This window comes from bacterium, assembly GCA_016716565.1.
Classification (GTDB): domain Bacteria; phylum Bacteroidota; class Ignavibacteria; order Ignavibacteriales; family Ignavibacteriaceae; genus IGN2.
This window is the reverse complement of the sequence record JADJWC010000004.1, coordinates 519,043-571,734: the sequence shown is the minus strand read 5'-3', so window position 1 is coordinate 571,734 and position 52,692 is coordinate 519,043. Positions and strand designations below refer to the sequence as shown.

54 protein-coding genes, 2 tRNA genes and 5 pseudogenes (1 of these 61 only partly in view) are annotated in these 52,692 nt (G+C 35.7%); 44 read left to right on the top strand and 17 right to left on the bottom strand.

All coding sequences use genetic code 11. The features are described from left to right. Nucleotides 1–206: 206 nt before the first annotated feature. Both IPM14_18130 and IPM14_18125 read left to right on the top strand, forming a co-directional pair. Nucleotides 207–941, top strand: a pseudogene (locus IPM14_18130) ((Fe-S)-binding protein). Between the two features lie 44 nt (nt 942–985). Further along, nucleotides 986–1,161: pseudogene (locus IPM14_18125) on the top strand (histone H1). Between the two features lie 77 nt (nt 1,162–1,238). On the opposite strand, the gene IPM14_18120 reads toward IPM14_18125, so the two are convergent. Next, on the bottom strand, nt 1,239–1,508 hold the full coding sequence (locus IPM14_18120; GenBank protein ID MBK9099971.1) for a hypothetical protein: 270 nt from the start codon (nt 1,506–1,508) through the stop codon (nt 1,239–1,241). Here IPM14_18120 and IPM14_18115 point away from each other — a divergent pair. The 23 genes and pseudogenes from IPM14_18115 to IPM14_18005 all read left to right on the top strand — a co-directional run bounded on the left by IPM14_18115 (nt 1,431) and on the right by IPM14_18005 (nt 17,442). Beyond that, complete coding sequence (locus tag IPM14_18115) at nt 1,431–1,790, top strand: CapA family protein (protein MBK9099970.1); 360 nt, start codon at nt 1,431–1,433, stop codon at nt 1,788–1,790. The two genes, IPM14_18120 and IPM14_18115, sit on opposite strands and share 78 nt — an antisense overlap. Nucleotides 1,791–1,886: 96 nt before the next feature. After that, nucleotides 1,887–2,315: a CapA family protein gene (locus tag IPM14_18110; GenBank protein ID MBK9099969.1), complete on the top strand. Its 429-nt coding sequence runs from the start codon at nt 1,887–1,889 to the stop codon at nt 2,313–2,315. 118 nt (nt 2,316–2,433) lie between these two features. Beyond that, nucleotides 2,434–2,706: a hypothetical protein gene (locus IPM14_18105; protein MBK9099968.1), complete on the top strand. Its 273-nt coding sequence runs from the start codon at nt 2,434–2,436 to the stop codon at nt 2,704–2,706. 85 nt (nt 2,707–2,791) lie between these two features. Further along, nucleotides 2,792–3,025: a hypothetical protein gene (locus IPM14_18100; GenBank protein MBK9099967.1), complete on the top strand. Its 234-nt coding sequence runs from the start codon at nt 2,792–2,794 to the stop codon at nt 3,023–3,025. Between the two features lie 168 nt (nt 3,026–3,193). Beyond that, a complete protein-coding gene (locus IPM14_18095; GenBank protein MBK9099966.1) occupies nt 3,194–3,490 on the top strand; it encodes a hypothetical protein in 297 nt (98 codons plus the stop codon). Nucleotides 3,491–3,668: 178 nt separating this feature from the next. Further along, nucleotides 3,669–4,202, top strand: a complete 534-nt coding sequence (locus tag IPM14_18090) for an MFS transporter (GenBank protein ID MBK9099965.1) — start codon at nt 3,669–3,671, stop codon at nt 4,200–4,202. Nucleotides 4,203–5,568: 1,366 nt separating this feature from the next. Further along, complete coding sequence (locus IPM14_18085) at nt 5,569–6,216, top strand: hypothetical protein (protein MBK9099964.1); 648 nt, start codon at nt 5,569–5,571, stop codon at nt 6,214–6,216. Nucleotides 6,217–6,430: 214 nt separating this feature from the next. Further along, entirely contained in the window at nt 6,431–6,778 is a 348-nt protein-coding gene (locus IPM14_18080) for a hypothetical protein (GenBank protein MBK9099963.1), read from the top strand. Between the two features lie 210 nt (nt 6,779–6,988). Next, nucleotides 6,989–7,174 carry a hypothetical protein gene (locus IPM14_18075; protein MBK9099962.1) on the top strand — a complete coding sequence of 62 codons (186 nt, stop codon included), beginning with the start codon at nt 6,989–6,991 and terminating at the stop codon, nt 7,172–7,174. Between the two features lie 707 nt (nt 7,175–7,881). Continuing rightward, on the top strand, nt 7,882–8,175 hold the full coding sequence (locus IPM14_18070; GenBank protein ID MBK9099961.1) for a tRNA-dihydrouridine synthase: 294 nt from the start codon (nt 7,882–7,884) through the stop codon (nt 8,173–8,175). Continuing rightward, complete coding sequence (locus IPM14_18065) at nt 8,148–8,297, top strand: tRNA-dihydrouridine synthase (GenBank protein MBK9099960.1); 150 nt, start codon at nt 8,148–8,150, stop codon at nt 8,295–8,297. The genes IPM14_18070 and IPM14_18065 overlap by 28 nt, the downstream gene beginning before the upstream one ends. Beyond that, a pseudogene (locus tag IPM14_18060) lies at nt 8,282–8,545 on the top strand (tRNA-dihydrouridine synthase). The gene IPM14_18065 and the pseudogene IPM14_18060 overlap by 16 nt, the downstream one beginning before the upstream one ends. Before the next feature lie 324 nt (nt 8,546–8,869). Next, nucleotides 8,870–9,331 carry a phosphatase PAP2 family protein gene (locus tag IPM14_18055; protein MBK9099959.1) on the top strand — a complete coding sequence of 154 codons (462 nt, stop codon included), beginning with the start codon at nt 8,870–8,872 and terminating at the stop codon, nt 9,329–9,331. Nucleotides 9,332–9,348: 17 nt separating this feature from the next. Next, a complete protein-coding gene (locus IPM14_18050; GenBank protein MBK9099958.1) occupies nt 9,349–10,098 on the top strand; it encodes an enoyl-CoA hydratase/isomerase family protein in 750 nt (249 codons plus the stop codon). An 8-nt stretch (nt 10,099–10,106) separates the two neighbouring features. Continuing rightward, entirely contained in the window at nt 10,107–10,637 is a 531-nt protein-coding gene (locus IPM14_18045; protein ID MBK9099957.1) for an adenine phosphoribosyltransferase, read from the top strand. Nucleotides 10,638–10,651: 14 nt separating this feature from the next. Then, the gene (locus tag IPM14_18040; GenBank protein MBK9099956.1) at nt 10,652–11,632 is read left to right on the top strand and encodes a stage II sporulation protein M; all 981 of its coding nucleotides are present in this window, start codon (nt 10,652–10,654) and stop codon (nt 11,630–11,632) included. After that, nucleotides 11,613–11,819: a hypothetical protein gene (locus IPM14_18035; protein ID MBK9099955.1), complete on the top strand. Its 207-nt coding sequence runs from the start codon at nt 11,613–11,615 to the stop codon at nt 11,817–11,819. The genes IPM14_18040 and IPM14_18035 overlap by 20 nt, the downstream gene beginning before the upstream one ends. A gap of 69 nt (nt 11,820–11,888) precedes the next feature. Beyond that, the gene (locus tag IPM14_18030; protein MBK9099954.1) at nt 11,889–12,440 is read left to right on the top strand and encodes a hypothetical protein; all 552 of its coding nucleotides are present in this window, start codon (nt 11,889–11,891) and stop codon (nt 12,438–12,440) included. Then, the gene (locus IPM14_18025) at nt 12,440–13,213 is read left to right on the top strand and encodes a hypothetical protein (protein MBK9099953.1); all 774 of its coding nucleotides are present in this window, start codon (nt 12,440–12,442) and stop codon (nt 13,211–13,213) included. Before IPM14_18030 ends, IPM14_18025 begins: the two co-directional genes overlap by 1 nt. Continuing rightward, nucleotides 13,213–14,385: a hypothetical protein gene (locus IPM14_18020; GenBank protein ID MBK9099952.1), complete on the top strand. Its 1,173-nt coding sequence runs from the start codon at nt 13,213–13,215 to the stop codon at nt 14,383–14,385. The genes IPM14_18025 and IPM14_18020 overlap by 1 nt, the downstream gene beginning before the upstream one ends. Next, the gene (locus tag IPM14_18015) at nt 14,385–15,362 is read left to right on the top strand and encodes a MoxR family ATPase (protein ID MBK9099951.1); all 978 of its coding nucleotides are present in this window, start codon (nt 14,385–14,387) and stop codon (nt 15,360–15,362) included. Before IPM14_18020 ends, IPM14_18015 begins: the two co-directional genes overlap by 1 nt. Beyond that, the gene (locus IPM14_18010; protein MBK9099950.1) at nt 15,362–16,693 is read left to right on the top strand and encodes a DUF58 domain-containing protein; all 1,332 of its coding nucleotides are present in this window, start codon (nt 15,362–15,364) and stop codon (nt 16,691–16,693) included. Before IPM14_18015 ends, IPM14_18010 begins: the two co-directional genes overlap by 1 nt. 8 nt (nt 16,694–16,701) lie before the next feature. Beyond that, a complete protein-coding gene (locus IPM14_18005) occupies nt 16,702–17,442 on the top strand; it encodes an RDD family protein (GenBank protein ID MBK9099949.1) in 741 nt (246 codons plus the stop codon). 7 nt (nt 17,443–17,449) lie between these two features. On the opposite strand, the gene rsmI is transcribed toward IPM14_18005, so the two are convergent. Further along, nucleotides 17,450–18,133 carry a 16S rRNA (cytidine(1402)-2'-O)-methyltransferase gene (gene rsmI / locus IPM14_18000; GenBank protein MBK9099948.1) on the bottom strand — a complete coding sequence of 228 codons (684 nt, stop codon included), beginning with the start codon at nt 18,131–18,133 and terminating at the stop codon, nt 17,450–17,452. A 72-nt stretch (nt 18,134–18,205) separates the two neighbouring features. Beyond that, nucleotides 18,206–19,540, bottom strand: coding sequence for an L-lysine 6-transaminase (locus IPM14_17995; protein MBK9099947.1), 1,335 nt, complete (start codon nt 19,538–19,540; stop codon nt 18,206–18,208). A 350-nt stretch (nt 19,541–19,890) separates the two neighbouring features. On the opposite strand from IPM14_17995, the gene IPM14_17990 reads away from it, so the two are divergent. The 3 genes from IPM14_17990 to IPM14_17980 all read left to right on the top strand — a co-directional run bounded on the left by IPM14_17990 (nt 19,891) and on the right by IPM14_17980 (nt 22,859). Beyond that, a complete protein-coding gene (locus IPM14_17990; GenBank protein MBK9099946.1) occupies nt 19,891–20,313 on the top strand; it encodes an Rrf2 family transcriptional regulator in 423 nt (140 codons plus the stop codon). Between the two features lie 20 nt (nt 20,314–20,333). Next, nucleotides 20,334–21,866, top strand: a complete 1,533-nt coding sequence (locus IPM14_17985; protein MBK9099945.1) for an aldehyde dehydrogenase family protein — start codon at nt 20,334–20,336, stop codon at nt 21,864–21,866. Nucleotides 21,867–22,142: 276 nt separating this feature from the next. Continuing rightward, a complete protein-coding gene (locus IPM14_17980) occupies nt 22,143–22,859 on the top strand; it encodes a hypothetical protein (GenBank protein MBK9099944.1) in 717 nt (238 codons plus the stop codon). On the opposite strand, the gene IPM14_17975 is transcribed toward IPM14_17980, so the two are convergent. The 11 genes and pseudogenes from IPM14_17975 to IPM14_17925 form a co-directional block, all read right to left on the bottom strand. Continuing rightward, entirely contained in the window at nt 22,856–24,967 is a 2,112-nt protein-coding gene (locus tag IPM14_17975; GenBank protein MBK9099943.1) for a carboxy terminal-processing peptidase, read from the bottom strand. The two genes, IPM14_17980 and IPM14_17975, sit on opposite strands and share 4 nt — an antisense overlap. Nucleotides 24,968–25,078: 111 nt before the next feature. Further along, nucleotides 25,079–26,383 carry an adenylosuccinate lyase gene (locus tag IPM14_17970; GenBank protein MBK9099942.1) on the bottom strand — a complete coding sequence of 435 codons (1,305 nt, stop codon included), beginning with the start codon at nt 26,381–26,383 and terminating at the stop codon, nt 25,079–25,081. Continuing rightward, nucleotides 26,380–27,572 (bottom strand): annotated as a pseudogene (locus tag IPM14_17965) (trypsin-like peptidase domain-containing protein). The gene IPM14_17970 and the pseudogene IPM14_17965 overlap by 4 nt, the downstream one beginning before the upstream one ends. Next, on the bottom strand, nt 27,569–28,201 hold the full coding sequence (locus tag IPM14_17960; protein MBK9099941.1) for a glycerol-3-phosphate acyltransferase: 633 nt from the start codon (nt 28,199–28,201) through the stop codon (nt 27,569–27,571). Before IPM14_17960 ends, IPM14_17965 begins: the two are co-directional and overlap by 4 nt. 183 nt (nt 28,202–28,384) lie before the next feature. Beyond that, nucleotides 28,385–28,458, bottom strand: a tRNA-Cys gene (locus IPM14_17955). 54 nt (nt 28,459–28,512) lie between these two features. Next, nucleotides 28,513–28,585, bottom strand: a tRNA-Gly gene (locus tag IPM14_17950). Between the two features lie 144 nt (nt 28,586–28,729). Next, the gene (locus IPM14_17945) at nt 28,730–29,563 is read right to left on the bottom strand and encodes a T9SS type A sorting domain-containing protein (protein ID MBK9099940.1); all 834 of its coding nucleotides are present in this window, start codon (nt 29,561–29,563) and stop codon (nt 28,730–28,732) included. Further along, nucleotides 29,563–29,817, bottom strand: a complete 255-nt coding sequence (locus IPM14_17940; GenBank protein MBK9099939.1) for a hypothetical protein — start codon at nt 29,815–29,817, stop codon at nt 29,563–29,565. The genes IPM14_17945 and IPM14_17940 overlap by 1 nt, the downstream gene beginning before the upstream one ends. After that, nucleotides 29,765–30,598: a choice-of-anchor J domain-containing protein gene (locus IPM14_17935; protein ID MBK9099938.1), complete on the bottom strand. Its 834-nt coding sequence runs from the start codon at nt 30,596–30,598 to the stop codon at nt 29,765–29,767. The genes IPM14_17940 and IPM14_17935 overlap by 53 nt, the downstream gene beginning before the upstream one ends. Before the next feature lie 194 nt (nt 30,599–30,792). After that, nucleotides 30,793–31,254, bottom strand: a complete 462-nt coding sequence (locus IPM14_17930) for a T9SS type A sorting domain-containing protein (protein MBK9099937.1) — start codon at nt 31,252–31,254, stop codon at nt 30,793–30,795. Next, nucleotides 31,205–32,596: a hypothetical protein gene (locus IPM14_17925; protein MBK9099936.1), complete on the bottom strand. Its 1,392-nt coding sequence runs from the start codon at nt 32,594–32,596 to the stop codon at nt 31,205–31,207. The genes IPM14_17930 and IPM14_17925 overlap by 50 nt, the downstream gene beginning before the upstream one ends. 329 nt (nt 32,597–32,925) lie before the next feature. Here IPM14_17925 and IPM14_17920 point away from each other — a divergent pair, with 329 nt between their 5' ends. The 9 genes and pseudogenes from IPM14_17920 (at nt 32,926) to prfB (ending at nt 41,513) form a co-directional block, all read left to right on the top strand. Then, nucleotides 32,926–33,561, top strand: a complete 636-nt coding sequence (locus IPM14_17920) for a protein-L-isoaspartate(D-aspartate) O-methyltransferase (GenBank protein ID MBK9099935.1) — start codon at nt 32,926–32,928, stop codon at nt 33,559–33,561. A 28-nt stretch (nt 33,562–33,589) separates the two neighbouring features. Next, on the top strand, nt 33,590–34,555 hold the full coding sequence (gene miaA, locus IPM14_17915; GenBank protein MBK9099934.1) for a tRNA (adenosine(37)-N6)-dimethylallyltransferase MiaA: 966 nt from the start codon (nt 33,590–33,592) through the stop codon (nt 34,553–34,555). A 110-nt stretch (nt 34,556–34,665) separates the two neighbouring features. Further along, complete coding sequence (locus IPM14_17910) at nt 34,666–35,712, top strand: hydroxymethylglutaryl-CoA synthase (GenBank protein ID MBK9099933.1); 1,047 nt, start codon at nt 34,666–34,668, stop codon at nt 35,710–35,712. Nucleotides 35,713–35,832: 120 nt separating this feature from the next. Then, on the top strand, nt 35,833–36,981 hold the full coding sequence (locus IPM14_17905) for a thiolase domain-containing protein (GenBank protein MBK9099932.1): 1,149 nt from the start codon (nt 35,833–35,835) through the stop codon (nt 36,979–36,981). Next, nucleotides 36,978–37,367 carry a Zn-ribbon domain-containing OB-fold protein gene (locus tag IPM14_17900; GenBank protein ID MBK9099931.1) on the top strand — a complete coding sequence of 130 codons (390 nt, stop codon included), beginning with the start codon at nt 36,978–36,980 and terminating at the stop codon, nt 37,365–37,367. Before IPM14_17905 ends, IPM14_17900 begins: the two co-directional genes overlap by 4 nt. A 119-nt stretch (nt 37,368–37,486) precedes the next feature. Continuing rightward, nucleotides 37,487–38,854, top strand: a pseudogene (locus tag IPM14_17895) (DUF1446 domain-containing protein). Between the two features lie 65 nt (nt 38,855–38,919). Then, complete coding sequence (locus IPM14_17890; GenBank protein ID MBK9099930.1) at nt 38,920–39,825, top strand: DUF2652 domain-containing protein; 906 nt, start codon at nt 38,920–38,922, stop codon at nt 39,823–39,825. A gap of 200 nt (nt 39,826–40,025) precedes the next feature. Further along, nucleotides 40,026–40,337 carry a hypothetical protein gene (locus IPM14_17885; GenBank protein ID MBK9099929.1) on the top strand — a complete coding sequence of 104 codons (312 nt, stop codon included), beginning with the start codon at nt 40,026–40,028 and terminating at the stop codon, nt 40,335–40,337. A gap of 74 nt (nt 40,338–40,411) precedes the next feature. After that, nucleotides 40,412–41,513 (top strand): peptide chain release factor 2 gene (prfB, locus tag IPM14_17880; GenBank protein ID MBK9099928.1). Its coding sequence is split into 2 segments (ribosomal slippage): nt 40,412–40,480 and nt 40,482–41,513, totalling 1,101 coding nucleotides; the frame shifts between segments, so codons are not numbered across the junction. A gap of 95 nt (nt 41,514–41,608) precedes the next feature. On the opposite strand, the gene IPM14_17875 is transcribed toward prfB, so the two are convergent. Continuing rightward, on the bottom strand, nt 41,609–42,619 hold the full coding sequence (locus tag IPM14_17875) for a hypothetical protein (protein ID MBK9099927.1): 1,011 nt from the start codon (nt 42,617–42,619) through the stop codon (nt 41,609–41,611). 57 nt (nt 42,620–42,676) lie between these two features. Between IPM14_17875 and IPM14_17870 the strand changes: the two genes are divergently transcribed. Next, the gene (locus tag IPM14_17870; GenBank protein ID MBK9099926.1) at nt 42,677–43,063 is read left to right on the top strand and encodes an MGMT family protein; all 387 of its coding nucleotides are present in this window, start codon (nt 42,677–42,679) and stop codon (nt 43,061–43,063) included. An 80-nt stretch (nt 43,064–43,143) separates the two neighbouring features. Here IPM14_17870 and IPM14_17865 read toward each other — a convergent pair whose 3' ends face one another. Together IPM14_17865 and IPM14_17860 are read right to left on the bottom strand one after the other, a co-directional pair. Next, a complete protein-coding gene (locus IPM14_17865) occupies nt 43,144–44,061 on the bottom strand; it encodes a hypothetical protein (GenBank protein MBK9099925.1) in 918 nt (305 codons plus the stop codon). A gap of 15 nt (nt 44,062–44,076) precedes the next feature. Next, nucleotides 44,077–44,547: a PspC domain-containing protein gene (locus tag IPM14_17860; protein MBK9099924.1), complete on the bottom strand. Its 471-nt coding sequence runs from the start codon at nt 44,545–44,547 to the stop codon at nt 44,077–44,079. 282 nt (nt 44,548–44,829) lie between these two features. Between IPM14_17860 and IPM14_17855 the strand changes: the two genes are divergently transcribed. The 6 genes from IPM14_17855 to IPM14_17830 form a co-directional block, all read left to right on the top strand. Then, nucleotides 44,830–46,467 carry an NAD+ synthase gene (locus IPM14_17855; GenBank protein MBK9099923.1) on the top strand — a complete coding sequence of 546 codons (1,638 nt, stop codon included), beginning with the start codon at nt 44,830–44,832 and terminating at the stop codon, nt 46,465–46,467. 159 nt (nt 46,468–46,626) lie between these two features. Then, entirely contained in the window at nt 46,627–48,393 is a 1,767-nt protein-coding gene (locus IPM14_17850; GenBank protein MBK9099922.1) for a thioredoxin fold domain-containing protein, read from the top strand. Between the two features lie 79 nt (nt 48,394–48,472). Then, the gene (locus tag IPM14_17845; protein MBK9099921.1) at nt 48,473–50,326 is read left to right on the top strand and encodes a 2-oxoacid:acceptor oxidoreductase subunit alpha; all 1,854 of its coding nucleotides are present in this window, start codon (nt 48,473–48,475) and stop codon (nt 50,324–50,326) included. Further along, entirely contained in the window at nt 50,316–51,353 is a 1,038-nt protein-coding gene (locus tag IPM14_17840) for a 2-oxoacid:ferredoxin oxidoreductase subunit beta (GenBank protein MBK9099920.1), read from the top strand. Before IPM14_17845 ends, IPM14_17840 begins: the two co-directional genes overlap by 11 nt. Before the next feature lie 60 nt (nt 51,354–51,413). Then, nucleotides 51,414–52,412: a bifunctional oligoribonuclease/PAP phosphatase NrnA gene (locus tag IPM14_17835; protein ID MBK9099919.1), complete on the top strand. Its 999-nt coding sequence runs from the start codon at nt 51,414–51,416 to the stop codon at nt 52,410–52,412. 1 nt (nt 52,413) lies between these two features. Then, nucleotides 52,414–52,692: the 5' end (the start) of a leucyl aminopeptidase gene (locus IPM14_17830; protein ID MBK9099918.1), read on the top strand. Its footprint extends 1,212 nt past the window's final position; only the first 279 of its 1,491 coding nucleotides appear in the window; its start codon is at nt 52,414–52,416; its stop codon lies beyond the right edge, outside the window.

The following is a 52,692-nucleotide window of genomic DNA, read 5'->3' as shown; positions in this document are numbered from 1 at the left end:
TGTATGGCTTGTATTCAGGAATGTCCTGTAATGATTGGAGCATCTTGACAGCATTGTCGATATGAGGCGAACCTTTGTTTTAACGGGAGTCGCAGTTTCCCTCAGGATTGAATAATGTTTTCAAAAGTCTTGAAACCAATTTTACTCCCTGGGCTTTCAATCCTGCAGACAGAGCAAACTGGGCTGAAGGACTTGGAGTAAAAACATTGGCCGAAGACTCAAACTGCGAATATTTATTTTGGGTTGGCTGCGCTGGTTCGTACGATGATATAAAAAGTTCTGTTGCATTTTCGAAACTAATGCAAAAAGCCGGAATCGAATTTAGAATTCTCGGAACACAGGAAAAATGTAACGGTGATACAGCAAGAAGACTTGGCAATGAATATCTCGCACAGATGTTCATGATGGAAATCGCTGAAACTCTTAATCACTACAAAGTCCAGAAAATTGTTACTGCCTGTCCTCATTGTTATCATTCACAAAAATGAGTATAAGCAATTTGGCGGACACTTTGAAGTATTTCATCACACAGAATTAATTGATGAAATGTGATTTCTTCAAAGAAAATTACTTTTGAAGAATGATGCAAAGAATGATATGACTTATCACGATTCCTGCTACTTAGGAAGATATAATGAAGTTTACTACGCACCAAGAAAAAGTCTTACGGCAGTCGATGGAATTAATTTAATTGAGATGAAAAGAAATAAAGTATTAGATTTTGCTGCGGGCAGGTGGCGGAAGAATGTTTCTTAAAGATGATGAAGGAGGAAGGATCAATGAAGAAAGAACTATGAAGCACTTCCGCAACTGGAGCCGATAATAATTGTATCTGCTTGTCCGTTTTGTATGACAATGATGACTGATGGAATAAAACATTTTGAAAAACTGAAGAAGTCAAAGTAAAAGACATTGCGGAAATTATACTTGGAAAGATCTAACTAACTATATATCAACCACAAATGATGGAGGTAACAATGGATAAATTCAATCAATTGGTTCAGTTCTCGTACAAGGATTGGAAACCGATTTTCATAAATTATGAGAAAGGACAATCCGCGTCAGGCACAAGTAAGAAAAGGCTTAAGTGATTTAAGAAAAACTTGCCAGGATGTGCGCAAAGACGTGCAGGATGTAAAAGCTCAGAGAAAAAGCTGCTAAAGGATAATTTCCTTCCAGCTTCTTCTTTGTCATTTGGAGGGCTGGGTTAAGAAATTGATCCAGCCTTTTTATGTAAATCAATAATATTTATGATTTTGCTGTTTATATTCAACCTTAACAAATGAAAAATTAGCAATTATAGCTTTAGTGTAACTGTAACTTTTCAGCATTTCTTTTTCAATCACAATGAACTGGATAAAGCTGAATTTACTTCCAAAAAGATTCGACAGCACTTGCATCACTTTGCTTCGTTGGTGATCTGATGTGCCATTCAACTCAATTCTAATTATGCAAAGGTCGGAGTCGATACTTTCGATTTCACAGGTGTTTACAGAGAAGTTAAACAATATCTTTCCGCCGCAGACTTAACAGTCGGAAATCTTGAAACAGTAGTAGCTTGCAAAAATAAAGGCTACAGTGGTTATCCATATTTTAACGCACCTGATGATTTTAACATAAGTTTCAGTTATGCAGGATTTGATTTTCTCATTACTGCAAATAACTATGCACTGGATCAGGGCTGGGAAGGAGTTAAAAGAACTATTGAGGTAATGAATGAATATAAAATTCATTCAACCGGAACTTTTTATCCAAGGAAGACAGAGATTCGATTAAAAATTTTAAAATAAACTCGATTACATTCGCAATTTTGCATATAGTGAAAACACAAACGGTCTGCCTTATTCCTAAAGGAAAGATTTCATAATAAATCTGATTGATGAAGAATTAATCCGAAACGATATTACAAAAGCAGAAAAGGGAGTGGATATAGTTGTTGTTCACTTGCATTATGGTCCGAATACAAACATAGAGAACCAAGTGATTACCAAAAAGATATTGTGAAGAAAATTATTTCATTTGGAGCTGATATAATTATTGGCGGACATCCGCACGTAATTCAACCGGTAGATATTTTTAAAACTGAAAGTAAAATTGATTCAGGATTTGCTGCTTATTCTATGGGAAATTTTATTTCAAATCAAAGGTGGCGTTATTCTGATGCGGGTGTTATCATAAAACTGGAAATATCAAAAAACATATTTACAGATTCCATCTATATTAGTGAAGTTAATTATCTGCCAACGTGGGTATTCAGAGGTCAAACAGAAAAAGGAAGAGAATATATTATTTTACCATCTCAGAATTCTAGATGATTCCACTTATTATTATCTATGACCGAGTATGATAGTACTAGTTTGTTAACCTTTTAACGATACTAAAAGAGTTATTCATAAATCACTCAACAAAATTCTAAAATTAAGTACCAGTGGAATGAAACGTATCTATTATTTTACTAGGTTTGGTTTAATTATTCTTTCATCGGTAAGCTGTACTAAAGAAGAAAATCCTATTGTCGATCCTCCTCCGCAGGCAACAAGAAGCTTTTTGAGATGGGGTTTCACCTTTCCTTACGATATCAGTAGTGCAGCAGTGATTATGCATGACAAACTAGCTACTGACGCAGATCTTATATCTCATCATTTTGATGACGGAATACCATGGCCCGAAGCTTTGAGCGTGCAGATTTTCACATCAATATTATGAACGATTGGCAATACAGGTTATCGCGGACACCTGCTTCACATAAATTCTGCTTTCAGTTACTCCAATAAAATTTTTAAGGGATGGATTGGCGCCCTACAAAGCTGAAACAGGTGATTTGCCACTGCCTCCACCATGGGATACTATATCATTCAATCATCCTGATGTCAAACAGGCTTATTTCAATTATTGTGTTCGCATAATGGATTATTTTAAACCCGATTATTTTGTGATAGGTATTGAAGTAAATCTTTTAATGGTTCAAGCACCGGAATTGTGGGACAAATATTTGATTTACACAAGTATGTATATCAACAGTTAAAAATACTGATCCGGGACTTTCCAATATTTGTTTCGTTTACCGGAAATGGATCTTGTAGATGGTTACACAAACTCCAAATCACTCTCAGCAGATGCAGGTTCTCAATGATATAACAAATTTTACTGATTACTGTGGAGTTTCACTCTATCCTTATTTTACAAGTTTTTTGTGCGATACAATTCCATCGATATGTTCGATAAAATATTTTCACACTTGACCAAGCCAATTGCAATTTGCGAAACAGGTTATGCTGCTGATTCAATAACAGTTTATGGAGGGACTATTGTTCTGAACGGAACCCCGCAAAAGCAAAATCAGTATTTAACTTTAATGCTGAATAAAGCCGAAGAAAATGATCTGAGATTTGTTGTGAATTTTGTTCTCCGTGATTATGATGCATTATGGCAGGCAATGGTTCTCCAGATGATCTCTACAAAGTCTGGAAGGATACACTGGATTATATGATGAAAATGGTGATGCTCGTCTTGCTTATCAGAATTGGGTATTTCTGGGCTGAACAAACAAGTAATGCCATCGAATTGATTTTTGAATGATTGGGAAAATACCGGAATAAATATTTTGAAAATAAATCTGCACTCGCATTAATATTTATAACAGTATTCATTGATCTTCTGGATTTGGAATTCTAATACCAATTTTACCATCATTTGCAGTTAAAGAACTCGGAGTTGATGAAGCAGCAATTGGAATTGCGATTGCAGCATATTCGTTTATTCAATTCTTGTTCAATCCCATATTAGGAAAATATTCTGACAAGCACGGAAGAAAACCGGTAATCGTAGCTTGTCTTTTTATTAACGCTATTGGCTACGTGATTTTTGCTTTCACTCACTCATACATTATGCTTCTTTTCAGCAGAATAATAGCCGGTATTGGTGGAAGCAGTATCGCTGTTGCACAGGCATACATCGCAGATGTTACAACAAAAGAAACACGATCTAAGGGAATGGGACTGATCGGTTCAGCTGGTTTGGGATTTGTTTTGGTCCGCTCATCGGTGGTTTTCCCTCGCCGAATATGGTTATATGATCACTGGTTTGGTTGTTGTGGATTTTCAATAGCTGCTTTTATTGTTACGATGATATTTCTACCAGAGTCATTGAAGAAGAGCGAAGACGACAGATCGAATCAATTCTCACGAGAAGAAAATTGTTAGACATAGCAGCTTTAAGAAAGTATTTAGTGAACCAAGCAGAGCAATATTTATTGTTCTGTTTTTCATTCTAATATTTTCATTCGCAAATATTTACGGAACATTTGCACTTCTTGGAATCCAGGTTTACGGACTAACTGAATTGCAAAACGGATACTTATTCGGAATAACGGGATTAGTTTCAGCAATTGTGCAAGGAGGATTGATAGGTCATATCGATAAGATGATGACGAAAAAAATATTTTAAAAGTAAGTTTATTGATTATCAGTATTGACTTGGACTCATTCCTTATGGAGGAAATTTTCTAGGTCTTGCTTTAATCTCTGGGATTTCTTTACGATTGGGTACTGGTATGCTGCAGCCAACTTTACTAAGTTTGATTTCTGATGTAACTCCGGAATGAGGAGCAGGGAGTTACACTTGGTGTAAATCAATCCTGATCAGCATTAGCGAGAGTTATGGGTCCTTTGTGGGGAGGTTTGCATTTGAGTTTTTGGGATATCCGTTTCCGTTTTTAACTGGGGCTGCATTTATGTTTGTAGTTTTTATTTTACGATGTTTTAGTTACCAAAAAAATCGTTTTAAGTAGTTAATGATAGTATTATAAACTGCTTGATGATTTATAAATAAGCTTTGATCTAATTTGTTGATTTAGAGTAATTAAATAGAGAAATTTGTTCAGTTATTTATAAATCACTTATGGGGTTCCTCTAATGAAAATTTAACGCCTATCTTATTTTTCTTCTGTTACTCAATCTTTTCAAATCTCACCAGTGCATCAAATGTTATCGTCAAAAATTATTCATTGAAACCAAAGTTTCATTCATTGAAAAATCAATTCAAGTCAATTTGGTTTGTGGCTTACGAAAGAACAATGATGCAGATGAAATCCAGTTTCTCTTTAATTCATCCTATCAAGTGAATTCAATTTCATACAAAGATGGAAATGAATGGCTTCCTTTCTTTCAATTTCAACGGGAAAGATTCATTGTTGTTAAAAACGGAGTCAATATTTCAAAATGATAGACTTAGAAATAAGATTCAATTACTCATTTGAAATCGACGAGATGAATGATACGCTGTTACTTCTTGATCGCGGTCATCGATGGTATCCATTAATTATAAACCAGATTTTTACTTATAAGTTGAAGTGCGAAAGTACCTGAGGGTTATAGTGTGTTATCATCAGGTAATTAATTGGACAAAGTGGATACAGGAGATTCTGTTTTTATTTATGAATGTGAAAAACCGGTTTTCAAATGCCACTGGTAGTTTTCAGAAACGAATCATATCAGCATACAGAGTTTTCTTCTAAAAAACAAATTAGAACTTTATTCAAGAGAGATAGATTCAACTTTAATAATTAATATGTTAAATCAGGCAGATAGCATTCTTAATTACTTTAGTAAAACGATTGGTCCTTACGCAAGAGAGCAACTAATATATTTTGTTGTCACTGATTTTGGAGGAGTTAATGTTGGTAGTGGTTTGTTAACAATTGGCATAATAATCCTTGAAATCATAAACAAGGGTTTCAAGGAGCAGTTGATTCTTACGATTGCCCAACAGTGGTTTACATCTGGTGTATTTGCGGATATTAGCGAGCCAGGTTTTTTCTTTTTCACAATTTCTTTGCCTCATTATCTTAGACTAATGTTCGTAAGAGATAGCGAAGGAGAAGAAGCATTTAACAATGCATTACTTAAACCACTTGATAAATATAAAGAATTTGCAGGGAGTGAGAGGGATATCCCGATTCTTGATGTCGATATGCCAAATACGAAAGAAAAAGGACTAATACTATATGGAAAAGGACCATATGTATTAAATCTTTTAGCAGAAGAAATGGGCCTTGAAAACTGGAAGTTATTTTTGAGAGATATCTACCAGACTTTCATCGGAAAGATAATGACTATGGATGATTTTGAAAATCATCTTGCAACATTTGATAAAACCGAGAAAGCTGTGTCTTTGTTTAAAAAGCTTATAAGTGAAAAGGGAATGCCAAAAGAATGATTTAATTAATAACTGATAGCGTTAAAGGAGTATTTTAACTTATGTTCTGATTGCTATAGCCTCAATTATTTATATACCGATGAAGATAAATTTTATTATAATTGATTAAAGTAAAAAATAATCTGATGCACAAAATCACAACATAAAAATTAACAAGACTATTATTTTATTGGTAATATTAATTTTTCAATCTGGTTTTTCGCAGCAAGATACCTTGATTAACTATAATACAGTTACACATCAAATATTTTACTATCCGCTCGTTACAATTGACACTACAAAAGAATTCGAACAATCTGGTTGGAACTATGGCAGTTACCCGGGACGCGATTTTTATGAACTTGAACCACCAGATAGTACTTACAATAATTCTGGATTTACTGATTATTCACCATTACAATATTTATATGCTACTAATAACTACCCGTCAAGAACAGCAGTTAAACTTTATCGGAGCCAAAATGATACATTATTTCAGCTATGTTCTGGGATTATGGTTGCTCCAAGTTATGTGCTTACAGGTTGCCATTGTGTAGGAAGTTTGATACAACTCACACACTAATTTTCCGGACAGTATTTGGGTTTTTCCAGCTTATGACAATGGAATTGAAAGTCAAATATTTGGTAAAAGTATGGAATAGAATATATCACTTTCAAATCTAACCTATTTGGTTGGTATTCAATTGATATTGCATTAATAAAATTAGCGGATAATATTGGTATTAATACAGGATGGGTAGGAATAGCATATCAAAAAGATGATGAATTTTTTATGAATAATGTATTGCATAAAATTAGTTACCCCATGATACCTGATGTTTGTGATACTACAAGAATATTTAATGGTGATACGCTTTATTATAATTACGGGATTCTTGATTTGATTGATGAAAATTGGCTTGGATACGATATTTGTGGTGTCCCGGGTCAGAGTAAGTTCTCTAACTTGCACAGATAATTTTTCTTACTATTCATTTGGAACATTGGCATTTTCTTATCAGTTTAGGCATAAACGTATTACGCCAGAAATTTACTATCCTTTCAAAAAACTGTAATTATTAATCATTTATCGTATGTAGAAGAGGAAAATTTGTCAATAAATGAATTCTATCTTTCAGATGCCTATCCCAATCCATTTAATTCTTCCATTAAGTTTATTTATAAAGTCCCCTTCATTTCCAACTGTCCAAATAACTATTCATGATACTGGGTAGGGAAGGAAAATCTATTAATCAAGAGCAGGGAGAGAGGACTATGAGATTATCTTTGATGCAATTGGTTTGCCAAGTGGAATCTATTTCTGCCACCTTCGTAGTGGCGAATATTTGACTACAAAGAAGATTATTCTTTTGAAATAAGAGCAATAAGAGAACAGAGTAATTATTTATTTAATTATTAAGTTTACATCAATTTCTTTCTGGCAAGAATTTAAATCTAATCCTTATTCCGAATTGTGGATATTTTTACTAAATGCTCAAAATCAACAGCATAAAAATAGATAAATCCATTCTGCTCGCACCAATGGAGGATGTGACAGACATTTCGTCTGGTTTGCAGGAACTGGTGCTGATATTGTTTACACTGAATTTGTAACTCCGAAGGATTAGTGCGTGCTAACAAAAACCCATCAGAAGCTAAAATACTGATGAGGAAAGTCCAGTTGGAATTCAGATTTACGGTGCAAATATTGAATCAATGGTGGTGTTGCTAAAATTGCAGAGGCAGAAAATCCTGGATTTGATTGATATTAATGCGGGCTGTTGGGTAAAGAATGTTGTCGGATGTGGAGCTGGTTCTGCATTTCTAAAAGATCCTCCATATATGCAAGAACTAGTTAGAGAAGTTGTGGACTCGACTTCATTACCAGTAACTGTAAAAACAAGATTGGGCTGGGATGAAAACAGTATCCAGATTCTTGAAGTAGCAAGAGAATGGAAGATGCCGGTGAGCCAGCATTGACTGTCCATTGCAGAACGAGGAAAGTTGGTCATAGTGGCGATGCAGATTGGGCTTGGATTCCGAAAGTCAAAGAAGTAGTAAGTCTTCCGGTTTTCCTTAACGGAGATCTGCACAAGACGTAAAAAGAGCTTTTGATGAAACTGGTGCTGATGGAGTGATGATTGCACGAGGTGCAATTGGTAATCCGTGGATTTTAAAGAAGCAAAAGAACTTCTATCAACCAGGAAATATTACAACCATTGTTGATGAGGAGATGAGAATAAAACCTGGCCTTAAACATCTTAAACTTGCTATTAAAGTTAAAGGAGAAAGAAGAGGTAGATTGAGCATCGAAAGTTCTATGCCGGTTATCAGAGAAAGGATTGTATAACGCAAGGATACGCTGAGCTGACTGAATTATATTGAATATATCGCCGTTGAAGATGTGCTGAAGTATCTGGACTCGTTGAAAAGGAGGTTGATCAGCTTTGAGTAATGCTAATCTAATTGTTACTCTGAATTCGTTTCAGTAGGGTCTCAATCAAATTCATTAAAGATGCTCAAATAAGTGGGAAATGACAAAAGAAAAACAGAAAAGCTTGCAAGGTTCATCTCAACTCTCTTTGTCCCTCCCTTCATTTACCATAATCGTTTTCCACAATCTTTGCTTTTACAATTGAAACAGAATCTTTGAAAATAATGGTCACAATTCTGGTTGCGTCTTGTTAGGATTTGCGGCACCGATCATTTTATTTGTTGTTCTTCGAAAGCGAAAAAAATTGTTGACCTTGATGCGTCTATAAAGGAAGAAAGAACAGTACCATTTGTAATCTCAGTCGGATTTTATTTAATTGGACTGATCCTGCTGATAAACTTTAATGTTCATATTATTTCAATCGCATTTTGGTTTTGTTATATTTCCAATACGTTAGTTACAATCTTAATTAACAAATACTGGAAAATCAGTGCGCATGCCATGGGTGCTGCAGGTCCATTGGCTGCAGTGACGTATGCTTTCGGACCGATAGCTTTAATATTCTCAATTATAGTTCTATTAGTTGGATGGTCTAGGATTCAATTGAAAGTGCACACATCTGCACAGGTGATAGCTGGTATACTATTTGGCTTTATCTCAGTGTATTTGCAAATGTATTTTATTGTTCGTTTGTTTGAATAATAAATTTTGGTGGAATTATGATAAAATATGAACTCGAAAACGAAATCGGGATTTTAACTCTCAATCGTCCTGAAAAAAGAAATTCACTTCATCCCGAATTGGTAAGTCAGATGAAGTCAAAGCTAATGGAAGCAGGTGATGATGATTCGGTTAAAGTCGTGATTATTACAGGTGAGGGAAAAGCTTTCTGTGCAGGTGCAGATCTTGAATACCATAATGAGATGAGGAATTATTCATCATTAGATAACGAAAAAGATTCCCGGGAACTAGCCGATTTATTTTTAATGATATATAATTTCCCGAAGCCAGTTATTGCTGCAGTAAACGGAGCAGCCATCGCTGGCGGGTGCGGACTGGCTTCTGTATGCGATATAATCGTTGCTGACGAAAAAAATGCAAAGTTTGGTTATTCAGAAGTAAAAATTGGATTCATACCTGCTATCGTTTCAACATTTCTAATTAGAAGAGTTGGTGAAGGAATGGCAAAACAATTGTTACTGTCCGGTGATATAATTGAAGCCAAACGAGCTTATGAGATTGGATTCGTTAACTACTTATTTAACAATGCATTAGAATTTTCTTTGAATTTATCGTCTAAAATTAAAACGAACTCAGAATCCAGTATGATAATGACAAAGGATTTGATCAGAAAGGTGTCGAATTTATCAATCGAAGAATCAGTTGAATATTGTATCGGTCTAAATACAATCAGCCGCACAACTGATGATTTTAAAAAAGGCTTAAACAAATTTCTTAATAAAAAATAGGAACGGTTATGCCAGCAGACCTTAAAAAATACATCCGGAGCATCCGGGATTTTCCGATCAAAGGAATTATGTTCCGGGATATTACTACACTGTTAAAAGACCCCGTAGCTGTAAAGGAAACGCTGAATCTATTGCTATCCCATGCAGAAGATAAAAAGGTTGATAAAGTAGTTGGAGTTGAATCACGAGGCTTCATATTTGGAGCGATGTTGGCAAATCAATTAAATGCTGGCTTTGTTCCTGTAAGAAAACCTGGAAAGCTTCCGGCAGAAAAGGAATCACAAACCTATCAGTTAGAGTATGGACTGGACAAAATAGAAATACACAAAGATGCAATCAGCAAAGGTGATAAAGTTTTAATTCATGATGATCTTCTTGCTACCGGTGGGACAGCCGAAGCTGCCTGTAAATTAGTAGAAAAGCTTGGCGGTGAAGTTGTCCTTGTCTCATTCATAATTGAGTTGTCGTTTCTTAATGGGCGCGAAAAACTTAGAAATTACAATGTGAATTCACTCATTAATTATGAAGATGAAAACTAGCCGAAAGATATAATTTGAGAGAAGTTACATTCCTTAAAAAGAATGCTGAGAAATGGAAAGAAGTTGAACAGTTTCTTGCCTTAAAAGAAAATGTCAATCCTGATAAACTTGCTGATCTTTTCATAGAATTAACCGATGATCTTTCTTACTCCAGAACTTTTTATCCCGAAAGCAAAACAACACAATACTTAAATTCTCTCACCGCACGTATTCATCAATCAATCTATAAAAGTAAAAAAGAAAGAAAGGAAAGATTCCTTAGATTCTGGAAATATGAAGCACCCTTACTTTTTTACAAGCATAGAATGAAGATAATTATTTCTTTCTCGATATTTTTTCTTTCAATGCTTATTGGCATTGTTTCATCTGCAGGTGATTCTGGTTTTGTCCGACTTATTATGGGCGACAGTTATGTTAATATGACTCTTGAAAATATTGACAAGGGTGATCCGCTGGCTGTTTATAAACAGATGAATGGGGTTGATATGTTCCTCGGCATAACATTCAATAATATCAGAGTTTCATTCATTGCATTTATGTTTGGTCTGCTGCTCTCATTTGGAACTGGCTGGATATTAATGTCAAACGGAATAATGTTAGGAGCATTTCAATATTTCTTTCACATACACGATCTTTTGTTTGAATCTATTCTTGTAATCTGGATACATGGAACTCTCGAAATATCTGCAATAATCATTGCCGGAGCTGCAGGTTTGGTTCTTGGCAACAGTATTTTATTTCCGGGGACTTATTCACGCAGGCAGTCATTTATGATTTCCGCTAAGGAAGGATTAAAGATGATTGTAAGTCTCATTCCAATATTCATGACAGCAGGATTTCTTGAATCATTTGTAACGAGGCATACGGGTATGCCAATGATTTTAAGTTTAACAATTATTTTAAGTTCATTGGCATTTGTTATCTGGTATTTTTTTATTTACCCAAATAAATTATTTAAAAGTATTGAGGTTGCGAATGAATCAGGCAAAAATTGAATTTCGAAAAGTCAGAGATTTTGGTGCTCTGCTTAACGTAACATTCGATTACATAAGAAGAAACTTTATTCTTTTATTCAAATCGAATTTATTAATTGCTTCGCCTTTTATTCTTCTGGCTGGTGTGTTTATGGGGATTTATCAATCTTCGATGTTCAATTTTGCTTACAATCAGGATTTGGAATGAATTGGATTTCCTTTCTGCTTTTGCTATATTTTATGATCATATCTTATGTGATAATTACGGTAGTTACTTATGCGCATCTTATTGTTTTACAAAGAATCAGAAACCGGAGTATTTGAGATTGACGATGTATGGAAGAGAGTTAAAAAGATCTTCTTTCCAGTATTTTTGACAGGAATAGGTTATTCATTTTTTGTTGGATTGGGATTTGTCTTTTTAATTGTTCCTGGTATCTACCTTTCAATTACTCTTTCAATTATTTTCATCGTCAGACTCGAAGAGGAAATTGGATTCTTTGATGCGGTAAGCCGTTGCATCAAATTGATTAAGGACAATTGGTGGTTCACTTTTGGATTCATACTAGTCATCGGAATAATTCAAGGATTTTTGACGTATGCACTTTACATTCCAACTTATATAATGATGTTTGTCACAGCGTTTTCCGGAGTTGATTCTGAATCAAGCGGACTGAACCGAATTCTTTATATCATCACATCTATAATTTCATCACTTGGAGTAATTCTTTATTCAATCAGCACTGTTGCAATTGCATTTCACTATTACAACCTTGTTGAACGCAAAGAAGCTCCCGGGTTACTGGAACAAATCGATCAAATAAAGTAATGAGTTTTATTCGGATATATCTCTTTCTGTCAGTTTTTATAGTATTTTTTGTACAAGTTAACTATGCCCAAAAAGCAGCATCAGTTGTTAAACCTGATTATACTGCAGATATTGATTCGACCAAAAAAATATATTCAGCTAAAGAAGATAGTTTGATTATAAATCTAAGGACACTTCCCGATGGATTTTTGGATAAATACAAAAATGACTCAGCTTTTAATTACGATGGAGGTCCGAAAGAAGCAGATGATTGGATAACTAAAATCAAAAACTGGATCAATCAGCAGCTAATTATTCTGAGTTCGTCGAAAGCGTACTCAACTTTACTTGATATTCTTTACTATGGTTTAATGGCAATAGCTTTGATTCTAATTATCAGAGGGTTATTAAAAGCTGATCGACGTGGTTTTTTATTTGGAAAGATTAACTCGAGCGAATTGAAATTGAGTGAGGAAGATGAAGATATCAATCAGATGAATTTTGATGATCATATTTCTGCTGCCATAGAAAGTAAGCAATATAAAATTGCTATACGTTATATGTATCTGAAATCGTTACAATTACTTTCGGGTAAAGGTTTAATTGAACTGAGGAATAATAAAACCAATTATCAATATTTAAATGAAATCAGAGATATTCAGATTGCATCGGTTTTCAGAAATACAACTTTAGGCTTTGAACGAATCTGGTACGGTGACTTCCTGGTTGATGAGAGTATAATCAATTCATTCAAAGTTGACTTTAATAAACTTTACGCTTTGATTAAAGCCTGATGAAAAAAAAGAATTTAAAATATTTGGTTCCACTTTTAATAACTTTAATTCTGTTGACGGTTATTAAAAGCCTTGAACCTGAAGAAGTTGATTGGAGTAAAAGTTTTGCACGAAAAGATAAGATACCTTACGGTGGATACATTATTTCTGATGCCGCAAAAGAATTATTTCCAGAAAGCATCAGTATAAAGGAATTACCCATTTATAATATCCTCAAAGATCAGGATTTCTATAACACAAATTATATTTTTATTAATTCCTACTTTTCACCCGACAGACTTGATATTGAATATCTTCTCAATTATGTAGCAACAGGTAACAATGTATTCATTTCTGCTTTTGGAATTTATGGCCCGCTCGCCGATTCTTTAAAAATAAAATCATACGATAACATTTTCAGTGAAGACTCAGCAAGAATAAATTTTACACTTCCAGAATTAAAATCAGAAAATGATTATCACTATCGCAAAGGTAATTTTGAAAATTACTTTAGTGAATTTGATACATCATTTGTTGAAATACTTGGAAAAAATGAGGATGACAATGCAAACTTCATCAGAATAAAATACGGGAACGGCAATTTCTTCCTGAATACAGTTCCTTTAGCTTTTACAAACTATCATCTGATGAATTCAGGAAATAACGACTACGTAAGCATAGCACTATCGCATCTCCCTCTGCAGGAAACATTCTGGGATGATTATTATAAAGATGGCAACAAATTCAATGCTTCAGCACTTCAATATATCATTTCCCAAACTTCATTGAAGTGGGCTTATTACTTGATACTTGGCTCAATTGTTCTATTTATTATTTTTTATGGAAGAAGAAAGCAGAGAATAATCCCGGTAATTAAGCCATTGAGCAACACCACACTGGAATTTGTTGAGACAGTCGGTAATTTGTATTATCAGCAGAAGGATTACAAAAACATCGCTGAGAAGAAAGTTGCTTATTTATTTGACTATATCAGGAATAAATATTTTATTAAGACGAGCACATTTGATAATGAAACGATGAAGAAAATTGCCGAAAAATCTTCGATTCCTGAAGCAAATATTAAAGCATTATTCAGAGATATTGAGAAAATTAGCTGCACTAAAAAAATAACAGAAGAGGAATTAATTAACATCAATCACAGAATTGAAAAATTTTACGAAAGAACAAAATAATGGAAGAAACAAACTTAACTCCACGTACCGATCTCAGTGAACTAAAAGAATCCATTGACAAAGTAAGAACAGAAGTCAAAAAAATAATTATCGGGCAAGAAAATATTATAGATATGATGATCGCCGCTATTTTGGCTGATGGTCATGTACTGATAGAAGGAGTTCCTGGTATTGCTAAAACACTTCTTGCCAAAATAATTGCAAGAACTATCTCTGCTCATTTTTCCCGAATTCAATTTACACCTGATTTGATGCCATCGGACATTCTTGGTACTTCAGTGTTTAATATGAAGTCATCTGAATTTGAGTTTAACCGCGGACCAATTTTTTCTAACATTATTTTGATTGACGAAATAAATCGTTCACCGGCTAAAACGCAATCGGCCCTGTTTGAAGCGATGGAGGAACGACAAGTTACTGTTGATGGAAACACATACAAATTGGATAATCCCTTTACCGTCTTTGCAACTCAAAATCCAATTGAGCACGAAGGGACTTACAAACTACCTGAAGCTCAGCTTGACAGATTTATATTCAAAGTTGAAATGGATTATCCGCTTCCTGAACAGGAGGTTAAAATTCTGCTTGATCTTCACAGCAGGAAAAATGTAAATGATCTAAATTTAATTCAACCAGTATTTACAAAAGAACGACTTCGTCATCTCAGGGAACAAGTACGATCTGCTCATCTTGATGAAAAGGTAGCCGGTTATATAACTCAAATTGTAAATAAAACTCGAAATAACAGCGATCTTTATTTGGGAGGTTCACCAAGAGCTTCAATTTCAATAATGATTGGAGCCAAAGCTTTTGCAGCTATGAATGGAAGAGACTTTGTTACCCCAGATGATGTTAACCATGTTGTTTATCCGGCGTTGAGACATAGGATTATCCTTACTCCTGAAAAAGAAATGGAGGGAAGAACTCCCGATGAAATAATCAAATCAATAATCGAAAAGGTAGAGGTACCTAGATAGTGAAAGCACTCAAGTCTTTCTATCTTTCTTCAAGATTATTTCTGGTAGTTTCAGGACTGGTTATACTTTTTGTTTTTTCGTATTTCATAACTCCTTTATTTGTAATCAGCCAACTACTTTTTGCATCTCTGATTTTTCTACTTATTGCTGATACAATAATTCTCTTCGCAAATAAAAAAGGAATTCATGCTTTTAGATCAGTACCGAACCGTTTATCAAATGGTGATGATAATGAGATTAAAATTATCCTGGAAAATAATTATGTATTTAAAATCAGTTGTGAAATTATCGATGAGATACCATTTGAATTTCAGCTTCGTAGTCTTTCATTTAACGTAAAACTTGAACAAGGCTCAGAAAAAGTCTTTACTTATTCATTACGTCCTGTAAAGAGGGGCGAATATAATTTTGGTAGCACAAATATTTTTGCTTCTTCACCAATAGGATTTGTAAAGAGGAGATTCAGCTTTGAAGGAACAAAAATTGTCCCTGTTTATCCTTCCTATTTACAAATGAAGAAGTATGAATTGATGGCGATTTCTGACAGACTTACAGAAGCCGGTGTAAAAAGAATCCGTCGTATCGGTCATTCAATGGAATTTGATCATATAAGAGACTATGTCAGAGGTGATGATTACAGAACAATTAATTGGAAAGCTACTGCCAGAAAAGCACAATTAATGGTAAATCATTTTGATGATGAAAAATCGCAACAGGTTTATAGTGTTATTGACATCGGCAGAGTTATGAAAATGCCGTTCAATGGATTAAGCTTGCTTGATTATGCAATAAATTCATCGTTGGTGATTTCCAGTATAGCAATGCTAAAACATGATAAAGCGGGAATTATCACTTTCTCAAATAAAATAAGTAAAATCCTTCCTGCAGATAGACAGGCCCGCCAAATGGAAAATATTCTTGAGCTTCTTTATAATCAGAAGACTGATTTTCTTGAATCTGATTTTGAAATTCTCTCGAGCACGATACTAACAAAAATTAGCCATCGCAGCTTGATTTTGTTGTACACAAATTTTGAGAGCTTGAATGCACTTCAAAGGCAGCTTGCTTGCCTGAGGAGACTATCGCAAACGCATCTGGTAATCGTGATTTTCTTTATCAACACTGAATTATTTGCTTTGATTGATAAGGCCGCAGAGGATGTTGAGGATATTTATCACAAAACTATTGCGGAAAAATTTGCTTTCGAAAAAAGGTTAATAGTAAAGGAATTAGCCCGGTACAGTATTCAGTCTATACTTACCACACCTCAGAATCTTTCTGTAAACACAATAAATAAATATTTGGAACTAAAGGCACGTGGATTGATTTAGTATCTACTATGTCAACTATTGAAATCCAGACAACACAAAACGTAAACATTGAATACCCGGTTGCCAGTATTGGTGAAAGAATTGTTGCAGCAATCATAGATGTGCTTATAATGGTAGGGTATGTACTTGCAGTTTTTTTTCTTTTTATCTGGCTGCTAAATGCTACAGAAGGCTCAGCTTTTTATTTTCCGGTAGCATATGGTGTGATTTTCTTTTTGCCTGTATTTTTTTATCATCTTCTTTGTGAGACTTTTCTTAATGGACAATCATTTGGCAAAAAAATAATGAAAATGCGGGTTGTGAGACTTGATGGAAGCCAGGCTGGAATCGGCAGTTTCTTTTTAAGATGGATATTGTCTCCGATAGATTATTTTCTCTACGGTGCAGTCGGAATTGTTACAATGCTGGTAAACGGAAAAGGACAAAGACTTGGTGATCTTGCTGCAAACACTACTGTCGTCAAACTAAAAACCGAAGCGAAGCTTGACGATACAATTTTAAGAACAACACCCATCAATTATGAGATAAAATTTCCGCAGGTAACAGCTTTGAGTGATAAGGATATCGCTATAATAAAGGAAGTGTTGGATATGAATTATAAGAATCCTGATATTTTTTTATACGAGCAGATGCTTCAAAAAACCAAAGCTGTAATCGAAAAGAAAATTGGAATAAGTTCAACATTGCGAGCAATTACTTTCCTGGATACCATTCTGAAGGACTATAATTATTTAGTTGGTGGACAGTAGGAATATTTTAAAATGATTTCCACTCTTTATTAGCAATCACCACAACAAATTCTCCCTTAATTGTTTTCTCGTTCATCTTCTCTTTTAATTCAGCTGGAAAACCGCGCCAGGTTTCTTCAAATTTTTTTGTCAGCTCTCGTGATATAACTACATATCGGGAAGGGAAGTATGCAACTAATTCATCGATCAACTTCTCAATTCTATGAGAGGATTCATATAAAACAATTGTTCTTTCTTCTTCAGAAAGTCCTTGCAGTTTTTTTTGTCTTCCTTTTTTTTGAGGAAGAAATCCTTCAAATACAAAAGAATCTGTCGGAAGTCCGCTGATTGTTAATGCGGCGATTAAAGCGGTTGCTCCGGGAATCGGTGATACCTCAATGTTATTTTTTATTGCTTCGGAAATTAATCGAATTCCCGGATCTGAAATTGCTGGCGTACCAGAGTCGGAAACTAATGCATAGCTTTGTCCTAACTTTAGTCTCTCAATTATTGGAGGGATTTTTTTTGATTCACTTACCGCATTAAAAGATATCAGCTGCTTTATGATATTGTACTGTTTAAGAAGCACAGATGTAACGCGGGTATCTTCACATAAAATAAAATCTACTTCATTAAGTGTTTCAATTGCACGGAGTGAAATATCCTTTAGATTACCGATTGGTGTACTTACTATATAAAGTTTGCCTGTCATTGCTGTAAAAATAGTTTAAAACAAGAACGGCTCCAACCTGGAGCCGCTCTGTGCAAGTAGTTAATCCTATTTTTATTTATTGGACGACATAATTCTAAGAACTTTCTCAATTATCTGCAAGCCCTCTTCGAGTTCATCATCTGTGATATTAAGCATCGGTCTGAATCTTATCGTCTTTACTCCGCAGCCGAGAATAAGCAGTTTTTCTTTCTCACAAGTTTCTCTGAAATTATTTCTAAGTTCAGGAGTAGGGAAGTCAAATGCACAAAGTAATCCCAATCCTCTTGCATTACTGATCAGATTCGGGAAAGCGGATTGAATTTCATATAGCCTGTTCAACAGATATCTGCCTCGATTTGCAGAATTATCAACAAGCTTTTCCTCTTTCATAACTTCAAGTATTTGTGTAGACCGAACCATATCAACAAGATTTCCTCCCCAGGTAGAATTAATTCTACCGGAAAGCTGAAAACAATTATCTTCAACTTCATCAATTCTTTCAGAAACCATTATTCCGCATTGCTGGGATTTTTTACCGAAAGCAATTATATCTGGCTGAACAAAATGTTCGTGAGCCCAGAATTTTCCTGTTATTCCAAAACCAGTCTGTACTTCATCGAACATTAGTAAAATATCATTCTCAAGAGTGATGTCCCTGAGTTCCTGTAAGAATTCTTTTCTAAAGTAATTATCTCCTCCTTCACATTGAATGGGTTCAATTATAAGAACGGCAATATCATCAGGATTATTTTTTATTGCTGATTTGATTTCCTGTATTGCCTGATTTTCAAGCTTAATTATTTCGTCAAGATGGTCCTCTATTGGGAAAGTTACCTTTGGATTAGATATTCTTGGCCAGTTGAACTTCGGGAAATATTTAACTTTATTTACATCAGTGTTGGTCAATGACATCGTGTAACCGCTTCTTCCGTGAAATGCTTCTCTGAAATGAATTACCTGCTGACCCTTCTCTTCCTTATAACCTTTTTTAAAATTCTTTCTAACCTTCCAATCAAAAGCTGCTTTTAATCCATTCTCTACTGCAAGAGCACCGCCATCAATAAAGAACAGATGTTTCATATAATCCGGTTTTGCAATTTTCCCGAAAGTATCAACAAAATCTGCCATCAATGTAGTGTAAATATCAGAATTTGAGGGACGGTTTACTGCAGCATAGCCTAGTAAATCTCTTACTTCCATAGAATTAAGTTTTGCATGGTTCATTCCCAATGGATTGGACGCAAAGAAAGTAAAGAAATCTATGTACTCGTCACCGTTCCTTTCGTCAACAATTTTATTTCTGTAGCTGTTCTTTAAATCCAGTACGAGATGAAAACCATCAGCCAGCATGTATTTACTGATAACTTCTCTTACTCTTTCAGCGGGGTTAATAGTTTCTGTAATCATATAATCACCTTAAAACTTTAAAATGTAAAAAAATATTTGCAAGAATTGTGCAACGGGAATCTATTCCCGTTTGAGTAGCAGAGGAGTGAATTAAAAAACGGATTCGTAAGCTGAAGCAAAATAGCTTCTATGCCTTAAAGAGAATAATGTAAGGATTGTATGTAAAAATGATATTTTCATAGTAAAATTCACTGATGCAAAAATAGGAAAACCAAAGAGTATATTCAATCTTTAATATCGATATTGATTCATAAATAAATTCGCTTTAATGCAACAATTGAATGATTTCTAAAAGTAATTTTGAATTTCACTTACAATTTGTTACACTTACAGTAACAAATTAAAAAATTATGTCTGCTTCCACAAAATTATCAACCTCCGTCAAAGCACTTTGCTATTTAGAGCAAGTTAGTCCAAATCCAGTTTCAAGCGCCGAGATTGCTGAAGTAATAGGAATTAATTCTTCGAAGCTTCGAAGAATTCTCTCGATGCTAACAAAGAATGGTATAGTCGAAAGTAATTCTGGTACTACCGGTGGTTTTAGATTAAAGAAATCACCTTCCGAAATTCATCTGCAGGAAATCTATTGTGCAATAGAAGACAGAAAAGCATTTCATCTTGATGTGAGAAGGGAATCTATTAAAAAAAATAGCTTACCGGAAAAGTTGAATTCATACTTTCTTGATTTATTTGCGGAAGTTCAGGTGGACATTGAGGATAAAAGGAAAAAGATAACATTGCAGTCAATAATAAATAAACTAAATTCAAATTAATAAAACTAATCGGGGTCAATATGGAATTCTTAAAAAATTTAGGTATAAGTAAAACAAATTTCGGCGCATCAACAGGGCAAAAGTGGATGCAGACAAAATCCGAAGGTGAATTGAAAATTCATTCACCGGTTGATGGAAAGTATATCGCATCTGTCTACCAGGGATCAGAGAAGGATTATGAAAAAATAATCAAGAGTATGGAAGAAGCATTTCTTTTCTGGCGTGAAATGCCAGCACCTGCTAGAGGAGAAATAGTGCGTCAGATAGGATTAAAGCTCAGAGAATACAAAGAACCACTCGGGAAACTTGTTTCTTATGAAATGGGAAAATCTCTCCAGGAAGGTTTGGGCGAAGTTCAGGAGATGATTGACATTTGCGATTTCGCAGTTGGACAGTCAAGACAGCTTTATGGATTTACGATGCAATCAGAAAGACCAATGCACCGGATGTATGATCAATACCATCCTCTTGGAATTGTTTGTACTATTTCTGCTTTTAATTTTCCAGTTGCTGTTTATTCCTGGAACGCGATGCTTGCTGCAGTATGCGGTGATGTAAATATCTGGAAACCTTCATCGAAAGTGCCGCTAAGCGCAATCGCAACACAAAATATTATTGCAAAAGTTCTGAAAGAGAACAATCTGCCTGAAGGAATTTTTACACTGATTGTTGGTAAAGGTTCTACTGTTGGTGAAAGAATTTTAAATGATAAACGGGTTGCAATGGTTTCAGTAACCGGTTCAACAAGAGTTGGGAAGCATGCTGCTGAAGTCGTTTCTGCAAGATTCGGAAAAACAATTCTCGAATTGGGAGGAAATAATGCTATCATCATCACTCCCGATGCAGATCTGAAAATAGCCATTCCAGCAGTTGTATTCGGTGCAGTTGGAACAGCAGGTCAAAGATGCACTTCTACACGAAGATTAATAATTCACGAATCAATCTATAATAAAGTTAAAGATTCATTGCTTAAAGCTTATAAAAGTCTGAATATCGGCGATCCTTTAAATCAGAAAAATCATATGGGACCACTTATTGATAAAAATGCTGTGAATGATTTTACTAATGCTTTGAAACGTGTGAAGAAGGAAGGTGGTAAAGTGATATTTGGCGGTAACGTTCTCAGCGGAAAAGGTTATGAGTCAGGCTGCTACGTTTCTCCTGCAATTGTCGAAGCTCAAAATCATTATGAAATCGTTCAGGAAGAAACTTTCGCACCGATACTTTATATAATGAAATACAAAAAAGATATTGACGAAGCTATCGCATTGCAAAACGGTGTAGTTCAGGGATTGTCATCTTCCATATTTACCAACAACTTGAAAGAAGCCGAAAGATTTCTCTCCTGTGCTGGATCAGATTGCGGTATCGCTAATGTGAATATTGGAACATCAGGCGCTGAAATTGGCGGTGCATTTGGTGGTGAAAAAGAAACAGGCGGTGGAAGAGAATCAGGTTCGGATTCGTGGAAAGCATATATGAGAAGGCAAACAAATACAATTAACTTTGGATCTAAACTGCCTTTGGCGCAGGGAATAAAATTCGATATCTAATTTTTTACCCTCGTGGTATTTTTGTAAGGAACGGGAATTTTTTTCCGTTCCTTTTTTTATGTAATAATGTTATCCAAATTTTACCGCTTCATTCTTTATATCAATACGAGATATTTTCAGGAAATTTTACCTGAATAATTTGGAACGATCTGCAATTCTTTCTTAGGATTGTATCAATTCAATAAAGACTCGACATCAACGACTCTGCAAATCCTTTGGCAGGCTTTTAGTATAAATCATAACTAAAAGTGACATTAAAAAAATACTGAAAGCAAAATGACTACTCTCGATCTAAAAAAACTGACTTCCTGCGGCTCTGATTGGGAATCCAACCAATATAAACTACTTATCAAAGTAAAAGAGTGGTCATTGAATTTCAATAAGAATAAATTATTTCCTTCCATTGAAGAATCCATACAGCTCAATCTGGCTTTAGAGGATCTTTTGCGAGAAAATATTGAGTGCAAGCTTTGGTTTGATAATGAAATAAGGGGAAGGAAAATAAATGAACGAGTTGTAGTGTATGAAAAGGCTCATCAGGTTGGTCACCAGTTAGACAAACTGCTTAATTTTATTGATTGGGCACTGCAACTGAACAGACCAGTACTCGAAGAGGGAAGAATCATCAAAAATTTCGTTGAAGAAAATCTTGTTATCAATCGTATATCAAGAGTAGAAAAGAATTATCATGGGAAAGGATATTACAGTCTTCCTGATAATAAAAATAGTTTATTAAATATCTATCTTTATGAAATTATCTGGGATTGGACACAGGAGAATTTATATCAGCGGATAACTTCAAATCTGGTGCGTTCAATTCCATTTTCTTCGGTTGGTGATTCGGTTAATGATATAATGCTGAACTTTATAACTTATTCCAAAGAAATGCACGAACCAGTCGCATTTATGATTCAGTCGGAAATTGATTTTCCCTTTAATGAAACTATGTTCCCGATTGCTGAAGAAAAATTGCTAAAACATCTGTGCAGTTAACGCACTTGCGTTAGTCCATTCGAGAGATCAATCATATCAGTTAATATCATAGCTGTTTCGGTAAGAAATATATCATTATCTTCATCTTTTTTCTCTGGCACCTCACCTTTTTCCAAAAGCTTTAATCCTTTCTTCTGACGTCTCTCATTTTCCCGCTGAAATTCTAATTCTTCTTCGGCGTCTTTCTTTTTCTTTCTTACTTCCTCATTCAATGAAATATATTTCTGATTTTTATTCACATTGTATTTATCTATGTCTTCTTGAAGAAACTGGAATTCAATGTCATCTGCTCTACGATTTTCGGATTCTTCTTTCAGCTTCGGAATATATTTATCCAGGCTGCTGAATAATGTATAGTCGGTGGCATCAATTTGATCCCACGGTAAAGCTGAAGTCTGAGAACTTTCGCCAAACTCCTGCGGATCGATGTAAGAGGGAAATGAGATGTCTGGAACAACGCCGAGATTTTGAGTGCTTCCACCATTTATCCGGTAATACTTAGCAATCGTAAGTTTTAATTGTCCGAATTTATTGCTAGCATTTCTAGATACTTGATTTAGATTTATCAGGTTTTGCACTGTACCTTTTCCGTAAGTTTGTTCTCCAACCACAATTCCTCGCTGGTAATCCTGTATTGCAGCTGCAAATATTTCTGATGCTGATGCACTAAATCTGTTTACCATTACAGCAAGCGGTCCGCTATAAATCAAAGATGGATCAATATCTTCTCCGACTTCAATCATACCATCAGCATTTTTAACCTGTACAACAGGACCATTTTCTATAAATAAACCGGTAACGTCAATTGCTTCAGACAGAGCGCCACCGCCATTATTTCTAAGATCTATGACAACTCCATCGACTTTTTCCTGATTTAGTTCCTCTAAAAGTTTTTTGACATCTACAACAGTACTTTTTGAGTTTTGTTCTCCTTTCCTGCTGCCATCAAAGTCTGTGTAAAAATTAGGTATGGTAATGACACCAATTCGATATGCCAATCCGTTATTTTCAACTTCAATAATTTTTTTCTTTGCAGCCTGATCTTCCAGCTTCACTTTTTCTCTTACTAAACTTATTTCTTCAGGTTTTGCATCAACTCCATTTTTGGCTCTGAGAATTTGTAATCTAACTCTAGTCTCTTTCGGTCCTCGAATGAGCTTTACAACTTCGGTGATTCGCCAGCCAATCACATCAACAAATTGTCCGGTGTCACCTTGTGCAACGGCAATAATTCTGTCATCAACTTCAATTTCTTTTGACTTGAACGCCGGACCTCCGGGAATTACTTCAACCACTTTTGTGTATCCGTCCTCGCTCATCAATCTTGCACCAATTCCTTCGAGCGAAAGGCTCATATCGATCTTAAAATTTTCGGAGGTTACAGGTGACAGATAATTTGTATGCGGATCAATTGAGCTTGTGTATGCATCCATTGCAATCTGAAATACATCTTCGCTGTTGTACTGGTACAACGCCCTTGTGAAATTATCATATCTTTTTTTAAGATTTGTTTTAATCTCCTCATCAGTCCTTCCGGCAAGGTGCAATGCCAGGGCATCATTCTTGACTCTACCTTCCCATAGAGCATTCATTTCCTCGTTAGATGAAGCCCAGCTGGAGTTTTCCCTGTTTATTTCTGCTGAGTCATTTTCAGTGAAATTGAATCCTTTAGCAAGCACTGTATCTACATAATCCATGCGCTCTAGCATTCTTTCTTCATAAACATTGAAGATGTCAAAGAATGGTTGAATATCACCTTTCAGGATGTAATCATCAAATGAATATCTGTCCTTTTCAAACGTACTGATATCAGATTCATAAAAGTAAACTTTACTGTTATCCAGTGTTTTCAAATATTTATCAAAAATTATTGATGATAGGGAATCATCAATAGTAAAATCCTTGAAATGATATCTTGACAGCATTGTTGTAACAAGCTGATTTTCAAGCACGAAATGATTTTTTGGCTCAACAACACGGAGTGTATCTGAATACTGCTCTTCGGTAGCATCACTTTTCTTGGATTCAGCAAGGAAAAAATTAGCTGCAATTATTATCAGGATGATTATTGGAAAAAACTTCATAGCTATTATTATTTTATTGTTCATTAATTAGATTACTTAATTCAAGTGGTAATTAGTAACTGATGGTTAAATTAACAATGCAAATTTAAGTAGTGAATTTTACCTGCGATAAGCATTGTTTGGTATGATATCAGACTAATCCTCAGAGTATATGCTTCTTTGGAAAATATAATCGACGTTTTTCAAAATCTTATCCGGATTAAAAATATCATTAAGCTCTTTTTCGGATATGTAATTCATTACTTCTTTTGATTTTAATAATTCATCTTTAAGAAATTTATCCTTATTTGCCCAAACATCCATTGCTGCACTTTGAACAATTCGGTAAGCGTTCTCTCTTGTTATTCCTTTATCAATCAACTTGAGCAATACGGTTTGAGAGTAAACCAATCCTCTTGTGAGGTTAAGATTTCTAATCATATTCTCATGATAAATGAGTAGATTTTTAATCAGCTTTATCATCAGATCGAGCATATAGTTGAGAGCGATGCAGCTATCCGGAATAATAATTCTTTCAACAGATGAATGAGAAATGTCGCGTTCATGCCAGAGTGCAACATTTTCCAGTGCAGCAATTGCATTTGCACGAAGCACTCTTGCGAGACCAGTGATCCGTTCACTGATTACTGGATTTCGTTTATGCGGCATTGCAGATGAACCCTTTTGACCTTTGGAAAAATATTCTTCAGCCTCAAGTACTTCTGTTCTTTGCAGATGTCTTATCTCGATAGAAATTTTTTCAAGAGTTGCACCAATAACCGCAAGTGTGTTCATAAACTCCGCGTGTCTGTCTCGTTGAATTACCTGTGTGGAAACACTTGCCGGTTTCAAGCCCATTTTGTTACAAACAAATTCCTCTACTTTTGGGGAAAGATGTTCGAAAGTTCCAACAGCTCCGGAAATCTGTCCAACGCGGATAGTGTCAATTGCGTTTTGAAGTCTTTTAATATTTCTTTTTGTTTCTTCGTACCAAAGAGCAAATTTGAGACCCATTGTTGTAGGTTCCGCATGTATACCGTGAGATCTGCCGATACATATTGTATTTTTATGTTCGATTGCTCGTGTCTTTAATGTATTTTTCAATTGAAGCATCTGGTCCAGGATTATTTCACCTGAAGATTTCATTTGGTAGGCGAGGGTAGTATCTAAAATATCCGATGAAGTCATTCCATAGTGAATATGCCGGGATGCAGGTCCAACATACTCAGCAACATTAGTTAAGAAAGCGATGACGTCGTGTTTTGTTGTTTCTTCAATCTCTAAAATTTTTTTTACATCGAATGCTGCTTTTTCCTTAATTATCTTCAAATCTTCTTCGGGTACTTCACCCATTTCTTTTCTTGCTTCGCAGGCAAGAATTTCAATTTTCAACCAGGTGGAAAATTTAAATTCTTCTTCCCATATTTTGCCCATTTCGGGCAGAGTGTATCGGCTTATCATCCTTTTACCAATTTCATTTTTTTAGATAATTCTTCTTCATCTCTAATTATTTTAAGCGTGACTGTTTGTCCAGCCCTGAATTCATGAAAGACACTGAAGATTGTATTCTCATTATTAATTTTATATCCCTCAACTTCGAGTATGATGTCACCGACTTCAATTCCACCCTTTTCTGCAGGAGTATTAGGATAAACTTTAGTTACAATAACTCCCTTTACACTTTTAAGATGATAGTATTGTGCAATTCCTTCATCAATGGTTTGTATTCTCATCCCGATCTCGAAATTTCTGTCGATGCTTCCTTTTTCCTTAAGTTCCTCCACTATTCTTTTCACTTTATTTATTGGAATTGCAAAACCGAGTCCAATACTGCCCGTGTTTCCTCCAGCGGTGAAAATCAATGTGTTCATACCAATTACCTGACCTTCACTATTGACTAACGGACCACCGCTATTTCCGCCATTGATAGAAGCATCAGTTTGTATCATGTTCAGGTAATAACGATTGTTAATAGCATCGAGGTTCATCCCTGTTGCACTGACTACACCGACAGTTACTGTTGGTTTATCATTAAGTTCAAATAATCCAAACGGATTACCAAGTGCGATTACCCATTCACCGATTATGATGTCATCAGAGTTTCCAAGTAGTACATAAGGAAGATCTTCTCCGTCAATTTTAAGAAGACAAATATCACTAGCAGTATCTGCGCCAATTAATTTTGCATCGAATTGACGTCCGTCAGTAAGTGTGACAGTTATTTTTGTTGCATTGCCAGCAACGTGGTCATTCGTAACTATGTATCCATCTGATGAAATAATATAACAGAACCTAATCCTTTAACTTCACGGTTGTATGTTCCGCGATTACCAAAAAATCTTTGGAAGAAAGGATCGTCGAAGAATGAGAAGAAAGGATCTTTGTATTCTCTAATTTCAATAACGTTTATTCCAACAATCGCAGGACTTACATTCTTTACTGTCTCGGTTATTATATTTCTTCTTGATGCTGTTATCTCATCATTATTTTTAGTTTTCTGATCCTGAAACTGTGCAAAGGCAATGTCTGAATTATTTTCTGAACCTATTGAAAAGCTAATGATGTTCAGCTTCGCACTTACATAAACTGCAGCAATCAATAATACAACTATTAGACTTGCAGCAATTATAGTTTTAGTTCCGTTATTCATTTTTTAAGCTTCCAATTATTTTTTTGTATTTCAATCAGTTCTTTTAGTGGATCAATGTGCTTGATAAAAATTATTATCAAGATTGAACTGCTGACCATTAATAATAAATCAATTCCCGGTGAAATTGGATAAGTATACTTAACCGCAATATTACTCGTTCCAAACAAAACCAGGAGAGAAAAAACAGTTGCAGTAATATTAGCCAAAAGAATATCTTTTCTCATTATAAAAAAGATTACCCAGAGCACTGCCCAAACTACAAGTAAATACGGGAATATTATCGCAGCTCCTCCAGCAGCAGTTGCAAGTCCACGTCCTCCTTTAAATTTAATCCATGGATTGTAGCAATGACTGAAAACGGCAAATAGCAAACCAAGGGCAGGGAATAGATAGTTATCCGGAAAAATGAGTGCAGGAATAACCACGCTCAATATTCCTTTTATGAAATCAATTAAAAAAACAGAGATACCAATTACTTTTGAATTGGTTACTTCGAAGGAATTCATTGCGCCTACATTTCCTGAACCAGTCTTTGTAATATCCAGACCTTTTGTCCTTCGCAAAAAAATGTATGCGGTTGGAAAGGAACCAAGTAAATAACCTATTACTGAACTTAAGAGATATTCCATAAAATTTGAGTGATTGATGCAATAAATTTAATGATTTTGTATAAGAATTTTTAGGTAAGAAATCTATTTGATAAGAGCGGCAGTCAGATCTGCCGGAAGGCAGATTCGCCCGAAAATTTTTGAGAATATAAAACTTCGAGGAAAGGTTCTGTCTGAGGGATAAATCAGTTGAGAAAAAATTTGAGGCGGCGGTCAGATTCGAACTGACGAATAAAGGTTTTGCAGACCTTCGCCTTGGACCGCTTGGCAACGCCGCCTTCAAAAATTCGGAAACCCAACTTCTCTGCGAAATTGGGTTTCGAATTGAATTGAGCGGGAAACGGGACTCGAACCCGCGACATCAACCTTGGCAAGGTTGCGCTCTACCAACTGAGCTATTCCCGCATAATTTCAAATTAAATAAGAACAATTATCAGAACGATTTCGGGGCACAAATATAATATCAGTATCCTTTCTAATCAAATAAGTTTTAGTATAAAAAAAGTCCGGCAGATGCCGGACTTTTTATAATGTACAAAAGAATGATAATTACTTGAGTAACATCATTTTCTTTGTCTGAACTGAATTTGCTGATTGCAGTTTGTAAAGGTATACACCGGTAGAAAGATTTGAAGCATCGAATGTTACTTCAAAGAATCCAGCCTGGCTGAAACCATTTACTAATACAGCAACTTCCTCACCAACAAGATTGTATACTGAAAGTCTGATATTTCCAGATTCAGTACTGTATTTAATGTTTGTTGATGGGTTGAATGGGTTCGGATAATTCTGAGCCAATTCAAATGTTAATGGACCAACTACCTCTACTTCAACGATCTCAGAATATTCATATGTTCCGTTGAAATCAACTTGTTTCAGTCTGTAGTAATTAACACCCTGTTCAGCAGTTTTATCAACATAGCTGTAGCTATTCTGCTGTGTGGTCGTTCCGTTACCTTCAACAAAACCAACAGTTCTGAATTCGGAAGTTTCTGTTCTTCTTTCAATTTCAAAACCAAGGTTGTTTAATTCGGAAGCTGTTTCCCAATTTAGAACTACCTGACCTAGAGTGTTTACTATGCCGGTGAATGAGGTCAACTCAACTGGAACAGGTGTATCAGCGAAACGAAAATCATCTATATACATTTCATTATTAGCTGGAGTTGCATTTGGCGCAAATATATCTGATGCATCCATGGCAATGGACAACCATTTCCAAATGTCCAATACTGCCACGTATAAACTGAAACACCATTTACCCAGAATTGTGCTTGGTCGGTATCTAGGTTTACCATAAATTGAACTGAACCAGGTATTATGTGGAAATGTGAAAGTAGCAACATTTGCCGCACCAGCGTCAATAAGTTCCTGTTCCGCCTGCATTAAAATATGCTTGAAATGCCCATACCAGAACTTGCACCAGCAAAATCGGCTAATATATTATAGTAACCATATTTTCCGGTTGGGAGATAAGCCATAAAATCAACATACCAGGTACCTGAGGTTTGACCGCCTAATGGTTTTACCAAGTCAACATATCTTTGATTTGTACCTAAATAATCAATTAATATTGATTTTGTTCCACTAAATGCATAGTTGGTTGATAAAGTTGCATCTTCTATTACCACAAGGTGCATTGCTCCAAGTTGTCCAATTTACCGGATCCTGACAAGCAACTTGTCCGCCTGCTGTGAATCCTTCGAAATCTTCAAAGTAAACAGTCCCTCCTCCGCCTAAGGTTACTTCAACCAAGTCTAACATAACTGCTGCACCATCGTTTAAATTATCAGTTACATGCTCTCTGAACGCAATGTAAATGTTGGAACCAGCTGCTACATGATTAGTTAGTTCATATGTGTAGCTAATCCATTCATCAGCAATACCACCAATTGGCCAGGTAAAAGCTTGCACAATTGTTGTAAAGTTCGCAGTATTTGTTCCTGTAGTTGATATTCTAATATCGAAATTTTCAGCATAAGAATCATTCGCAAATACACGCATCCAGAAAGTTAACATATCACCTGGTTGAACATTCGTAATCTGTGGAGTAATTAACCATTGATCATTTGCAGAGGCTCCACCAGTAGTCCATGTACAGAAAGCGACAGCTGATCCACCTCCTGGAGGTACAGTTATAGTTCCACCAGTCCATCCTGGAATTGGTGTAGTGCCATCAAGTTGTCTATCCCAGCCTGTACCGCCATCCGGATTTGCTTTAAGCCATCCTGCGGGTGGAAATGTAGTACCTTCGAAACTCTCAGAAAAACTTAAAAGAGGATTTTCCAAGTTAGGTCCGTGAACATATTCCGGATTATTAAAATTTGATGGAGTTTGTGATAAATCCCTACTTGTTCCCTGAGCGAATGCAAGTCCGGAAATTACAACAAGAGAAAAAAGAATTTGAAAGATTCGTTGCATAACGTATCTCCTTTCAGTTATTGAAAATGTTGATTTAATAAATCGAATTACCATTGTAATTCAATATCTAAAGAAAAAAAAGAAGATGAATTGATCCTCACTATTAAAATAGTATTTTTTTAATAGCAATTCAATTAAAATAAAAAAAAGTCCGGCATCTGCCGGACTTTTTATAATGTACAAAAGAATGATAATTACTTGAGCAACATCATCTTCTTTGTCTGAACTGAATTTGCTGATTGCAGTTTGTAAAGGTATACACCGGTAGAAAGATTTGAAGCATCGAATGTTACTTCAAAGAATCCAGCCTGGCTGAAACCATTTACTAATACAGCAACTTCCTCACCAACAAGATTGTATACTGAAAGTCTGATATTTCCAGATTCAGGTACACTGTATTTAATGTTTGTTGATGGGTTGAATGGGTTCGGATAATTCTGAGCCAATTCAAATGTTAATGGACCAACTACCTCTACTTCAACGATCTCAGAATATTCATATGTTCCGTTGAAATCAACTTGTTTCAGTCTGTAGTAATTAACACCCTGTTCAGCAGTTTTATCAACATAGCTGTAGCTATTCTGCTGTGTGGTCGTTCCGTTACCTTCAACAAAACCAACAGTTCTGAATTCGGAAGTTTTCTGTTCTTCTTTCAATTTCAAAACCAAGGTTGTTTAATTCGGAAGCTGTTTCCCAATTTAGAACTACCTGACCTAGAGTGTTTACTATGCCGGTGAATGAGGTCAACTCAACTGGAACAGGTGTATCAGCGAAACGAAAATCATCTATGTACATTTCATTATTAGCTGGAGTTGCATTTGGCGCAAATATATCTGATGCATCCAGTACCAATGGACAACCATTTCCAAAAGTACCAAGAGAATACTGCCACGTATAAACAGAAACACCATTTACCCAGAATTGTGCTTGGTCAGTATCTAGGTTTACCATAAATTGAACTGGGAACCAGGTATTATGTGGAAATGTGAAAGTAGCAGCATTTGCCGCACCAGCGTCAATGGTACCTGTTCCGCCTGCATTAAAATATGCTTGAAATGCCCATACAGAACTTGCACCAGCAAAATCGGCTAATATATTATAGTAACCATATTTTCCGGTTGGGAGATAAGCCATAAAATCAACATACCAGGTACCTGAGGTTTGACCGCCTAATGGTTTTACCAAGTCAACATATCTTTGATTTGTACCTAAATAATCAATTAATATTGATTTTGTTCCACTAAATGCATAGTTGGTTGATACAGTTGCATCTTCATTACCACAAGGTGCATTGCTCCAAGTTGTCCAATTTACCGGATCCTGACAAGCAACTTGTCCGCCTGCTGTGAATCCTTCGAAATCTTCAAAGTAAACAGTTCCTCCTCCACCTTGTTCAAGACCAGCATGAATATTCCAGTTATAATTTAATGTTGGGACCAAAACAGATAGCTTAGCCCATGGTCCTGGAGCTAGATAAATCCAATCACCATCTGGCAGTGCGGGACCTGGGTCAACACCGCAAGGATATAGACCGGCAGTATGAGTAACCTCATACCCAACCCATATATCATTTCCGGTAATTGGAACTGGTGTGGATAAAATAAGGGTATTCCAATTTAATCCAACTATTGAGGATGTAACATCCTGTGAGTGTAAAAGTGTACCTGGAGAAGTTGCTGTTCCCTGATCATAAATTTTAAGAATACAACTTGTCGGGAGATCATTGATATAAATGTCCATAAGGGTCAGATTATAACCAGTATACGTTCCTGTCACACTGGCAGGAAATCTTGCAGATACTTCAAAAGTACCACCACTTGTCAATCCTATAGAATTAGCATTGGTGCCATTGTCCCATTGTAGAAAAATTACAGATTGATCCTGCCCTGGAGCTTGGTTTGGTTTCTCAGCCTGCTTGACAGAAAAATCCTGAGCTAGAATAGAAGTTATGAAAAGAAACAGAAAAGAGAGAGAAAAAAAGAATATACTTTTTTTCATGGAATCCTCCATTTGTTATTGTGAATGAAGTTAATTAAGATAAGTGAACTATTTATAGTTTTTGTTTTGAAGAGAGATAAAAAAACATGTTGATTTTTTGAAAACATACTAGACTAACAGATCCTCTTTATATTGAATAAAATTCAATCGAATTAACTAACCCTATTAGACTGATGTGAATTTTATTAAAATTCCATCACTATATTAAAAAATTTCTATAAAAAATCAACTATTCTTTCAAAAAAACTTTTTATTGGAAATAAAATAATTTTTTACTTTTTGATTCAATAATTACTATTTTATTGCACTATTGACATAATCTTCAAAATATGTACAAACTACAAAGATATGAACTGGTTGAAAACCTGAAGCTGAAAGGAATCACAGATGAACTTCTTCTTCACACTCTTTCAAAAGTTGAAAGAGAAAAATTTGTTCAACCTGTGATGAAACAGAATGCATATAAAGACATCGCACTCCCGATAGGCTACGGACAAACAATTTCACAGCCATATACAATCGCTATTATGACTGAAGCACTCAAAATTAAGAAAGGGGATAAAGTTTTGGAGATTGGCACTGGGTCTGGTTATCAGGCTGCAATACTTTTTGAAATGGGTGCTAAGGTTTACAGCATCGAAAGGCATATAGATATTTACAACGAAGTTCTAAAAAGATTTGAAAAACTTGGAATCAGAGTTCATTGTAAATGTGGCGACGGAACTCTTGGCTGGGATCAGTATTCGCCGTTTGATAAAATTATTGTAACCGCTGGTGCCCCTCATATTCCTGAAGCATTGAAAAAACAATTGGCGATTAATGGAAGAATGGTCATCCCGGTTGGAAATATGAATTCGCAGACATTAAAGGTTCTTTCAAAAATTTCTCAAGATGAATTCGAGATTGAAGATATTCCACAGTTTGCATTTGTTCCTCTGATCGGCAGAGAAGGCTGGAAAGAATAATCTTTAAATGTAAGATGGTTGATTGATGATGTTTGATGGAGAAGAGAAGCTGGACGTTGAAAGTTTGAGTGAAACAAAAGTAATAGTAATCGTTGGACCAACCTGTTCAGGAAAAACTCTTCTTGCAATAAAACTCGCCGAAATTCTGAATTCGGAAGTCATATCTGCAGATAGCAGACAAATCTTTAAACAATTAAATATCGGAACAGCAAAACCATCCACAGAACAACTGCAAAAAGTTCCGCATCATCTAATTGATTTTTTAGACCCTTCAGCAAATTATGATGTTAGTATGTTCGAAAAAGATGCTGAGCGAATCATTGAGCAAATTCATGATAAAAATAAAATGCCTATAGTTGTTGGTGGTAGTGGACTTTATATAAAAGCATTAATAGACGGAATATTCGAGACAGCAGATAAAGATGAAGAGTACAGAACTGAACTTCTTCAAAAAAGAAAAGAACATGGCAATGAATTTCTTTATGAAGAATTGAAAAAAGTTGATCCAGTAAGTGCAGAAAAAATGCTTCCTCAAAACTGGAAAAGAGTTATGCGAGCTCTTGAAGTTTTTCACACAACTGGTGAGCCAATATGGAAACATCATCAAAAGCAATCAACATCAAAAGAAAAAAAATATAACTTCAAGCAATTTGGATTGAACTGGAATAGACAACATCTGTATAAAAATATTGATAAAAGAGTTGATCGGATGATTGAAAATGGATTGGTTGATGAAGTAAAAAACATTTTGAACAAGGGATACGAGAAAAATCTAAACTCGCTGAACACAGTTAGCTACAAAGAAATCATTCAACATCTCGATGGAGAAATCTCACTTGAGCGAGCAATCGAATTGATAAAAAGAAATACACGCCATTACGCAAAACGGCAAATGACCTGGTTCAGCAAGGATAAAAGAATTCAGTGGTTTGAAGTACAGGAAATAATTGATTTAGACCTAATTGCCGAGAATATCATTGCATCATTAAATTAATTGCAAAACATCAATATTTTCCTTTTAAACCAATTACTTTTTTCAATATATTCGCACTGTAACTTATCTAACTAATAGAACCAATCATTCCAAAAAATATGGAGGATTAAATGGTCGGAATAGTAGGATACGGTTCATACCTTCCAAGATACCGCATCAAAGTAGAAAACATTGCCAGAGAATGGGGCTCCGATCCTGAAGTCATCAAACGAGGTTTACAACTCTTCGAAAAAACAGTTCCCGGACTTGATGAAGATACGATCACAATCTCTGTCGAAGCAGCAAGGAATGCTTTGAAGAGAGCTGGAATAGATCCGCAGGATATTGGTGCAGTTTACATCGGATCAGAATCTCATCCGTACGCAGTCAAACCAAGCGGAACAATTTTAATCGATGCCTTAGGTATTGGACCACATGTTCACGTTGCAAGTTATGAGTTTGCATGCAAAGCAGGATCAGAAGCAATGTATGTTGCTTACAGCCTTGTAAAAGCCGGTGAAATGAAATACGCAATGGGTATCGGTGCAGATACTTCACAAGGTGCGCCTGGTGATGCACTCGAATATTCTGCTTCAGCAGGTGGCGCAGCATTCATCATGGGGAAAGAAAATGTTGTCGCTGAAATTTTATTTACTCACTCTTACACTTCAGATTCACCCGACTTCTGGAGAAGGGAACACGAGTTTTATCCAAGACACGCAGGCAGGTTCACAGGAGAACCAGCTTATTTCAAACATTTAGTAAGTGCAGGGAAAGCGCTTCTTGAAAAAGCTAAAATGAAACCATCAGACTTTAAATATGCTGTATTTCATATGCCGAATGGAAAGTTTCCACAGATGGCAGGAAAGCAACTAGGCTTTGCCAAAGAACAACTCGAAGTCGGCTGGATAGTTCCTTGGATGGGAAACACTTACTCGGGTTCATCTCCAACAGGACTTGCAGCAATACTTGATGTTGCTTCTCCGGGTGATATGATTTTTATGGTTTCATTTGGTTCAGGTGCCGGTAGTGATGGATTCATTTACAAGGTAACTGATAAAATAAAAGATGTTCAGGATAAAGCACCAAAGTTGAGAGACCAGCTTGATAAAGATAAAATCTATCTCGATTACGGGCAGTATGCCAAGTATCGTGGCAAAATAATTTTGAATGAATAATGTACTGTCATTGCGAGGAGCAAAGCGACGAAGCAATCTCAGACGTTAATTTGAGATTACTTCTCCCGACTAAAGTCGGGATCGTAATGACACAAAAGAAAATTAAAAAGGAAATTAAATATGAAAGACGTAGCAGTAATTGGAATAGGGATGACGCAGTTCGGGGAACTGTGGGGCAAATCCATCAAAGATATTTTTGTTGAAGCTGCAACTAAAGCAATCAAAAATGCCGGAGTCGATCACATCGATTCAATGTATGTTGGCTCAATGAGCAGCGGATTGTTTGTTGGACAGGAACACCTCGGTGCAATACTGGCCGATTATCTCGGACAAACACCAATACCATCAACAAGAGTTGAATCAGCCTGTGCATCCGGTGGTGCAGCATTTCGTGCAGCGTATTTTGAAGTAGCTTCGGGTGCAAGTGATATTGTCCTTGCAGGCGGAGTTGAAAAGATGACTGACGGTGCTGATGTTACAGATGCACTTGCAACTGCAGCAGACCAGGAATACGAAGTTTACCAGGGAGTAACTTTCCCCGGCTTGTATGCGATGATCGCAAATGCACATATGAATCAATACGGAACTACAAGAGAACAGCTTGCAGCAATTGCAGTAAAGAATCATCACAACGGTGCGAACAATCCAAATGCACAATTCAGATCTCCAGTAACATTAGATCAAGTAATGAACTCTACGCTCGTTGCTGATCCACTTAGACTATTAGATTGTTCTCCAGTCAGTGATGGAGGTGCAGCAGTAATTCTTTGCTCAATTGATGTTGCCAAGAAACTTTCTAAAAATTATGTAAAGGTTAAAGGAACAGCACAGGCATCCGATACAATCGCGCTTCACTCAAGAAAAAGCTTCACAACTTTGAATTCGGTTGTAACAGCAGCACAGAAAGCTTACAAGATGGCAGGTGTTACTCCAAAAGATATTAACTTTGCTGAAGTTCACGATTGCTTTACAATTGCAGAAGCAGTTGTTTACGAAGATCTTGGTTTCTGCGATAAAGGATGCGGAGGTCCAGCGGCAGAAGAGGGAAGAACAGCAATTGATGGAGAGACTCCTTTAAATACTAGCGGCGGATTAAAATCCAAAGGTCATCCTGTTGGTGCAACTGGCATCGCACAAATAATTGAACTTTACGAACAGCTGACCGGACAGGCAGGGAAACGTCAGGTTAAAAATGCACACATCGGACTTGCCCAGAATATGGGTGGTTCCGGTGCAAGTTGTGTAATAAATATTCTGGAGGCAAAATGATCAGTCCAAAATATCACAGGGAAATTCCACAGCGTTATCGTTTGGAAGCAGGTAAATGTAAAGCTTGCGGCAACATAAGTTTTCCACCGAGATTAGTTTGCCCCGAATGCGGCAAAACAGAGTTCGAAACTATTAGATTAAATGAGGAAGGAAAACTTTTAACTTATACTATCATCAGAGTTGCATCTGATAAGTTCTTTGGCAAGACTCCTTTTGCAGTTGGAATTGTTGAGTTGAAAGACGGCGTAAAAGTAACAACACAAATTGCAGATGTTGATTTTGATAAGTTGAAGATAGGACAAAAAGTAAAACTGGTTTTCCGTAAAATTCAAGATGAAGGAAAATCTGGTTTGCATTGTTATGGTTATAAGGCAATTCTCCTCTAAGTATTTAAGTAGCACAGATTAATAATCTGTGCTACCACCACTTTCAATTTCACCTTATCGTATTTCTTAATAAATTACCCACTGAATTTTAGTTTCTAATTTTTAGTAATGGATTCAATTTGAAAGACAAAATCAGAATAGCATCAGGACAAGGTTTTTGGGGTGACTTAATCGATGCACCTTATCACCAGGTTACCAAAGGAGATATAGATTATCTCGTTATGGATTACCTTGCAGAGGTAACGATGTCAATTCTTCAGAAACAGAAGAACAGAAATCCTAATCTAGGTTATGCAACCGACCTTGTTGATTTAATGAAAAAGATTCTTCCAATCACCTCAAAAAAAGGAATTAAAATAATTACAAACGGAGGCGGAGTAAATCCAATCGCTTGTGCAGACGCAATTCTTGAAGTTGCAATGAACCTAGATATTAAAGTTAGATGTTGCAGTCGTTCTTGGTGATGATATAAAAAATTGTTTGGATGAAATAATCCAAAAGGGTGGCGAACTAAAGAATATGGAAACCGGTGAGGCAATTACGACAGTAAAAGATAGATTGCTTAGTGCAAATGTTTATTTCGGTGCTGCTCCAATTGTTGAAGCATTAAAGCGTGGTGCTGATGTTGTCATTACAGGAAGAGTGACAGATACAGGTTTGACTCTTGCACCGATGATTTATGAATTTGGTTGGGATATGAAAAATTACGATTTGATGGCTGCCGGAACTGTTGCAGGACATATTTTAGAATGCGGTGCTCAATCAACCGGTGGAAATTTTTTGGGTGATTGGGAATCAATCGAGAACTTTACTGAGATTGGTTTTCCAATTGCAGAAGCTTATCCGAATGGTGAAGTGATAATAACCAAACACGAAAACACTGGAGGAAAAGTTTCATTCGACACGATTGCAGAACAATTGGTCTATGAAATTGGAAATCCTGAAGAGTATATCACTCCCGATTGTGTTGCTGATTTCACTTCGATAAAACTTGAGGAAATTGGAAAGGACCGAGTAAAAGTTTACAATGTAAAAGGAAAATCTGAAACTGAATTTTATAAAGTTTCCTGTTCTTATCATGATGGATATAGTGCAACAGGAACTCTCACTTATTCATGGCCTCAGGCGTTAACTAAAGCAAAAAAAGCAGATAGAATACTTCGCAAAAGATTAGAGAAACTTGGACTTCAATTTGAAGAAATACGTTCAGAATTTGTTGGATATAATGCCACCCACGAAACTTTAGCTCCTGAACTTGATGAGGATAAAATAAATGAAATAGTGCTTCGCTTCTCGGTACGAGCAAAGATAGAAATTCAGTAAACAGATTTGGACAGGAAATTGCACCCTTAATTTTAACAGGTCCCCCTAGTGTTACAGGTTTTGCAGGTGGAAGACCAAAACCTAAAGACGTGGTTGCTTATTGGCCTGCGTTGATTCCTAAAAAACTTGTTGAGCCAAAAGTAAAAATTCTCGAACTAAAATAACTTAATTTAATTGCCAGCTTTGGTGATTAGATAACACCTCTGGATTCATTAAATCATTTTCTTTAATGAATACATCAAAAGCTTATTTTCTTATCGCCGATATTACCGGATTTACATCTTTCGTTGCCGGAACGGAATTGGAACATTCACAAAAAATACTCAGTGAAGTACTAACTCTTATTATCGGAAAATTAACACCAGCATTTAATCTTGTAGAAGTTGAGGGTGATGCCGTTTTTGTATTTGCCCCAATCGAGAAGTATCCGCGGGGGGAGCTAATTCTTGAAATAGTAGAATCCACATATTATTCTTTCAGAGATACAATGACAACATTCCAGAGAATAACAACCTGTTCCTGTATGGCTTGCCAGATGATATCAACTCTTGATCTCAAATTTGTAATCCATTGTGGCGATTTTGTGATGAATAATATTGCAGGTAAGAAAAAACCTTTGGGCAATGCAGTAATCGTTTTGCATAGACTACTTAAAAATTCAGTATCAAAGGATACCGGATGGAAAGCTTATTATCTGATCACAAAGGATTGTCTCGAAAGTCTAAACGTTCCAATTAACAAAAGTTATTCAGTAACTGAGCAATACGAACATCTTGGTGCAATCCGGACAGAAGTAATCAATCTTGATGAGAAGTATGAGGAATATCAAAAACAAAAATCTATTACGATTGATGAAAAGGATGCACATTATATATTTAGAAAGGAGTTTCCCGTTCCGGCATCAATTCTCTGGGATTGGTTCAATAATCCTAAAAGGAAATCTCTTTACATTAAAGGTTCTGATTGGAATGTCAGTGAAAGGCCATCTGGAAGAACAACAAAAGACGCTACCAATCATTGCTCCAGCAGTAAATTTATAGAAATGGTATCGATTATAAGCCATTCGATTACTTTACAATCAAACTTTACAGAGGATTTCTTAATTTTACAATATGCGGAGTCTTTAAGCCTTTAAACGATACAACCGAGCTTACATACATGGTCAAAATGAATGGGAAACTGCCAGAGTGGATACTCAAAATTTTATGCAGGGTTTTATTTGCTTCCGCCGTAAAGGATTTTGCTAAACTTGAAAAATTAATTAAAGACGAACAATCTTCATCAGTTTAAAATTAGTATTTTTATAAATATAGTTTTAATAATTATTTATTGAGTATGAAAATCAAATTAAGAGAAATAGCCCACGGACGAAGCGGTGACAAAGGCGATGCAGCCAATATCGGAATAATCGCTTATGATGATAAAGGATATCAAATTATAGAAAAACATTTGACTGCTGAAAAAGTAAAAAAGCATTTTAAAGGAATTTGTCACGGTAAAGTTGAACGATACGAATTACCAAACATCAGGGCTTTAAACTTTTTGCTTCACAACACACTCGGTGGAGGTGGGACAGTTTCGCTGAAACACGATGCACAAGGAAAGACGTTAGCAGCGGCGCTGTTGCGTATGGAAATAGAAGTATAAAATTAAAAGTCAATATTTAATAAATATGTTTTTGAATTTTGACTTTTTATTTTTGAATTAAAAAGGATTGTAAAATGTACGAAGAAGAATTAAAAGAACTGAAATCCCATCAGCAGAGAATAGCAAATCTCCGGGGGTATCTTTGATGTCGATAAAAAGATTTCGAAGGTAGAAGAACTCCGAACCAAATCTGGTGAATCTTCCTTCTGGAATGATCAGATAACCGCACAAAAAACACTTCAGGAAATTAAGACACTCGAACAATGGATTGACCTTTGGAAAGCGGTTGATAAAAAAGCTAATGAGGCAAGGGATATCATTGAACTTGCTTCAATGGAAGAAGATGAATCGTTTTATGATGATATCAGAAAAGAGTTGGACGATTTAAATTCAGCAATTGATAAAGCTGAATTTAAAAACATGCTCAGCGGAAGAGATGATGATAAGAATTGCATACTTACAATTCATTCTGGTGCCGGAGGAACCGAGGCACAGGATTGGGCTGATATGCTTTTACGAATGTATATAAGATGGGGAGAGCAGAATGGTTATCAAATGAGTATAGTTGATATTCTGGATGGCGATGGAGCAGGAATAAAATCGGCAACGGTTGAAGTATCTGGAGAATTTGCTTACGGTTACTTAAAAGCAGAAAATGGCGTTCATCGTCTTGTTCGAATTTCTCCTTTCGATGCTAATAAAAGAAGACATACTTCGTTTGCATCGGTTTTTGTTATTCCTGAAATAGATGACACGATAGAAATAGAAATTAATTCCGCTGATCTGCGAATTGATACTTACCGTTCTGGTGGTAAAGGCGGACAGAACGTAAATAAAGTTGAAACTGCAGTCAGAATAACTCACGAACCAACAGGAGTAGTAGCTGCTTGTCAAAGTGAACGTTCTCAGGTGCAGAATAAAACCCGTGCGATGAAAATGCTCAAGTCAAAACTTTATCAGCTTGAACTCGAAAAACAACAAGCAGAGTTGGATGAAGTTGAAAAGAATAAGATGAAAATTGAATGGGGAAGTCAGATTCGTTCTTATGTCTTCCATCCATACAATATGGTTAAAGATCATCGAACGGATGAAGAAACCTCAGATGTGCAAAGAGTGATGGATGGGGATATTGATAGGTTTATAAAAGCGTATCTCTCAAAGTTTAGTAAGAACTAAGAAACGGTTGTCATTCTGAAGGAGTGTAACGACTGAAGAATCTTGAATTTTATTTATAAGATTCTTCGCTTCGCTCAGAATGACATTCGTATGGACTATTCTCTCTTCAATCCATACTGCTTAACAAGATTTGTTAATCTTCTTGGATAATCGGTCTGCATGCCATTAACACCTTTTTTAATCAGACATTCCATCTCACGTTTATCATTGATTGTGCAGCCAATCAGAAAATTAATTTTGTGTTCAGGATTTTTCTTGTTGAAAACTTTTTTCTTTCTAACATCATATCGTATAACTCTTCTATAAGTCATCCAGTTTGCAATAGTGATTTGTCTTGGGCGTAAAACAAGACCAACTGAATTTTTATTTTGGATTGCGGTCTTAATCCCGCTGTATAATCTTGGGAAGAAAATAAATCCCGGAGGAAGTTCAACATCGAGGCAATAATTGAAATTTGGATATTTGTTTTTTGCTGTTTGCAGAACTTCTTTGCTGAAAGTTTCAATAATGAATTGACAAGGTGGATTATACTTTTTATCAAATGCATCCAACTGATTAAGAATTACAAGAACTAATTCCTTTTCTTCTTCAGGCACCTTTAAATCAAGAAACACATATTTTAATTTTTCCTTGGTTGATGACCACTGAATGAACTCCTCAAAAGTTGGTATGTGAGCACCAACCGGAGTACTTTCTCCTTTATTTGTATAATTAAAATGCTTTCTGAATTCAGCTAATGTCAATTCACTCGTTTTATTCCTGAAACCACTGAAACGGGCTGGAAAGTCAGGTTTGTATCTTACTTCCGGCTCCAAACCATTTTCTCTTATTAAAGCAACAAGTTCATCAGGATTCCAATCATGCCAAAGAATTATTTCATTGTCCTTTGTCACGCAGATATCAACTTCCAAAGCATTCGCTCCTTCGCTCAAAGCTCGTTCTAATGAAGGAATGGTATTTTCAGGTTCATTTACAGGTGAGCCGCGGTGACCGCAGTTCAGGAAAAGATTTTCCTTATCGATGTTTGATTTTCGGTAAGGACAAAATCTGAATAGTTCTTTCATCCAGGTTAGATAATAAATAAATCTTCTTTTTATGCTTGCCACGAGATAATTTAATTACAATTTTTATAGAGAAAATATTTTCTGATTGTCATCTTAAAAATGAAGAATAAAAAGATTATAAAAAAAAGAGCAGTTGATAAAAAGAAAAAAGATTTCTTCAACAAAGTTTTTGATGTTACTAAAAGAATTCCATACGGGAAAGTGACAACTTATGGACACATCGCAGAAGTTTGCGGAATTAAATCCGCTGCGAGAACAGTTGGCTGGGCTCTGAATGGATGCGGACCGGATATTCCGGCACACAGAGTCGTAAACAGATACGGTGCACTTACTGGAAAAATCCATTTCGGTGATCCAACACTAATGGAAGAATTATTGCGAGGTGAAGGGATTGAGTTTGATAAAAATGGTTGTGTGAAATTGGAAAAACATCTTTGGATTCCTAATTCAAAAGTGAAAAGTAAAAGTTTAAAAAGAAAAAAATGATTTCTCATTCTTACTCTTACTCATACTCTTACTCCTCACCCGAATAAGATTAAGAGTACGAGTAAGATTAAGAGATTGAATTAATACCTCTCAACACTTATTGAGGATACACCGCAATCAATTTCTACATATATCTTATTTAAAGCTTCATCGAAATTTTCAGTAACATAATTATCGGAATCAATCTTTTTAAATTCTTTAAAATTTTTAGAAGACAATGCACCATCAGTTACAATTTTGCAGCCTGATTCTTTTGGAACATAAATATTTATATCAGAAGCACCTGCATCAACACTCAAGTTGGTTTCAGGATATAAATTCCCAAGTCTGATATTTATTGAAGCAGCACCCATATCAACATTCACCTCTTTAGTTTTGAATGGAGTAAGATCGAAATCCATCGATGCGGCGCCAACGTTAAAGTTCATATCCCAAACAGGATTAGGATTTAGTGACATAGCAACAGTATTCTTATAATTATCTCCAAATCTGAAAATGGTTCTGCCGCCCATACCAAGGTCCACAACTGTACTGCTGTCAGTATCAAATCTTGTCAATTCATAATTATGATAACTGATAGTTTTTGCAAAGATAAGATGTTCACTCTGTTCAAGAATATTAAAAGTACCGGCGCCTGCTTCAAAATTAAGTTCTGCAAAACGTAACGTAGAATCGTATTGTTCAGTAAACTCTGAATTTACAACCTCACGGTTCGCATCATCACCAAAATCTATTTGGAAATCATTGTGGAAAAAATGCGTGGCAGTTTTGAAACTTGCGAAGATTGCAAGAGCAAGAACGATTGCAGCAAGTCCTGCGATGACACTTTTTCCCATCTGATGTTTAATCAAAATTGATAAACCAATAAGTACGATCGTCAATGGCCAAAGTTTCCAGATAGTTGACCAATCCATCAGGATACTTGTAAAATTATTTATCAGAACAAGCAAACCGAGTCCGACAAAAAGTAAACCCCAGAAAATATGTGACGGTTTCATTTTAAAATCTCCTTTTTAGTTTTTCGCTTTTAATAAAAGACCAATTCCAATCCCAATCAGAATAACAGGCCAGTAATGATCGAAATCGAAGCGAGGAAATATGTTGTCAAGAAGCAGAAGACCACCGATAACAATCAGGACAATCGCAATCCAGAGTTGTTTATTCCCAGTTTGAGCAACTGAACCGGCAACTCCTCCATTGGTTACACTAAAGTTATCAGACTTGTTCTGATCATCTGAATAGTTTGAACTGCCTCCTGATTCAGGCGGTGATTGTGTAAAAGGACTCTTCGGCAATTCATATGGTTTTTGTGGAACAACTATCCATAAAATTATGTATGCGATAATTCCACCTCCGCCGAGAAATACAATAACAATGAATAGCACTCTTACAAGTGTGGAATCAATTCCAAAATATTCAGCGAGTCCGCCGGCAACTCCACCAAGCATTTTATCATTTGTCGAACGATATAGTTTCTTTCCCATTTTTTCCTCCGGATTGATATTAATCTTTTAAATCCCTGGTTCTAATAAATAAGATTTTTTCTGATTTCCACGCTTTTTGGTAAGTATGGTAAGATTGTATCGGTGATTGAAGGAGATTTATCGGTTAATGAAAACCTGGAAAGAAGACAAATGAATGATTGATCGAGTAATTGGCTGATTGAAACTTATTAATAATGCAATTAGATAATTATTCTCAAAGTATTTCCGATTTTGCCGAGTTTTAGGGTAGTAGTATATTTCGTAATAAAATCAATATTTGAAATGAAAATTGCACTTTGCCAGATAAATCCGATCATTGGCAATCTAGACTACAATAAAGAAAAAATAGTAAAAGGTTACGAGAGAGGAATCAAAGCAAAGGTTGACCTAGTAATCTTTCCTGAACTTGCTCTAGTAGGATATCCTCCCCTTGATCTTGTCGAAAAAGAAGAATTCAGAAAAGCAGTTAATAAAAAAGTAAATGAGCTTGCAGGAATCACCGGTGAAGTTGGATTACTATTTGGTGCAATAACTGAAGATGATGACAGAATCGGAACCAATATTCACAACTCGGCTGTCTTATGTTACAATGGTAAAATTCAATTCATCCAGCCGAAATCTCTGATACCGAACTATGATGTATTTGATGAAATGAGATACTTCGAACCTGCAAAAGAAGTGTTCGTTCATTCATTTAAAAATAAAAAGCTGGGCATTTCTGTTTGTGAAGATATCTGGAACGATGCTGACTACTGGTATAAAAGAAGATATAATTTTGATCCGGTAGAAGAGCTGAAGAAAAAAGGTGCAGATATTCATATCAATATTTCTGCTAGTCCTTATTCATACGGAAAAAGAAAAGAAAGATTGGAAATGCTTTCGACAATTTGCAGACAGGATAATTTGCCACTTGCTTATGTATGTTGTGTTGGAGTTCAAACTGATCTTGTATTCGATGGTGGAAGTATGTGTCTGGATAAAAAGGGAAAGCTCGTTCATTTAGGTAAATCTTATGAAGAAGATTTTATTTTATTCGATACTGAAAAAGATAAACCAATAAAAGTCGAAGTCGAAAAATCATTTGAAGAAGAAGTTCTCTCCTCGCTTGTTTATGGAGTAAGAGAATACTTTGAGAAAATGAAATTTAAAAAAGCTGTGATTGGTTTAAGCGGCGGACTTGATTCTGCAATGGTAACTTACATTGCGGTTCAGGCATTGGGCAGGGAAAATGTTCACGTGGTTCTGATGCCTTCAAAATATTCAAGTAAAGGAAGTATTACAGATTCACAGAAACTAATAAAGAATCTGAACATCTCATCCAATAATGTTTCTATCCAACCTGTTGTGGATGAAACCATAAATCGATTGAAACCGAATTTTAAAAACAAAGTTGGGAAACTCACAGGAGAAAATATTCAGGCACGTATTCGAGGTGTGTATTTAATGGCTTTTTCGAACAACGATGGATATTTAGTTTTAACAACAGGTAATAAATCTGAACTTGCCGTTGGATATTGCACGCTTTATGGTGATATGAGCGGAAGCCTTGCGGTGATTGCGGATGTTTACAAGAGTGATCTTTACAGGATTGCTAAATTTATCAACAAGAAAAAAGAAATTATTCCTAAGGAAATAATTACAAAACCACCATCCGCTGAATTAAGTCCCAATCAAACCGACCAGGACGATCTTCCGCCGTACGAAATGCTCGATAAAATATTAAAGATGTATCTTGAAGAAAATAAAGAGTACGATGAAATTAACTCGATAATAAAAAACGAGAAAGTTGTACGAAAAGTTTTACGCCTTGTTGATTTAAATGAATTTAAAAGAAGGCAAGCTGCTCCCGCATTGAGAGTATCGAGAAAAGCATTTGGATATGGAAGAAGATATCCCATAGTTCAGGGATGGAGGCGTTAGGTAAATTAGAGAGCGATAAATGCGTTAATTGATTAAAAAAGAAATAATCTCTTATAAAATCTGTACTAGCCTCAAAATATTTACTTACCAATAATTAACTTTACAAATAGGATTTTAAAAATTAATATTCTGTTCAATAATTATAGCTTAATCTACATTATGAAAATATTTAAATTAATTTCAATCTTAATCTTACTATCTGTAGTAAGTGCTTTCGCACAATTTGGTGTGCAGAAAGATCTCGTAAAAATTAAAACATTCCAATCCTTTGATAAGGTATATCCCGGAACAGAATTTAAAATAGCTATACAAACCGATGTTGATGAAGGATGGCATATTAATTCGGATAAACCGTATGACGAATATTTGATCCCGACTTCGTTGATCATTCCGGAAAATCCTAATTTCAAATTAGTTAAAATTGCTTATCCCAAACCTCACGATTTTAAGTTCTCATTTTCTGAATCACCATTATCCGTTTGGGAAGGAAGTGTTTTCATTGGTGCTTTGATCGAAGTTGATTCAGCAACTGCACCAGGCACATACTCACTAATTGTTGAACTTGAATATCAGGCTTGTAATGATATTAGCTGCCAGGCACCGACGGCAGTCAGCGACACATTGACAATTGAAGTAGCAGATAAAACCTCTCCGGTAAATTCAATCAATGATGAAATATTCAGTGAAATTAATTTAAGTTTAAGCCAAACATCAACTGTTGAGAAGGAAGAGTCTGACCCGATTTCCAGTGCACTGGAAAATCAAGGTTTGATAATCGGATTACTTTTAGTTTTTCTTGGTGGTTTAGCGCTGAACTTAACTCCCTGCGTTTATCCTTTAATACCAATAACAGTTGGGTATTTTGGCGGACAGAGTGAAGGAAGTACTACCAAGTTATTTTTTATGGGAATCTTATTCATACTTGGACTTGCTGTCACATATTCTGCGATAGGTGTTATAACCTCTTTGACAGGTGCGGTATTTGGTGCGCTGCTTCAAAATCCAATCGTTATTCTTATTATAGTTGCAATAATGCTTGCTCTATCACTAAGTATGTTTGGAGTTTATGAGTTCAAATTACCTGATAGTTTGGTTAACAAAGCAGGTGGGGCAAAAGCCGGATTGTACGGAGCTTTCTTTATGGGATTAACGATGGGAATAGTTGCGGCACCCTGTATTGGTCCTTTTGTTCTTGGATTAGTTACTTATGTTGCTACAAAACAAGATCCGTTTTTTGGTTTTCTTCTCTTCTTCGTTTTAGCAGTTGGACTTGGAACTCCTTATCTGTTTTTAGCTGTCTTCTCTGGCAAGATAAAAAATCTGCCAAGAGCTGGTGAATGGATGGATGCTGTAAAGCATATATTCGGATTCATTCTTATTGGAATGGCTTTATACTTTCTGCTTCCACTCTTACCAAAAAGTATTTCTGGATATGTCCTTCCTGTATTCATGATTGGAACAGCAATTTATCTTTTATTTTTTGAAAAGCTGGCGAACTCAGTCAAAGGATTCAGAATTTTTAAAATAGTTTTCTCTGTTCTAATTATGGCCATAGGTGTTTATGCACTCGTTCCATCAGAAACAAAATCTGTTGATTGGCAGCCGTTCACCGAAGATGCATTGAATGAAATTTCAGGCAGGGGAGTGATAATTGATTTTTATGCTGACTGGTGCATCCCCTGTAAAGAACTTGATGCGCTTACATTTTCTGATCCTCAGGTCATTTCTTTATCGAAAGAGTTTGAAACTTATAAAGCAGATATGACGAAAGCATTATCACCGGAAGTTGAATCGTTGAGAGAGCGATTCAAAATAGTTGGTGTTCCGACCGTTTTAATTCTTAATTCAAAAGGAGAAGAAGTGGAGAGAATTACAGGATTCGTTAATGCAAATGAATTTTACAAAAAGATTGAGAACGTTAATTAACATTTACTAATAATTACATTGATAAATCAAACAGGACTTAGTAACTTTATTAGCAATAAAAAATTTAGGAATTGGTTAAATGTCAGAAATTAAAGAAAAAGAATTCAGAGTAGTAACAAACGTTACTGTGCGATTTGCAGGCGATTCCGGCGACGGAATGCAATTAACCGGTAGTCAGTTTAGTGATACAACTGCCTGGATCGGAAACGATTTAAATACTTTGCCCGATTATCCTGCCGAGATCAGAGCACCCGCCGGAACAATTTATGGTGTGAGCGGTTTTCAATTAAGTTTTGGAAGTGAAGACGTAAATACACCCGGTGATCTTCCGGATGTTCTTGTTGCGATGAATCCAGCAGCTTTAAGAAAAAATCTTAAAGAACTTAAAAATGGTGGAGTACTAATTGTAAATTCAGATGCATTCGATCAGAAAAATTTAAAGTTGGCAAATTTTGAATCGAACCCTCTCGAGGATGATTCCCTTAGCGGTTACGAACTGCATCAGGTACCAATCTCATCACTAACAGCAAATGCACTGGAAGGATTACCTTTAAGTCCTAAAGAAGTTGCAAGATGTAAAAACTTTTTTGCACTTGGCTTGATGTACTGGTTATACGACAGACCTCTTAAAAACACTGAAGATTGGATTAAAGATAAATTCAAAAATAAACCTGAGTATGTGGAAGCAAATACAAAGGCGCTTCAAGCTGGTCATAAATTTGGTGAGATGACAGAAATATTTACTACGAGATATAAAGTTGAAGCTGCAAAACTTCCAAAAGGTATCTACCGGAATATTTCTGGTAATGAAGCAACTGCACTCGGATTTTTAACAGCATCTGTTAAAAGTGGATTGCCATTATTTCTTGGTTCATATCCAATCACACCTGCATCAGAAATTTTACAATATTTAAGTTCATATAAAAACTTTGGAGTAAAAACTGTTCAGGCAGAAGATGAAATAGCTGGAATTACATCCGCGATCGGTGCTGCTTTTGCTGGTAATCTTGCATTAACAACCACAAGCGGACCAGGTTTATCATTAAAGACGGAAGCTATTGGTTTAGCAGTAATGACTGAGTTACCTCTCGTTATTGTAAACGTTCAAAGAGGCGGACCGAGTACCGGTTTACCAACCAAGACTGAACAGGCAGATCTTTTGCAGGCAATGTATGGAAGAAACGGAGAAGCCCCTGTGTGTGTACTCGCCGCAAGAACACCACGAGATTGTTTCTATATGGCAGTAGAAGCATCAAGAATAGCATTAAAGTATATGACTCCAGTAATTCTTCTGACAGACGGCTATCTTGGAAATGGTTCTGAGCCCTGGAGAATTCCTCATGTAAATGAACTTCCCGATATTTCTGTGAAATTCCGTACTGATCCGGAAAGATTTTACCCGTATTTAAGAAATGACAATCTTGCTAGGCCATGGGCTATTCCGGGAACACCAGGTTTAGAACACAGAATAGGTGGTCTTGAAAAAGCTGATGTTTATGGAACTGTAAATTACGATCCGGAAAATCACGATAGAATGGTTAAGCTAAGAACAGAAAAAGTTAAAAGAATTGCCAATGACATACCAGATCTAGAGGTTGATGGCGATGAAAAAGGAGATTTATTGGTACTTGGTTGGGGCGGTACATACGGGTCAATTAAAGATGCAGTTAATAAAGCAAGAAAATCAGGATTAAGAGTATCACAGGCCCATTTGAGATATTTAAACCCTATGCCTAAAAATACGGGACAGGTTCTTAAGAACTTTAAAAAGATATTAATCCCAGAAATTAACCTTGGTCAACTAGCACATTTGATTCGGAGTGAGTATTTAATTCAAGTTGAACAATTGAATGTGGTAAGAGGATTACCGCTTAAAGTCAATGATATTTTAGAAAAGATAAATTCTTTACTTGGAGGTGGAAATGGCAAATAGTCCAGAAGTAGTAACGCAAAAATATACTGCGAAAGATTTTACAAGTGATCAGGACGTTCGCTGGTGTCCCGGATGCGGAGATTATTCAATCCTTGCGCAGGTTCAGAGAACTTTTCCTGACTTAATTCAAACCAATAAAGAAAAAATTGTATGGGTTTCGGGAATCGGATGTTCAAGCCGCTTTCCGTACTATATGAATACTTATGGTTTTCATGGAATTCACGGTCGTGCTGCGATAATTGCAACAGGTGTTAAAGTAGCTAATCCTGATTTGTCAGTTTGGGTCGCAACAGGTGATGGAGATTTATTGAGTATCGGTGGAAATCACTTTATACATGCTTGCAGGAAAAATGTTGATCTAAAAGTTCTTCTATTTAATAATAGGATTTACGGATTGACCAAAGGACAATATTCACCAACATCCGAAAAAGGTAAAGTTACCAAAACAACTCCTTTCGGAAGCGTTGATTATCCATTTAATCCGCTCTCACTCGCACTTGGATCTGATGCTACATTTGTAGCCCGTTCGATTGATCGAAATCCAAAACACATGCAGGAAATGATAAGAAGGATAGGCCAGCACAAAGGATTTGCACTTCTTGAGATTTTTCAAAATTGCAATATTTTTAATGATGGTGCATTCGAACTATTGACAGAAAAAGAAACAAAAGACGATCACGTTTTAGTGCTTGAACATGGCAAACCGATGGTATTTGGTAAGAATCAGGATAAAGGAATAAAATTGGATGGTGCTCATCCTATTGTTGTTGATATTTCCAACGGTAAATACTCAAAGGATGATCTCTGGGTTCATGATGAATTTTCCGATGCTCCTGTTCATGCAATGATACTTGCACATCTCGATGACAGACCAGATTTGCCTAGTCCGATCGGAGTGTTTAGACAAGTAATTAAAGAGACTTATGACGAAGGTATAAAAAATCAGATCGATAAAATCATCGAGAAAAAAGGAAAAGGAGATTTAGAAAAAGTACTTTTCGGCTCAAACACCTGGGAAGTGGCTTAATATACTTCATGAATTATATTTCAGTGGATGGGGCTTTTATATAAGCCCCTTTTATTATTAATGATAAATTTTCAAAAACTCGCAGATATAATTAATAGTAACAAATCCTTCCTGCTAACAACACATGTTAACCCGGATGCAGATGCGATTGGCTCGGAGATAGCATTCTCTAATCTATTATTGAAACTTGGTAAGTCCTATAAAATCATCAACCACAGTGCGACTCCATATAATTTGAAATTCCTTGATGTTGATAATAGCATAGAGAAGTATGATGCGAGCAAACATATTAATTATTTCAATTCTTCCGATGTACTTGTAGCTTTAGATTTTAACAGATCTGATCGGCTGGTTAGCATGCAATCAGGTTTTTTTGAATCGAATAATATTAAAATTTGTATTGATCATCATCAGGATCCTGAAAAATTCGTTGACCATTATTTTATTGCTCCCGATTATGCAGCGACTGGTCATATCATATTTGAACTGATAAAAAAAACCGGCATTGTTAATTTAGATTTAGATATTGCTGCACCACTATATGCTGCGATAATGACCGATACCGGCTCTTTTCGTTTTGAAAGAACTACAGCAGAACTTCATAGAAACATTGCCGAACTTCTGGATAAAGGTGTTAACCCGACAGAAATTTATGATCAGCTTTATGATGAAAGTAAATTAAGTAAAATTAAATTACTTGGAAGGTCATTGAGTTCATTACAGTTAATCGCTGAAAATAAAGTTGGTTATATGGTTATAACTCAGGAAGATTTTATTGATTTGGAAGCTATGGAAAGTGATACTGAAAATTTTGTAAACTACATTATTTCAGTTGAAGGAGTCACACTCGGTTTACTTTTCATCGAGCTAAAGAATGGGTTCAAAGTAAGTTTCAGATCGAAAGGGGATTTACCGGTGAATAAGCTTGCTGGTTTGTTCGGTGGTGGTGGACATACAAATGCTGCTGGAGCACGTTTTCATAATTCTGATATGAATCAATCGATCCCTGAAATATTAAAAGAAGCAGAGAAATTTATTAATAATTATTCAAAAGGTTAAAATGTTCAGATTGAATTACAAAATTGGTGGTAAACTGATTTTTTCACCACTTTCTATTGCCGTCCATTTCATTACAGATGATAAGAATATCAAAAATTCGATTGCTACTTTTGAAAAGAAATTCAAAATTAAATTGTCAGAACTTCAACTTAAAAATATTCAAGCCAAAAAGAATAAGCAGATAAGCATCTCAAATCCTAAAGGAAAACCTGAACACATAATCTTGCATAAATTTAAGACTGATGAAAAGTTTTCCGTTGATTATTTCAGAAATCATCTT

Excerpts from the sequence above, each read along its gene's own strand:
- IPM14_17905 (MBK9099932.1), top strand. The coding sequence starts at position 35,833 with ATGAAAGACGTAGCAGTAATTGGAATAGGGATGACGCAGTTCGGGGAA.
- IPM14_18075 (MBK9099962.1), top strand. The coding sequence starts at position 6,989 with ATGAATAATGTATTGCATAAAATTAGTTACCCCATGATACCTGATGTT.
- IPM14_18065 (MBK9099960.1), top strand. The coding sequence starts at position 8,148 with ATGGAAGATGCCGGTGAGCCAGCATTGACTGTCCATTGCAGAACGAGG.
- IPM14_18030 (MBK9099954.1), top strand. The coding sequence starts at position 11,889 with ATGCGCATCTTATTGTTTTACAAAGAATCAGAAACCGGAGTATTTGAG.
- IPM14_17840 (MBK9099920.1), top strand. The coding sequence starts at position 50,316 with ATGGCAAATAGTCCAGAAGTAGTAACGCAAAAATATACTGCGAAAGAT.
- IPM14_17860 (MBK9099924.1), bottom strand. The coding sequence starts at position 44,547 with ATGGGAAAGAAACTATATCGTTCGACAAATGATAAAATGCTTGGTGGA.
- IPM14_18015 (MBK9099951.1), top strand. The coding sequence starts at position 14,385 with ATGGAAGAAACAAACTTAACTCCACGTACCGATCTCAGTGAACTAAAA.
- IPM14_17945 (MBK9099940.1), bottom strand. The coding sequence starts at position 29,563 with ATGCAGGCGGAACAGGAACTTATTGACGCTGGTGCGGCAAATGTTGCT.
- IPM14_17985 (MBK9099945.1), top strand. The coding sequence starts at position 20,334 with ATGGAATTCTTAAAAAATTTAGGTATAAGTAAAACAAATTTCGGCGCA.
- IPM14_17900 (MBK9099931.1), top strand. The coding sequence starts at position 36,978 with ATGATCAGTCCAAAATATCACAGGGAAATTCCACAGCGTTATCGTTTG.
- IPM14_17885 (MBK9099929.1), top strand. The coding sequence starts at position 40,026 with ATGAAAATCAAATTAAGAGAAATAGCCCACGGACGAAGCGGTGACAAA.
- IPM14_17850 (MBK9099922.1), top strand. The coding sequence starts at position 46,627 with ATGAAAATATTTAAATTAATTTCAATCTTAATCTTACTATCTGTAGTA.
- IPM14_17925 (MBK9099936.1), bottom strand. The coding sequence starts at position 32,596 with ATGAAAAAAAGTATATTCTTTTTTTCTCTCTCTTTTCTGTTTCTTTTC.
- IPM14_18025 (MBK9099953.1), top strand. The coding sequence starts at position 12,440 with ATGAGTTTTATTCGGATATATCTCTTTCTGTCAGTTTTTATAGTATTT.
- IPM14_18105 (MBK9099968.1), top strand. The coding sequence starts at position 2,434 with ATGAAACGTATCTATTATTTTACTAGGTTTGGTTTAATTATTCTTTCA.
- IPM14_17835 (MBK9099919.1), top strand. The coding sequence starts at position 51,414 with ATGATAAATTTTCAAAAACTCGCAGATATAATTAATAGTAACAAATCC.
- IPM14_17990 (MBK9099946.1), top strand. The coding sequence starts at position 19,891 with ATGTCTGCTTCCACAAAATTATCAACCTCCGTCAAAGCACTTTGCTAT.
- IPM14_17870 (MBK9099926.1), top strand. The coding sequence starts at position 42,677 with ATGAAGAATAAAAAGATTATAAAAAAAAGAGCAGTTGATAAAAAGAAA.
- IPM14_17920 (MBK9099935.1), top strand. The coding sequence starts at position 32,926 with ATGTACAAACTACAAAGATATGAACTGGTTGAAAACCTGAAGCTGAAA.
- IPM14_17995 (MBK9099947.1), bottom strand. The coding sequence starts at position 19,540 with ATGATTACAGAAACTATTAACCCCGCTGAAAGAGTAAGAGAAGTTATC.
- IPM14_18085 (MBK9099964.1), top strand. The coding sequence starts at position 5,569 with ATGTTAAATCAGGCAGATAGCATTCTTAATTACTTTAGTAAAACGATT.
- IPM14_17845 (MBK9099921.1), top strand. The coding sequence starts at position 48,473 with ATGTCAGAAATTAAAGAAAAAGAATTCAGAGTAGTAACAAACGTTACT.
- IPM14_17940 (MBK9099939.1), bottom strand. The coding sequence starts at position 29,817 with ATGCACCTTGTGGTAATAGAAGATGCAACTTTATCAACCAACTATGCA.
- IPM14_18020 (MBK9099952.1), top strand. The coding sequence starts at position 13,213 with ATGAAAAAAAAGAATTTAAAATATTTGGTTCCACTTTTAATAACTTTA.
- IPM14_17910 (MBK9099933.1), top strand. The coding sequence starts at position 34,666 with ATGGTCGGAATAGTAGGATACGGTTCATACCTTCCAAGATACCGCATC.
- IPM14_18035 (MBK9099955.1), top strand. The coding sequence starts at position 11,613 with ATGAATCAGGCAAAAATTGAATTTCGAAAAGTCAGAGATTTTGGTGCT.
- IPM14_18045 (MBK9099957.1), top strand. The coding sequence starts at position 10,107 with ATGCCAGCAGACCTTAAAAAATACATCCGGAGCATCCGGGATTTTCCG.
- IPM14_18050 (MBK9099958.1), top strand. The coding sequence starts at position 9,349 with ATGATAAAATATGAACTCGAAAACGAAATCGGGATTTTAACTCTCAAT.
- rsmI (MBK9099948.1), bottom strand. The coding sequence starts at position 18,133 with ATGACAGGCAAACTTTATATAGTAAGTACACCAATCGGTAATCTAAAG.
- IPM14_17865 (MBK9099925.1), bottom strand. The coding sequence starts at position 44,061 with ATGAAACCGTCACATATTTTCTGGGGTTTACTTTTTGTCGGACTCGGT.
- IPM14_18005 (MBK9099949.1), top strand. The coding sequence starts at position 16,702 with ATGTCAACTATTGAAATCCAGACAACACAAAACGTAAACATTGAATAC.
- IPM14_17890 (MBK9099930.1), top strand. The coding sequence starts at position 38,920 with ATGAATACATCAAAAGCTTATTTTCTTATCGCCGATATTACCGGATTT.
- IPM14_17970 (MBK9099942.1), bottom strand. The coding sequence starts at position 26,383 with ATGATAAGCCGATACACTCTGCCCGAAATGGGCAAAATATGGGAAGAA.
- IPM14_17855 (MBK9099923.1), top strand. The coding sequence starts at position 44,830 with ATGAAAATTGCACTTTGCCAGATAAATCCGATCATTGGCAATCTAGAC.
- IPM14_17935 (MBK9099938.1), bottom strand. The coding sequence starts at position 30,598 with ATGCAACGAATCTTTCAAATTCTTTTTTCTCTTGTTGTAATTTCCGGA.
- IPM14_17960 (MBK9099941.1), bottom strand. The coding sequence starts at position 28,201 with ATGGAATATCTCTTAAGTTCAGTAATAGGTTATTTACTTGGTTCCTTT.
- miaA (MBK9099934.1), top strand. The coding sequence starts at position 33,590 with ATGTTTGATGGAGAAGAGAAGCTGGACGTTGAAAGTTTGAGTGAAACA.
- IPM14_17975 (MBK9099943.1), bottom strand. The coding sequence starts at position 24,967 with ATGAACAATAAAATAATAATAGCTATGAAGTTTTTTCCAATAATCATC.
- IPM14_17980 (MBK9099944.1), top strand. The coding sequence starts at position 22,143 with ATGACTACTCTCGATCTAAAAAAACTGACTTCCTGCGGCTCTGATTGG.